This window comes from Streptomyces sp. R41 (assembly GCF_041053055.1).
In the GTDB taxonomy this organism is placed as follows: domain Bacteria; phylum Actinomycetota; class Actinomycetes; order Streptomycetales; family Streptomycetaceae; genus Streptomyces.
In genome coordinates, this window is record NZ_CP163443.1 from 1,534,223 (window position 1) to 1,589,150 (window position 54,928).

A 54,928-nucleotide genomic window follows, 5' to 3' on the forward strand; every position below is an offset into this window, starting at 1 on the left:
GCCATCCTGACCGTGGTGAATGAATCCGACACCCAGGCCCTGGTGGTGCTGGTGTGCGCCGGGTTCGTGCGGTGCACGAGCGCGGAGGCGGCCGCCGACGCGCAACACGGGTACCGGCGGCCCCGATCCCCCGGCGGCACGCGCCCGCCCCGTTCGCCCGCCGTCCCCTGTCACCTGCTTTTCTTCTGTTTTAGGGCGAGCGCGGGGGTGTGCAGAGGGGGATGTCGGGCCCCTGACCACGGTCAGACAGGCGTGGTGACCTGCGGATATGCCGCCCACGGCGTGGCAGCGCGCGGGCAGTTGTCGGAGGGGATGTCGGCCTGGTCGTCAGGGGTGTTGTCGCATCGTGACCATGGTCGGGCCTTCGTGGACACAGGTGTGGTCGGGGTCGGCTGCTGCTGTGGCCGGTACGCGCGGCGCCGGGCAGGACGGCGCCGCCCCGTACGGGAGAGACAGGCCGATGATGAGCGACGTGGATGCGGGCGGTGGGGACCGGCTGGCGCTGGCGGTGCTGACGCAGTACCGGATGGCCACGACCGAGCAGATGCACCGGGTGATCGCCCCTGGGGTGCGCATCGAGCAGACTCGGCGTCGGCTGGCCAAGCTGCGCGATGAGGGGCTGATCGACCGCATCACGCTGCCCCGGGCCGGACGGATGCGGGTGTGGTTTCCCACCGCGTACGGCGTGCAGATCGCTTCGGAGTGGCCGGAGTTACGCGGACGACGGCCGCCGAAGACAGTGTCCGATCCGACCGCCGTACGGCTGCGGGTCGGCCACACCCTGACGGTGACCGAGACCGCGCTCGTCTTCCTTGAAGACGTGTGCCACCGCGGCGAGTTGTGCCGGCCGCTGGACTGGATACCCGAGGTCTACCACCCTATTGGGGGCGGCGAGGCCGTCATCCCCGACGCCCTCATGTACTACCGGCGCGGCCATGAGGGCGGGGCTGGGGCAATGCTGCGAGCGTTCGTCGAGGTCGACCGGGCCACCATGGGCCCCGAACGCCTCGCCGCGAAACTCACCGCCTACGCCCGCCTCCACCGCTACCTGCCCACTCCCCCAGGGCGGCGCCACCGGCCGGCCATCGGCCAGGAGCCGGCGCCGGAGGAATGACGACGGCACTACCCGCTCTTCCCCCGCCTCTTGTTCGTCCTGGACGACACAGGCCCCGCCGGCATCACCACCCGCATCCACGCCCTGCACGCCGCCGCCGCGGACCCGGCGCTGGCCGGCTTCCTGCGCGACGTCCCCGCCCTGGCCGCGGCACTGGCAGACCTGCGCAACCACGGCCCCTCCGAGCCCGTGTGGCACCCCGTCCAGGCCCCCGAGAGCACCGTCGCCTGGAGCCAGTCCCCGCACCTGTAGACAGCCTGCGCAGGCTCCACCACCCCCGTACGGCAGCTGCGCAGCATCCGACCATCGGGCCCGACCACAGCCCCGGAGCCCCGGCCATCACCCCCGACCACAGCAGGTCACAGCGTTGCGCAACGAACTGCACACCGAGCGCGCAGCGGATGCGCAGTACTCATGGACAGCTGCGCAGTCAGTGCACGCGGGCAAATCGGAGCCTGCGCAGCCGCCCGAAGGCGCGCATGCACAACCCGGCTACCACCCGATTGCGCACACGCAGCCGCCCAGCGCACCGCCCTGCGCAATGCCACAGCCATGTCCAACAGCCTTGTTAAGGCCTGCAAGCGGAGCAGAGAAATGCTTCCAACTTCGCGGCGTGACCGGCCATGCCCCGCTTCCCCGCAGATGGATCCCGCTCCGCGATCTCCCGCCACAGGGCGCTGCTGGCCGCCCCGAACGCGGCCTTCGCTGTGGGGCGGCGGTCTGCCAGGAGGGGAAGGTGTGTGCGAAGGCGTCGGCCTCCTCGACGGTGTGTCCGGCGTCCAGGAGACGGAGGAAGTGTCAGGTACCGCAGCTTCGGCCGTGTTCGCGCCCATGGGGCGCTTCCTCACTGTCGCAGATGGCCGACCGCGGCATCCGATCAGGATCCGGGTGCTCGGTGGCGGCCTGTCCACTTCCCATACTTGTACGGATCGCGTCCGTGGAACGGCTCACCAGATCTGTTGTTGAGCTCGACATGTCGGTTCGGTCGACCTGCGGGCTGGGCAGTTGAGGGGGTTCGTGGTACCAGCAATCCCGGTTGCCTCGTTCGCAGCGTCAGCAGGTCACGCGACGGGGTGTCGCCGCCGACTCCGGCACGGGATTTACGCGACTGATCGGCGCCGTCCGGGGAACCCAGCAAGTAACGGCGCAGCCACCGGGATCACGTGTGGTTCGTCGTCCACCGGCAGGGGTAGACAGATGCTCGCATTCGTGGCCGCCGCACTCTTCGTCATCGCCTTCATCATCCGTGTCACCGAGACGCCGACCCAGGTGATTTTCAGCCCGACGAGCCTCATGCTTCTCGGGCTTGCCTTCCTCGCTGTGCACTCGACCGGCGTGGGGTCTGGCTGGTCCTCCCGGGGAAGCGGGCGTCGGCGCTGAGGAAGCGATGCACTCCATCCTCGTGCTGGCGGATCCGAACGGGGAGCGGCCGGGTATCGCCCATCAGCGGGGCTGAGTTGCGCCCGGATCAGGCGATCACCGCCTGCAGTCGGTGGCTGTCCCTATGCCGCCGAGGAGCGATGGGGGCGGAGTCCTTGCCCCTGCCCGCCTCGCGACTAGAGCACGCGGTCCTCGCTGGCCTGCGGCGTGTCCTCATCCGGCAGGTGCACGTCGTTGACCGCGAGGTTCACCTCGACGACTTCCAGGCCCGTCATCCGTTCCACCGCCGCGATCACATTCTCACGGACCTCTGTGGCGACCTCGGTGATGCTGACCCCGTATTCCACGACGACCTGGAGGTCGATGGCGGTCTGCTTCTCGCCGACCTCGACCTTGACGCCGCGCCCCGCGCTCGCGTGCCCGCCCGGGACCCGGTCGCGCACGGCGCCCATGGTGCGAGTGAATCCGCCGCCCAGTGCGTTGACTCCGGGGACCTCCCGGGCGGCGATCCCCGCGATCTTCTCCACCACCCCGTCCGCGATGGTCGTCCGGCCCCGGGTCTCCGGCGGTTCCTGAGGCCCGGGCCGTGCAGTCTGAAGCGTCGTGCCCACGCCGATGCTCGGCTCATCGGGATCGGACTTCTGCCGGGTTGAACCGTTCGGCTCCGTCATGCGAAGCCACCTCCTCGGGCAGTCGACGGACTGCCATTCCTGAGCGGCTGTTGGCCGCCGCTTTCGTGCTGCTGGCCCAAGTACCGTGCAGGTCACTGGATATGCGCGCTGGCCTTTGGCACCGTCCACATCCTGGGACTGGGCGGCTTCGGGCCGTCTGCCGCACCGGGTTGAGGGCTATGCTGCTGTACGGACGTCCCAGACCCCGGCGGCTTGTCGTTGCTCGATACAGATGGCTGCGGGGAGCGGATCTTTCGTCCGTCACCCGGCGCATCCCTGGAGGGAACTGGGTGGGTCCGCTGTCCTGTCGCACAGGCTGTTGGGCCGGCCGTTGCTCCGCCTCCGCCTCCGCCGAACGTACGCCCCCGCCGGCAGCGCGCCAAGGGGGCCGGGAATCCCGGCGTCACCGCGTCCCCTGCCGGATGGTCTTCCGAACCGAGGCGTCATGCCCCTTCCGCAGCTCACCGTCTACCGTCATGACCGAAGGCACCGGGCACTGATCACCCTGGCCGGGGAGATCGACCTGGAATCGGCGCCGCTGGTGCGCACGGCACTGACGCGGAGTCTGGACGACGGCATCCGCACCATCGACGTCGACCTCACCCCCGTCACCTTCTGCGACTGCAGCGGCCTCAACGCCTTCCTCCACGCCGCACAGAAGACCACGGAGGCCGGCGGGACCCTGCGACTGCACCACCCGCCACCGACGCTGGGCCTGATACTCGACCTCACCGGCTCCGGATTCCTGCTCCTCAGCGTTCCGCTCGGGCATGTGACACCTCCCCTCGCGGGTGTCCCAGCCCCAACCGCCCAAGCCCCGCCGCACCCGCCCGTTCCGCTTGCCTCTGTCCTCTCGGGTGATGTGCGGTGACGCCCCGGTCGGAGCGAGGGCAGCCGTACAAGCCCGATGGCGGCGAGCCGTCCACCATGGACGCGGTGCGGTTGCGTCGGGTGAACCGCTGGCAGGCGCAGGGCGTGAGCGGGGAGCTCGCGGATCTGTACGTGGACTCCCGTGAGACGTCTCCCCGTGAGGCGTACCGCCCTCCCGGCCGCCAGGACTTTCTGAACCGTCTCACCGCCGAGATCCGGCGGCCGGGCTTCGCCATGGTGATCGCGGAGACGGACGGCCTGGTGGGATGCGCTTTCGGATTCCCGGTGCGCAGCGACGGCTTCTGGTGGCTCGGGTTCGACGGGGCACTGCCGCGCGGCATCGAGCAACTCACTGAGTCGGGCGGCGTCTTCGCGATCACCGACCTCCTGGTCCGCCCGCACCCGCAGGACGCGCACATGGCCCGCCGGCTGCAGGAGCGGCTGTTGGCCGACCATCAGGCGTCACTCGGCGCCACCCTGGTGGACCGGGCCGATCACCCCGCCCTCACTGCGCTCCGGTCCTGGGGATGGCTGGACGTGGGAGAGATCTGGAGGCCGGTCAGCGCCACGCTGCTCCGGGTGCTGGTCCTTCCGGTCGGGGAGCGAACCGCGGCGCGGCTGGAGGGACTTGCTCACGATGCCTGGACGCGGTGGCCCGAATGAGGTCCGACAGCCGCTCGGCCCGGATTCAGGTGCTGGTCGCCGAGCAGGCGGCGCGACGCGGTGCCCGGGTCGGTGTGGTGGATGTGTGCACCGCGGCCGTGGCCGCCCTCCCGGTCGGCGGAGCCGGACTGTCGGCGATGTCCCGGACTGCGGCGAGCCATCCGCTGTGCAGCACCGACAACATCAGCGAGCAGTTGGAGGAGTTGCAGCTCACGCTGGGCGAGGGGCCCTGCGTGGATGCTTTCCTGCACGGCTCGGCCGTCCTGACGCCCGATCTGCTGAACGGTGTGCTGCAGGACCGCTGGTCCGTGTTCGCGGATGCGGCCCTGGAGGCCGGGGCACGTGCGGTGTTTGCGCTGCCTCTGCAGATGGGGGCGATCAGCCCGGGAGTCCTGGACCTGTACGCCGACGTGCCGACGGTGCTGGATGCAGAGGAGCTGGCCGACGCACTGGCGTTCGCCGATCTCGCGACGCTGCTCCTGCTCGACGCACGGATCGAGGAGACGGGCGCGCCGGTCGACGGAGCGCTGGAAGATCGAGGCTTCGAGGACCTGGGCGGATACCGGGCGGAGATCGACCAGGCCACCGGCATCCTCACCGTCCAACTCGGCGTCGGCATCGAAGAAGCCTTCGTACGGCTGCGCGCCCACGCCTATATGCAGGGCCGCCGGCTCGCGGACGTGGCCGCCGACGTGGTGGCCCATCGACTCCGCTTCTCCCCGGACGCGGAACCCGAACGGACCGACGAGGAAACCTGACGCACCGGCGCCAACCGACGAACGTGCTGTACTTCCCGCCCCCTCCCGGCGGGACTAGTCTCAATCGAGGGTGTGCATGATGAATCAGCGGCTCCTGGCCAAGACCTTCGTCGAGCTGGCGGACAACCTGGTCGCCGACTTCGACCTGATCGACTTCCTGCGGCTGCTCACCGACCGCTGCGTGGCGATGCTCGGCGCCAGTGCGGCCGGAGTGCTGCTCGCGGACCGCGACGGTGAACTGCGCGTGATGGCCGCCTCCGACGAACAGGTACGCCTGCTGGAACTCTTCCAGCTCCAGAATGATGAAGGCCCCTGTCTGGAGTGCTTCCGCACTGGCACACCGGTGATCGTCCCCGACCTGACCCGGGAAGTCGACCGCTGGCCGCGCTTCGTCACAGCGGCCCACCGCAGCGGGTTCGGTGCGGTCCAGGCACTGCCCATGCGCCTGCGTGACGAGGTCGTCGGCGCCCTCAACCTCTTCCGCGCCGCCCCCGGCCCCTTCGACCCGGCAGGCACACTCATCGCCCAGGCCCTGGCCGACGTCGCCACCATCAGCCTCCTGCAACAACGCTCCACCCACCGCAGCACGGTTCTCAACGAGCAGCTGCAGACCGCGCTGAACAGCCGCGTACTGATCGAGCAAGCCAAGGGCAAACTCGCCGAACGCCAGAGCATCGACATGGAACAGGCCTTCACCACCCTGCGCAGTTACGCCCGTTCCCACAACCGGCGCCTGTCCGATGTGGCCCGCGCCTTCATCGACGACTCCGAACCCCTTCCCGGCCTGGTGGCCTGACGCTGTCGCCAAGGGGATGAACGGAGGCAGCCATCCGCTCGACCGCCGCCATGACGCTCTCGTACCGAATCCGAGGACCAACACGACCGCAGGGCGGCATTGCCGCCTTCAGGGAGCCGGCGGAGTATCTGGGCCGCTGTCTGGAGCTCCGGGGCAGCCGTCATCCCGACAGGCGTGCCAGCATTGGGAAGGACGTGGAGGGGCCGGATCAGCCCGCTGTCGCCCAGCGCCTCGACGACGGCGTGGCTCGGGGCGACGAGGCGCAGGCCACCGCCGGAGTGGTGAACCCTGCGTGCCGTGGCGACGAGCAGCCCGAGGCCCAGGGTGTCGCAGGAGGTGACGCCCGACAGGTCGAGGATCATCAGGCTTCCGGGGCCGTGACATACGCCCAGAAGGCGCTCGCGCAGTCCTGGAACGGTGGCGAGACCGAGACTGCCGCTGACGACGACCTTCTCGCGGCCCTCCGGCACACCGGCGAGCACAGGCCGCAGGCCTGGGGCGGACGCCGCAGGTGAGGAGCAGTAGTCCTGCACGGATTGGGGAGTGTCCGCCTGCCTCGGGGGGCTGGGGACTTCTGCGGGGATGAGGGGAGTTGCGGTACCTGCAGACACCGTGGGCCTCCTCGGGGCGGAGTGTCACGCTGCCGGGGGCTGGGGCTAGCAGTTCAGTGCCATCCGCATCTCGCGGACAGTCGATGCCACGTACAGGCTCCGGCACGTGGGCATCGAGGGCGGTGGGCGCCACGGGCGGTCCGTCCCGCCCCGATGTTCTACGCGCGGCTGCACGTCGGCGGAGGGGGTCAGGTCCGGTTGACCCGGCCGGCCACCGCGTGACCGATCAGCAGGTGGACGACAGCGGGCAGACCGTAGTTGACCACAGTGCGCCAGTTGTCCGAGTGAACGGTGAACAGGTTGTGTGTCCAGCCCGGAGCCAGTTCGCCGCGTCGTGGACCCAGGAGACCGTCCTGTTGGCGGTGTTGGCGTCGAACAGGTGGAGGGCGATCCACAGGATCAGGATCAGTGCCGTGATGTTCGCGATGATGGAGATGACCGTCCCCGCGGGGTTGCCGCCGTAGCGTCTGGAATGTGCAACGACTAGCCCTGACAGAAGAGTTGGAACCTCGCCGACCCCACCGCCCGTGGCCGTTTCAGACGCGCTGCATCAGCTCGCCCTTGCCGTCCCTGCTGTCTCGACCGGTGTGCGGTGACTGCCCGACCCAGGCGGGGAGCCTGCGGGAGGATCCGGCAAATCCGGTTTGGGCCACCGTTCACAGACGGCGCCAGCGAGCCGAGGCGAAGGAGAAGGCGCCGAAGAGAACCAGCCCGATCGCGACGGCAATCAGGAGCCATGGCCCCACCGATGTTTGCGCGAAGCTACGGAGCGTCGCGTCCACGCCCTTGGCCTCGTGCGGGTCGAAGCGTATGGCTGCCACCAGGATGAAGATCCCTGCCGCGGCGAACACCACGCCACGTGCCACGCCTCCGCCCACGCCCAGAGCCGTGACGACCTGCTGCGTACCGTGGCTCATGGTGCCGGTGTCCAGCTGCCGCAGGAAGCGCCGCATGGCCGCCCGTCCGGCGAGTACCGCGCCGATGCCGATCAGCAAGCAGCCCGCGGCACCCACCAGCGCCCGGCCGTACGGCAGTTTGAGCGCCGATGCCGTCCAGTCCTGCGACTTCGCATTGCCACTGGACCCCTGGCTGCCCCCGGCGGCGTACGCGGCGGTCGCCCAGCAGATCGCGGCGTAGAAGAGCGCCCGTCCTCCGTCAAGCACTCGCGGGGCCGCTTTGCGTCGAGGCCCCCTGCCAAGGACCGCGCGGGCGCCCCGCCACAACGCCATGCAGCCGAACCCGACGACCAGCGCCCACAGCATCGCCTTCCCGAAGGGCTGCGCCGCGATCTGGGCCAGTGCACCCTGGCGGTCCGCCGATTCGCCGCCGCTGCCGAGGGCGATCCGGACGGCCAGTACACCGATGAGGACGTACACCACGCCTCGTGCGGCAAAGCCCGCTCGTCCGGCGGCAGTCAGTGTCTGCCTCTCCGCGGAGCGACGGGTATCGGGCCTGGCGGCCCGGCGCCGCCCGTGCACCCGGGATGTCGTCACGATGCCCTCCTCAGAGCGTGGGTGTCGGCCATGACCTGGTCGCGCAGACGTGCACAGATGCGGGTGATCAGACGGGAGACGTGCATCTGCGAGAGACCGAGCTGCAGGGCGATGCGGCTCTGCGTCATCTCGCAGAAGAACCGCATATAGAGGATCTGCCGTTCGCGTTCAGGCAGTGCCCGCAGCAGCGGGCGGAGCGCCTCGCGGTTGACGATCAGGTCGAAGCCGGGCTCCACGCCACCGAGGGTGTCGGTCAGTGGGTGACCGTCCGCGGAGTGGCCGGGCACGGCGTCTATGGACAGGGCGGTGAAGCTCTCCAGCGCGCCCTGGCCCAGCCGTACCTCCGCCTTGGTCAGGCCGGTGTGCGCGGCGAGCTCGGGGACGGACGGTTCACGACCGCCCGTCGTGGAGCTGATCTCATTTCCGGCGGCCCGGACCCGGCCGCGCAGATCCTGTACGCGCCGCGGCACATGCACGATCCAGAGTTCGTCACGGAAGTGCCGCTTCACCTCGCCGAGGATCGTCGGTATGGCAAAGCTCGGGAAGGCGGTGCCAAGACTCGGGTCGAAGCGGGACACCGCCTTGACCAGGCCCAGTTGGGCGACCTGCTTGAGGTCTTCGAAGGTCTCGCCGCGATGGCGGAAGCGACGTGCGAGCCGTACGGCCATCGGCATCCAGGCGCACACCACCTCCTGCCGCAGCGCGGACCTCTCCAGGCCGTCCGGCAGGGTAGCGATACGGCGGAACGCCGCGTCGGTGTCCGGGGTGTCGTCGTAGGTGCGTGCGCTTCGTGGGCTCTGCGTCCGCTGGTACGTCATGGGCACGTGTCTCCCTGATCGGTGGCGTCGCTCACCGTGGGAGCCGGCAGACCGCAGCGCACAGGGGAGCAGCGACAGCTGCTCCCACGGGCGTGCCTCCGGTCCGAAGCACCCCGCACGGGTTCCCGGGCAGCCCGCTTTCAAACAAGCTCTGCGCCACGCAACTACGGCTGCCCACGGGACGCGCGGGCGGCGAACGCGGCGCGTCGGAGGGCCCGGCACGCTCTCCAGCGGTTGACCCACACCACGGGCCGTCCCCGCCCGGACAGCCCCGCCGGCCCAGCCGAACGACATGCCCCCTGGGTGGTCCCGTCCGGAACCGGATGGTCAACTGGCCTCGCGGCAGGCGCCCTTGACCGATTCGTGCGGGCAAGCGGCCCGCGTGGTCGCCACCGCTACGGGTACGCAGTCGGCATGAGACACCTCCGCGGACTCGATGCACGGCCCTTCGCGTGCATCGCCTCGGCCCACCCCATGCTGCCGTGGCTCACCGGTGCGGCCGTCATGGGCCTGTCCGGTAACCGTGGCGCACGCCGAGCCGCGCTGCGCGGCGCTGGCTCACTGGCCCTGGCCTCCGCTGCCGTCGGCATCGCCGCCAAGTCGGCCTCCAGCCACCGATTTCTGCCTCGGCCCGCCACCCGGGCGTTGCCGTCCGGGCATGCGGCCGCCGTCGCGGCTTTCGCAACCGCCGTCACGTTGGAGTCGCCCTGGCTGGGCGCCGCGCTCATCCCCCTTGCCACGGCAGCCGCCGTCTTTCGCGCCCGCACCGGCACGCGTTCGCCCGGTGATGTTCTCGCCGGCGCCGTTCTCGGGGTCAGCGTCGCGACGGCGACTTGCCGTTGGTGGCCGCTGCACGTGGACGAGCCCGCCGACGCAGCCCGGCCGAACGTCCGTGTCCCCGCGCTTCCCGCAGGCCGAGGGCTGATCGCGGTCGTCAACAGCGACGCGGGCGGCGACACCCCGGCTGAGGCCGAACTGCGGATCCTCTTGCCGATGGCGGACATACGGCTCTGTGAGAGTGGCGTCGACCTGCACCTGGTGCTCGACCAAGCCGCCAAGGACGTGGTCGCCCGGGGTGGCGCGCTCGGCGTCGTCGGCGGCGACGGGACGGTCAACGCGGCAGCCGTCCGGGCCACCGAGAGCGGACTGCCACTGGCCGTGTTCCCCGCCGGCACCCTCAACCACTTCGCCGCCGACCTTGGCCTTGCGACCCTGAAGTCCACTGCCGACGCCGTGGAGGCGGGTTGCGGCGGAGCCGTCGACCTCGGCCGGGTCACCTCCGCAGACGGTGCCAGCACGTACTTCCTCAACACCTTCAGTATCGGCGTCTACCCCGAACTCGTCCGGGCCCGGGAAGCCCGCGAGAGGCGCCTGGGCAAGTGGCCCGCCCTGTGCATCGGCCTGCTCCGCGTCCTCGCCGGCGGCACCCCCAGCCAGGTCACCGTCGACGGGCGGCACCGGCGGCTGTGGCTGCTCTTCGTCGGCAACAGCCGCTACGACCCGCCCGGCTTCGCGCCCTCCTACCGCCGCAGCCTCAACGACGGACTCCTCGACATCCGCACCGTCGACGGCATCCACCCCTTCGCCCGCACTCGGCTCGTCACCGCCTTCCTCACCGGAACCCTCGCCCGCTCCCGCGTCTACCAGGCCACCATGGTCACCCGGCTGCGGATCGACGGAATGGGCGAGGAAGAGGACTACACCCGCGACGGCGAAGTAAGCCCGGGCGCCGACACACTCCACCTCGACAAGGCGACACGTGTGCTCACCGTCTACCTGCCGCCACCGCAGTGACGCCGTTGGCGGGGTGGCGCTCTTCGAGCGTTCTGCCTGCTCAACGGCTTCGGGGTCAGGGAAGGGGCAGGCCGGTGTTTGAGTTCCAAGAGATGGGCTACACAACGGAGGCGTCCGACGGCCGTCCTGGACGAAGGCACCGGAGGGTTGAGCTCACAGCTCCCGGTGCCGTCCGCTGGGAACGCATGCCGTCACCGCCGGTCCGCCAGATGGAGGCGCCGCAACTCCCGCCGTAGCTGTTCCGGGAGCGCGTCGTCCTTCGTCGTGGCGACCGGAGCGGCGGCCACGTCCCGGAGCTTGACGTTGCAGTGCTGCGATACGTCCACCAGCAGGTCCCAGGCCCGCTCACTGGAACATGGTGCCAGGGCCATCACCATGCCGCGCGCCTGGTCGATCACCGCACGGCTCGCCAGCGCGCGGCCCAACTGCTCGTTCCTGGCGCGAGCAAGAGGACCATGGCGCTCTGCCTCCTCGGTGGAGGGGCCACTCTCGGCGGCGGGTGAGTTGCGGCTCGCCCCTGGTGCCTTCAGCAGCGCCTTGTCGCGGGCGGACTTGGCGTACGCCGACCCGACGGTCGCACCGTCCGGCGAAAGAAATCCAGGCGGCGCCCGTGGGCGGGGCGGGACCCGTACCGACGTCAATGAGGGGTCATATGTGCTGCCCGTAGTACTTGCCGAGCTGCTCAAGGTAGCGGGGGTCGCCGGTGTGCTTGTCCTTGTCGAACTCGGGTGCGTCCTTGATCTCGTCCTTGGTGCGGTCGACATAAACTTTTTCCTCGGCGGTGTCGATGCGCGTGATGGTCCCGGCCGGGAGAAGCACGTGCTTGCCGAAGATCCAAGCACCGGTGTCGACGACGAGGTGGGCGGCGCCGACATCGTCGGAGTGCTTGTCGATCTTGCCGATGCTGCCATCGGTCGCCTCGACCTTGAAACCGATCAGATCGGTTCCCGTCTGATATCCCAACGCCGGGTGGTTAGCCCTAAATGCTTTCACTCACAACAGAATCCCTTCCTTTGCGTGACGCGAAGAGAAGACTGCACTGATTCGTCTGTGAATCCATTTCTGAAACCGGGCGAGGGGAAGTTGAGAGGGCAACGGCTTCTGGTGACGACGGGGACGGACGTGCGAGAGGTGCTGCCTTGGCTCTACTTCTTGCCCGTGCGACAGAAACCGGTCGCAGATGGCCTCCAGCAGGTCCCGGACGGGGCTGGAGACCATCTGCCATTAAGTGGCCGTGCCTCAATCAGGGGGCTACTGGTTCCGCCCGCCGCCAGTGCCCTTCGACCTGCTCTCACCAGGCTGGCCCTGCTGCTTGGTCTGCTCCTGCAGGCGCCGGGCCTGCTCCTGAAGCTTCTGACGCTCCTGCGGGTCGGTCGTGCGCTCCGCAGCTTCGGTCAGCTTCTGGGCCTTCTCGCGCATCTGCTGTGCTCGGTTGCCGGATTCGCCTGCGGCGCTCATAGTCACTCCTTGGACTGTCGGGAAGAGCGGGCCCCATCAGCCAATCAGCACCCGATCACCCCCGCATCCTGAACCGTCACCGTGCGCAATCACCGCAGGCCCGCCGCTCCAGGAGACGGTCGTGGAAAGGTCGCATGACGTGCGTCTTCTGTTCGCGTGCGCCCGGGATGGGTAAACCGACCAAGACGCCGGGCCCGCTGAGGGCAGCTCACGCGGTGATCACCTTGCGGGTTCATCATGCGTCGCCCCGGAAGCGGTCGGTACGGTCGCCGCCCCGGCGGCCGGGCGCACCCGGTCATCGACAGTCCCTCGGGGACAACACTGAACCAAAGAGCGCACGAAAAAGCCCACCGGGAGAGCGCGAAGCGGGCAACTCACACCCCAGTAGCGAGAATCCGGTCATGTGCGCCTCGACGAGGGGCCCGCAGTGATCGGCTGGACGGGTCGAGAGAGCCGGGCCGGGGTCGGGTGCTGAGTAGGCGGTCGAAGAAGCACCGGTATTGACGCAGGGCCAGGCGCTCGCCCTACACCTGGAGCGTCGTCGACGAAACAGACCTAATGTGGAAATTCGGACGGCAGGTTCCTCTCCTCGGAAGGGACGACCGGCTATGACCGATACCGGACAGCAGAACCGGCCCGAGAACTCCGGCGCCGAGTTCACGGGGGACAACCTCAGGAAGAACGTCGGCGCGAAGCGCGGCGGCGAGCCCGGCACCCGGGGCCGGACCACCATCGCCGACGGTGTAGTCGAGAAGATCGCCGGAACGGCAGCCCGTGATGTGGTCGGTGTCCACGCGATGGGCAGCGGAATCTCCCGGGCCTTCGGCGCCGCGCGGGAACGCGTACCCGGCACCACCAAGTCCGTCTCGCGCGGGGTCAAGGTCGAAGTCGGCGAGACACAGACGGCCATCGATCTGGCGATCGTTGTCGACTACGGCGTCTCCATCACGGATGTGGCGGGCGCCGTGCGGGAGAGTGTGATCTCCGCCGTCGAGTGGATGACGGGCCTGGAAGTCGTCGAAGTCAACGTGGCGGTCAGCGACGTGAAGCTTCCCGACGAGGAGGACGAAGAGGAAGAGCCGTCACGGCTGCGGTAGCCGACCGGCGGTACAAGAAGGAGGGCACGATGAGCATGGCCGTGGTGGGCTTGGTTGCCGGGATGGCGCTCGCCTTCGCCGGGTACTTCGGCGGCTTCGGGGCTTTTCTCCTGGTGGCGGCGCTGGGCGCCGGCGGATTCGTCGCCGGGCGGTTCCTGGACGGTGACCTGAAGCTCGGCGGCTTCTCCCGAACCCGCGAGCGCGTCGACCGGCGACGGTGACCAGTGACAGAGACAGAGGCCGCCGCCAACGCGGTGCCGGCAGGCGGCCGCGGTGCGACCAGTGTCGCCGATCGGGTCGTCGCGAAGATCGCCTCCCAGGCGGCTCGCGAGGCACTGCGCGGATTCAGCGAGTCCGCCCATCTCGTCCCTCCCGGCCGTTCGAAGCCGCACGCGACGGTATCGGTGCGGCCCGCACCTGAACGCGAAAGAGCTTCGCGAGGCGCTGCCGACACGGGCGCCGCCGAGCGGAGGACCGTGCTCGGTCAGGCGCGGGTGCACATCGCGGTGGAGCTGGGCTACCCGTCCGACATCGGCGCGCAGTGCGGTGCGGTCCGCCGCGCAGTCGCCGCGAAAGTCAGCGGCTTGGCAGGCATGGACGTGCAGCAGGTCGCGCTGTCCGTCGAGTGGCTGCATTCGGTGCACACGCGCGGCATAGGCCGGGAAAGGACGAGTTGAGCGGGCAGGAGCCGGAGCCCGCCACCCAGCGTGTGCCGACCAGCAAAACCGAGCAGGCCACTACGGCAGGCACGACCGGATAGGACGCAGCACGTCCAGCAACCGCGACTTGCCGCACCCTTCCGCAGGTCCCAGCACCGCCAGGCGGGGGCATGTCCCGGCATCAGCGCCGTTGTCTCCGAGCCCGTGTGGCTTGGCCTCCCCGGCCTGGTGCGGTCACTTTCGCAGTCACGCCCTCAAGCGCGGGCCGCGGCAGAGTCATCGGCCCGGCGCCCTGGTTCGCCCCGGTGCCGGTTCAGCCGGAGGTCGCCGGACGAACCACCACCGAGGCAGTCAAGCACTGCTGGGTCAGGCGAGCGGACGCTGATAGTAGGAGCTCAAACGCTGGTGATAGTCCGGGTCTCCCAGATGCTTATCCGGGTCGAACTCAGGCGCACCCTTGATCTCTTCCTTCGTCCGGGACACGTAGACCTTCTGCTCAGGTACCTCCACGCGCTTGATGGTGCCGGCAGGCAGCAGTACCTGCTTGCCGAAGATCCATCCACCGGTGTCCACCACAACATACGCTGAGCCAGCTTCGTCGGAATGCTTGTCGATTTTCCCGATGCTGCCGTCAGTGGCTTCCACCGTGAAACCGATCAGGTTGATTCCCGCATTGTGGCCGGCGGTCGGATCGTAACCCCATACGTCGCTCACGAAATATTCCTCCTCGAAAATCTCCAAGAAAACGCGGCAGGCTTCTATTCGCCGAACTGACGTCGGCTGGGTCCCCCCATCGGACTTAGCCAAACATTCGGGCCGGTCTCCCGCAGATCGGCAGATGTCCGAAGAGGGCGCGCACACGGAGACGGTTTGCCATCAAAAGAGTTGGGATACTCGACGGAGCGTCCCATGGCCAAGCGCGGACAAGTGCACCGGGGGGTTGAGCTCACAGCCCCGGTGCCGTCCGCTGGGCGCGCGTGCCGTCATCTCCGGTCTGCCGCGTGAAGGCGCCGCAGCCCCCGGCGCAGCTCCCGCTGTATCGGTTCCGGGAGCGTCTTGTCCCTCGTCGTGGCGACCAGGGCTGCAGCCACGTTCCGGAGTTTGACGTTGCAGTGCTGCGATACGTCCACCAGCAGGTCCCAGGCCCGCTCGCTGGAACACGGTGCCAGGGCCATCACCATGCCGCGGGCCTGGTCGATCACCGCTCGGCTCGCCAGCGCCTGCTCCAACTGCTTGTTCTTGGCGCGTAGTTCGACGACCTCGGCCAGCAAAGCCGCATCCCTCGCCGAAACCACAGCCGTCAACAGAGGCTGTTCTTCATGGGGCGTGGTCAGCTGGTGCATGGTGCGTACCTCACAACGCAGTCATCGTGCCCATGGGCGTTCAGCGGCGCGCCAGCTGCCTCTCCCCGGCTGCACCGGGCTGAGGCGTTCAGCGGCGCGCCAGCTGCCTCTCCCCGGCTGCACCGGGCTGGTAGGGCAGGCCGTAGTGTTTGAAGATCGCTTCCTCCTGCCCGGCGGGCAGCACGTCGTCGGTGCCGATCGAGGGAGCTTGCTTCACCAGCGTTCTGACATAGCCGACCTTGAGATAGCCCGGCCCGGCGATCGCGTCCTCGATGGGGACGAAGAGCAGACGGTGCCGGGTGGGCAGTCCGGTCCGCACCGTGGCCATGGCCGGTTCATCGGTGGTGGTGTCCACATAGACCGCTTCGAGCACACCGATCTTGTGGCCCTCGGTGTCGACGACGTCGCGGTTGCGCCATTCGCGGACGTCGGCTGCGTGAATCATGACCTTCCCTTTCCGGACGGCTCATCCGCCGGTGGTGAGTCGCACCCCCGGTCTTCCGCGTAGAGCCGCCGCAGTGCGCGCCGAAGCGCCCGCTGCATCCGCCACGAAAGCGGCTCCCCCTCCCAGGCGGCGACCAGAGCCGCAGCCACCTCCGGAAGTTTGGTGTTGCACTGCCGCGAGATGTCCATCAGCAGGTTCCTGGCCGGCCCCCGGCGGCAGGGGGCCAGGATCATCACCATGCCGCAGGCCTGGTCGACGACCGCACGGGCGGCCAGCGACCGCCGCAGCTGATCGATCTCAGCGCGCAGCGCCACGACATCCTGACCCGCCGAGTTCTCTACCGAGGCCTCGGCTCGCAGATCCCACCAATCCTCTGGGAGCATGGTTGTGCGATGCATGGCATCTACCTCTCCACGATTTCCACGCATCCGGCGTGGCTGAAGCCGCCCCGGAACCTCTGGATGTCAGGCAACTTCACAGGTCACCCGCGGCGTTCGCGGTCCCGCCGGTCCTCGCCCCTCCAGCGCGCCCGGTGCTGACGGCTGTAGCGACGGTCCCAGCGGTCCTGACGATCCCGGCGGTTCTCGTAGTCCCGGTACTCCCCGAGATCGGACCCGTCACCACGGATCCAGCCCCCGCCACCACCGCGGCCATACCGGGTGGCGCCGAAGACCAGCACGGCCGCGGCCACCCACCAGAGGGGATTGAGGAAGCCGAGGCCGAACAAGACCACGATCAGGACGAGAAGCAGAACGAACACGGCGGGCCTCCCCGGGAGCGGAACCAGGCATCACTGCCGGGGACTGGGGCCTGTGCGAACAGCGTAACCCTGCCCAGAGGTTGCGGATAGCGCCCCATGTAACGGTCTTCTACCTGGTGCAGATGGCCACTTGCCGTCTGTTCAGGGAGTGCGGCGAGGGCTACCGTGCACGGTACGGCCCGAGCCCCCGGCAGCGTCGATCACCTCTCGCGCTCCTTCGAGGGCGCACCTCGCGCATCGGTGCCGGAACCTGCCCCGCCACCAACGGGCCGCTCCCGCACTCGCCGTCGCTACGCGATCCTGACGCAGCCTCGATGCGCCCCAAGCGGGCACCGTCCATCTGCTGCCCGCCGCGCCGCACACATTTCACGACAGGCGACACACATGTACGCGCTGATCGTTCCGGCTTCGACGCCCTTCGTCCTGCTCGCCACCGTGCTGGCCCTGTCCTGGTGGGAGGACCGCATCCTGCCGGCGCCGCCGGCCGAGCCGGTCGACGCTCCCGCCGAGGCTCCGTTTGCCCCAGCGGCCCCTGCCCAGCTCGCAGAACTCCCCCGTGCCGACACTACGTTGACAAGGGAAGTTGCCAGGCGTTGACTGACAGCACGGCGTAGGGCTATGCCGCTCCGGATCACTCGGGGCGACGCATTCCACCTTCCCGCTTCGCCCAGACCCCGCGGAACACAGGAAATCCCCGCGATCTGGAGGCCCGGCGATGATCCTATGGATTCTTCTCTTTCTGCTGATCCTGGTGGTGTTCGGGTTCGGCTTCACCATGCAGGCCCTTTGGTGGGTCGCCGCCGTCCTGCTGGTCGTCTGGCTCGTCGGCTTCGCGATGCGCGGACGCGGCGGGGGCAGGCGTGGCGGTGGCGGCCGCCGGTACGGGCGCAGTCGCGGGTAGTCCACACCAGGCGCTCTCCCGCCCGCGGGAATGGCGGCTTGTACGGCAATCACGCGCGGGAGCCCATCCAGCGAATGAGCAGAGGACAACCATGAGCGTCGGACAGACGATCAAGCACAAGACCCAGGCATTCAAGGGCCGGGTCACCGAACGCATCGGCCGGACCACCCGCAACAGGCGACTGCAGCGCGAAGGCAGGACCGACCAGATCTCCGGAAACCTGAAGCAGTCCGGCGACAAGGCCAAGGACGCCTTCAGGCACTGACCACAAACGCCCCGGGTGGTGCCCACGTCGCGTGGACACCACCCGGCAGGCCAACGCGGAGTCAGCCGACAGGAATTGATGGGGACGGTAATGAAGCCAAACAACCTACGAGCCGAGAGCCAGAGAAGGCCGCCATGCTCACCATCGTGATCATCGCCGTGATCGTCATCGCGGCGGTCACCGTCCTCATCGTCGGACGTGGACGCATCCGCGACGGCGGCGGGCGCGGGCTCAAGCACCGCTTCGGACCCGAGTACGACCGTGCCGTCGCCGACCACAACGGCGACACCAAGGCTGCCGAGCAGGAACTCGGCGAGCGCGTCAAGCAACACGGCTCCCTCGTGGAGCAGCCGTTGTCGCCCGAGGCCCGCGCGCAATACAGGGCTCAGTGGGCCGACATCCAGGAACAGTTCGTCGACTCGCCACAGAAGGCCGTCACCGCGGCCGACGCACTCCTTGCAGGCCTGGCGAGGGACCGCGGCTTCCCCGACGGCGAACAGTTCGAGGAGCAACTCGCTGCTCTTTCTGTCCACCACGCCGCCCATGTCCACGGCTACCGCAGCGTGCACGCAGCGGCACACGGCCAGGGCGACACCGAGGACATGCGGGAGGCCATGATCGAGGCCCGAAGCCTCTTCGAGACGTTGGTCACCGAACAAGCCGGCGACTTCGACCGGCACCGCCCGCCGTCCCCCGACGGCAACGGCCACGCCCCGTGGGCCCTGACCCGACGCCACGCGAAGGGAAGCAGCACCTGATGTCGCACAACGCCGAACACGCACGGCACCCCCAGCCCGGAGGCACGGATCCGATGGAGCGCGCCCCTCAGGCACCCCGCACCGAACCCGCTCACGCACTGCGTGAGCCCGGCACCAGCCCCGACAGCCCTGATAGCAAGTTAGGCCAGGACCTGGTCTCACAGGGCGACCGGGACAAGCTCACCCTGCGCCTCCAACAGGCCCTGACCGCCTTCGTCGACAGCCCACGCCAGGCGGTGGAAGAGGCCGACACCGTCCTCGACGAGGTCGCCATCCAGTTCACCAACACCCTCACAGAACGGCGCCGCGTCCTGCGCGCAAGCTGGCAGGACCAGGAAACAGATACGCAGACCGAGGAACTACGGCTCGCGCTCCGGCAATACCGGGAGATCACCGAACGGCTGCTGCACATGTCAGCGCCTGCCAGCCGGTGACAACGTCCTCCCCGCAGGAAACACAGCCGCCGCAGGAAGCCGGTACGTGGACCACACCGGCGGAATGCGACGGCTGTGTTCTGAAACACTCGCTGTACTGGCTACGTACTGCATGTTCAGCAACGGGCTCCGCACCTCCTCGGGCATCGAGCACGGCTCCGTCGGCGGCTTCACCAACGACTTCACCGTCTGCTCCCTCGCGGAGGCGGCGAGCGCGGCGGGGTCCCTGGGGCTCGTCCCGCGCGGCGAGCCGCAGCCGACTGGCGGCCGCATGCGCGCCTATATGTGCACTGGCACGACGTGCAGTCAGACGCGATTCGGCCATTGTGCGCCGGACGGGCGCGAAAATCGTACGCCTTGCTTCCGAGGTCCTTCCGCGTGCGCCGGGCGGGATCACCCGGTTCCTCACCCTCCCGGATGCACTCGCCGGGAGCCGACCGCCCCCGCAGCCCTCCCCCCTGCACCAGGCCGCGCACCGGCTCCCTCCCGACCATGCCTGCTCTCCCGGGCGGTGTGCTGTGACAGCCCCGCCCGGGCCGAGCCGACCGCGGAAACGCGCAGACCACCGCCCGCCCGCCACGCGCACGACGCCCCTGAGCCTGCGCCGGCTCAACCGCTGGCAGGCCGAGGAACTGCGGGAGGACCTGGCGGACCTGTACGTGGAGTCCTGCCCGACATCCAACCGCTGGATGCACGACCCACCGACACACAACCGCCGGATGCGCGACCGCCCGACGAGGAGCCCTGATGCTCACGCCCCACACACAGAGGTGCGCACGATGAAGGAACAGTTGACGGCCCGGACGTTTGTCGAGCTGGCGGACAATCTCGTCGCCGACTTCGACCTCATGGACTTCCTGCGCCTGCTCACCGACCGCTGCGTCGACCTGCTCGACGCGAGCGCGGCGGGCGTCCTGCTCGCCGACCGTGACGGCGTGCTGCGCGTCATGGCCGCCTCCGACGAACGGGTGCGCCTCCTGGAACTCTTCCAGCTCCAGAACCACGAAGGCCCCTGCCTGGACTGCTTCCACACCGGAATCGCGGTCTCCGTCCATGACCTGCGCGACGAGGCCGCCCGCTGGCCCCTGTTCACCGCCCAGGCCCAGCGCAGCGGCTTCACCGCCGTACAGGCGCTGCCCATGCGGCTGCGCGACGAGGTCGTCGGCGCCCTCAACCTCTTCCACACCACCCCGGCGCCCATCAGTCCGGCAACCACGCCCTTCGCCCAGGCCCTCGCCGACGTCGCCACCATCAGCCTGCTGCAACAACGCACCACCGAGCGCAGCACGCTCCTCAACGACCAGTTGCAGACAGCCCTCACCAGCCGCGTCCTGATCGAACAGGCAAAGGGAAAACTCGCCGAACGCCGCCACACGGACATGGAACAGGCCTTCACCACCCTCAGGGCCTACGCCCGCTCCCACAACCGCCGCCTCTCGGACGTCGCCCGCGCCTTCATCGACGAAACCGAACACCTCCCCGACCTCAGCTCCCGAACTTCCTGAGCAGCGGTCTTCAAGAAGGGTTCGTCATGCCACTCCGCCCCCCTCCCGAGACCTCCCTGTACACGCTCGACACCCCCGACGACCTCGACCGCCTCGACGAGGAGGAACTGAGCGCGCTGGACGCCCACTGGCGGGCGGCGAACTACCTGGCCGTCGGGCAGATCTACCTCATGTCCAACCCCCTGCTGACCGAGCCCCTGGCACCTGAGCACGTCAAACCGCGACTGCTGGGGCACTGGGGCACCTCACCGGGACTGAACCTGGTCAACACCCACCTCAACAGGGTCGTGAAAGCCAGGGGCTTGGACGCGATCTGTGTCTGGGGGCCCGGTCACGGCGGGCCCGCCGTGGTGGCGAACTCCTGGCTGGAGGGCAGCTACACCGAGACGTACCCGGACATCACGCGGGACGCGGCCGGCATGGCTCGCCTCTTCCGGCAGTTCTCCTTCCCGGGCGGCATCCCCAGTCATGTCGCACCCGAGACCCCTGGATCGATCCACGAGGGGGGCGAGCTGGGCTACTCCCTCTCGCATGCCTACGGGGCCGCGTTCGACAACCCGGGGCTCCTGGTGGCCTGCGTGATCGGCGACGGTGAGGCCGAGACGGGCCCGCTGGCCGCCTCATGGCACTCCGACAAGTTCCTCGACCCGGTACGGGACGGTGCCGTCCTGCCGATCCTGCACCTCAACGGCTACAAGATCGCCAACCCGACGGTCCTGGCCCGGATACCGGAGCCCGAACTCGACTCCCTGCTCAGGGGATACGGCCACGAGCCCCTCCATGTCACCGGCGACGACCCGCACGCCGTCCACCAGGCGATGGCTCGCGCCATGGACGAGGCCCTGGACCGTATCGCCGCCTTCCAGCACGCCGCCCGCACGGAGGGCACTGCCGAACGCCCGCGCTGGCCGGTGATCGTACTGCGCGCGCCCAAGGGCTGGACCGGACCCGCCGAGGTCGACGGGCTCCCGGTGGAGGGCACCTGGCGAGCGCACCAGGTGCCGCTGCCTGCCGTACGCGAAAACCCGGACCACCTGCGGCAGTTGGAGCGATGGCTGCGCTCCTACCGGCCCGAGGAACTCTTCGATGAGCACGGACGCCCCCGGGAACAGGTCCTGGCCTGCGTCCCCGACGGCGCACACCGCCTGGGCGCCAACCCGCACACCAACGGTGGCCTGCTGCTGCGCGACCTGCCCCTCCCGCCCATGGAGCGGTTCGCCGTCCCGGTCGACAAGCCCGGCGCGACAGCGCATGAGCCGACCCGTGTCCTCGGCGACCTGCTGGCGCAGGTGATGGCCGACACGGGCGAGCGGCGCGACTTCCGGCTGGTCGGCCCGGACGAGACGGCCTCCAACCGCCTCCAGGCCGTCTACGAGGCGAGCGGCAAGGCGTGGGAGGCCCAGGTCCTGCCCACGGACGAACACCTGGAGCGCGGCGGCCGGGTGCTGGAGATCCTCTCCGAACACACCTGCCAGGGCTGGCTGGAGGGCTATCTCCTCACCGGGCGGCATGGCCTGTTCTCCTGCTACGAGGCTTTCGTCCACATCGTCGATTCGATGGCGAACCAGCACATCAAGTGGCTGCGAGTCGCCCGCCGGCTCCCCTGGCGCCGCCCGATCGCCTCCCTCAACTACCTGCTCACCTCGCACGTGTGGCGCCAGGACAACAACGGCTTCTCGCACCAGGACCCCGGTTTCGTCGACCACGTACTCAACAAGTCGCCGGAGGTCGTGCGGGTCTACTACCCCCCGGACGCCAACACCCTGCTCTCCGTGGCGGATCACGTACTGCGCAGCCGCGACTACGTCAACGTCGTCGTCGCGGGCAAGCAGCCCTGCTTCGACTGGCTCGACCTCGACGCCGCCCGCGCGCACTGCGCCCGCGGCGCCGGGATCTGGGCCTGGGCCGGCACCGAGTCCGACCCCGGCGAGCCCGATGTGGTGCTCGCCTGCGCGGGCGACGTACCTACCCTCGAAGTGCTGGCCGCGGCCTTGCTGCTCCGCCACCATCTGCCCGAACTCGCGGTACGGGTGGTCAACGTCGTCGACATCGCCCGGCTGCTGCCCGCGGAGGAACACCCGCACGGCATGCCCGACAGCGAGTACGACGCACTGTTCACCCCCGACAAGCCCGTCGTCTTCGCGTACCACGGCTATCCGTGGCTGATCCACCGGCTCGCCTACCGCCGCGCCAACCACCCGCACCTGCACGTGCGCGGCTACAAGGAGGAGGGCACCACCACGACCCCGTTCGACATGGTCGTACGCAACGACCTCGACCGGTACCGGCTGGTCATGGACGTCATCGACCGGGTGCCCGGTCTCGCAGTCCGCGCGGCGGCGCTGCGGCAGCGAATGGTCGACGTCCGTTACCGCCATCACGACTGGATCCGCACCCATGGGGCGGACCTGCCCGAGGTCGCCGAATGGACCTGGAGTCAGTGACCACCCGTGTGGCAGAGCTGCGGGTGGGGGACGCCGCCACCGAAGACGCGAAGGCCGTACAGGCCGCGCTCGCGAGCAGTCCCGAGGGCCTGTCGGGGGGGGCGAGACGGGTGAGGCGGCCGAGCGGCTCGCGGCCGTCAGGCCGAACGCCGTACGCACACACCACGTCCGCGTCCTGGCGGTCCTCGGGCGGCAACTGCGCAGCGCCCTGCTGATCCTGCTGGCGGTGACGGCCGGGGTCTCGTACTTCTTCGGCGAGCGGACCGGCGCGGTCATCATCGCGGGGATTCTGGTGCTGAGCGTGGCGCTGGGTTTCGTCAACGAGTACCGGGCGGAGAAGGCGGCACAGGCCCTGCACTCGCGGGTGCGGCACACGGCCGTCGTGGTCCGGGACGGCGCGGCCGCCGAGGTCGATGTGACCGAGCTGGTGCCGGGTGATGTCGTACGTCTGACGCTGGGGCAGGTGGTGCCCGCTGACCTGCGCCTGCTGGAGTGCACCGCGTTCGCCTGCGACGAGAGCGTCCTCACCGGGGAGTCCGCCCCGGCCGACAAGGACCCGGAGCCGGTCGCCGCGGGGGCGGCACTGGCCGAGCTGACCTCCTGCGCGCTGATGGGGACGGTGGTGCACGGGGGCAGCGCGACCGGAGTGGTCGTCGCCACCGGGGGCCGTGCCGAGTTCGGGCGGATCGCGCTGGGTCTGGGTGAACGGCAGCCGGAGACCGACTTCCAGGCGGGGCTGCGCCGCTTCTCCATGCTGCTCCTCAAGGTCGCCGCCGCCCTCACCACGGGAATCTTCGTCATCAACCTCCTGCTCCACCGGCCGCTGCTCGACGCCCTGCTCTTCTCACTGGCCATCGCGGTGGGCATCACCCCGCAGCTGCTGCCCGCCGTGGTGAGCACGAGCCTGGCCACCGGTTCACGGCAGCTGGCGCGGCGCAAGGTTCTCGTCAAACGGCTGGTGTGCATCGAGGACCTGGGCGACATGGACGTCCTGGTCACCGACAAGACCGGCACCCTCACCGAGGGCCGCATCCGTTTCGAGGCGGCCCTCGACCCGGCCGGCGCACTCTCCGACACGGTGCTGAAGCTGGGCCTGCTGGCCACCGAGGGCGACCTCGACCAGGTGGGCGGGAACGCGCTGGACGTCGCGCTGTGGCAGGCCACGGGCACACCCCCGGCCGGACACCACCGGCTCACGCTGCTGCCCTTCGACCACGACCGGCAGCTGGGCTCCGCGCTCGTCGAGCGTCCGGACGGCAGCCGCCTACTTGTCGCCAAAGGCGCGCCCGAGGCGGTCCTGGCCCGCTGCGGTGCCATACCGGAGGAGGCCGCGGCGGTGCTCCAGGAGCACTTCGCGGCGAGCAGCCGGGTGGTCGCCGTGGCCACCAGGGACGCGGACGGGCAGACGTCCCTCACCGCCGCCGACGAGTACCGGCTACGTCTGGCCGGCTTCCTGGTCTTCCTCGACCCGCCCAAGACCGGTGCGGCCGCCTCACTGAAACGCCTGGCCGACCTCGGCATCACCGTCAAGATCTGTACGGGCGACAACGCGCTGGTCGCGCAGAAGGTCTGCGCCGACCTCGGCCTGCCGCCCGGCCGGGCCCTGACCGGTCGGGACATCGAGGAGCTGGACGACGACCAGCTGACCAGGGTGGCCGAGACCACCACCGTCTTCGCCCGCGTCTCGCCCCAGGACAAGGCACGAGTAGTACGGGCGCTGCGGCGCCGGGGCCGGGACATCGGGTTCCTGGGCGACGGCGTGAACGACGCGCTGGCCCTGCACGCCGCCGACGTGGGGCTGTCCGTGGACACCGCGACCGACGTGGCCAAGGACGCGGCCGACGTCCTGCTCCTGGAGAAGGACCTCGGCGTACTCGCCGACGGGGTCGCCGAGGGCCGCCGGACCTTCGCCAACACCATCAAGTACGTCCTGATGGGCACCTCCAGCAACTTCGGCAACATGTTCAGCGCGGCCGGAGCCTCCCTCGTGCTGTCCTTCCTGCCGATGCTGCCCTCGCAGATCCTGCTCAACAACCTCCTGTACGACGGCGGTCAGTTGACCATCCCCACCGACCACGTCGACCCGGAGCAACTGCGCGCGCCCTCGCACTGGGACATCGCCTTCATCCGTCGCTTCATGCTCTTCTTCGGGCCCGTCAGCTCCGTCTTCGACTTCCTCACCTTCGCGGTCATGATCGAGATCTTCCACACGGGCGCCTCGCTGTTCCGCTCCGGATGGTTCGTGGAGTCCCTCGCCACGCAGGCGCTGGTCGTCTTCGCGATCCGCACCCGCCGGGTGCCGTTCTACCGCAGCCGGCCCAGCCGCCCCCTGCTGGTCAGCGCCATAGGTGTCGTCGCCGTCGGTGTCGCGCTGCCGATGTCGCCGCTCGCAGGACCGCTCGGTTTCCGGTCCCTGCCACCCGGACTCGTCCTCGCCCTGGCCCTGATGGTCGTGCTCTACCTGGCGCTCATCGAGGGCGCCAAGCACGTCTTCTACACCCACGCCGACGCGCGAGCCGCGCTTCCGCCGGTACGCCACCGCACCAGCCGTCACCGCATCCAACGCCGGGCCGGACGCTTCAGCCACCCCGGACCACTGTGATCCGGTGACACGCTGTCACCAGGGCAATCAGCGGCACCGCACAGCACCGAGACGATCCGCGTCACGGCCGGCGGCCGGGAACGGTCAGCCGCTGAGTGACTCCTCGGGGCCGTTTCCTCTAGGGGCCGTTTCCTTGGCGCCTACCGGCCATCGCCAGGACGCATTCTTCAGGCACCCCGCGGTGAACGCCCAGCAGGCCGGTGTTCTCCGGCCCCCTCGCGAATACTTCCCGGTCCCCGCGCCCTGCCAGCGTCCCGAATTCACCGTTCCGATCATCGGACCGGCCGCTTGCGGTGGCTCACACCAACAGCGGACCGATACATCCACGCAGGTCAGGCGTGTGCAGTTGTGTCGGCCTTGCCTGGTCCTTATCGGTTGGTTCTTGTCCTTGTGGTCCCTGCGTGGTCCCTTTCGCTCCCTGAGAGACCTGCCAAAACGGATACCTGCGGATCGACTCCGTCAGCGTCCGGGCGGCAACGGGATCCGGCGTCGGCGAACCTGCGCGGTGCCTTGGCCGGCAAGGCCCCGCCAGGGCACCGGATGCGCAGAGGGCGCACCGTCATTCGATGAGGGCTGCCTCGAAGGAACCCCCGAGGTATCGGTCCCGGCTGTCGCGCCGTTGCAGCTTGCCGGTCGTCGTGAGCGGCAGCGTCCCCGGCTTGAGGAGGACGACATCGTGTACCTGGATGCGGTGTCCCGCATGGACCGCGCGCCTGATCTCCTGCTTGATCTCCTGGATGGCCACTTGATCACCGGTCTCGCCTCCGGCTGCCGTCGTCGTCTCGGCGAGCACGATGAGCCGTTCGTGTACGCCGTCGTCGACCGATACCGCGCAAGTACCGAACTCGCGGACTGCCGGGTGGCTGGCCTCAACGGTGGCCTCGATGTCCTGCGGGTAGTGGTTGGCACCGGCGATGATGATGACATCCTTTGCCCGGCCGGTGATGAACAGCTCCCCGTTCTGCACAAAACCGAGGTCACCAGTACGGAGAAACCGCTCCCCCGGCTGGTCGGGAATGGACCCCATGAAGGTCTCGGCAGTCTCCTTAGGAGCGTTCAGATACCCCGTTGCGACGCTCGGGCCGGATACGAAGATCTCACCCACCTCGTCCTCCCCGCAGGGCTTGCCTGTCTCCAGGTCTACGGTTATGGCCGTGCTCAACGGATGGATCGGGCCGCAGCCGACCAACTCCCGGCTGTCCTGTGCCGACGCGGCTGGGCGCACCTTTCCGGCGGCGAGCGACTCGGAGTCCAGCCGCAGGACTTCCGGGGCCTGGCCGACCGGCACGGCCGTGACCATCACTGTCGCCTCGGCGAGGCCGTACGCGGGGGACAGCGCCTCGCGCCGGAAGCCGGCCTCCGCGAATGCCGCGCTGAAGCGGTCGAGCGTATCGGAGCGGACGGGCTCACCTCCGACCAGCGCCATCTCCCAGCGGCTGAGGTCGAGTTCCCGGCGCTGAGCGTCCGTCACCCGGCGGACGCACAGGTCGTAGGCGAAGTTCGGCGCGCAGCTGTCCGCGCGTCCGAGCCGGGAGATGGCCCGCAGCCACGTGAGCGGACGCTGCACGAAGGTCATCGTCGGCAGCAGGGTGACGTCCCGGCCGGAAAAAAGGGAGTCGAGGACATTGCAGATGAGGCCCATGTTGTGGTGCGGCGGCAGCCACGACACCGACGACGGGCGGGGCAGCCCGGCGTCGTCGGCAGACCGACGCGTGTTGTCGTATATCAACGACAGATTGTGCAGCACATTGCCATGAGTGATCGCGACGCCTTTCGGCACACCGGTCGATCCCGAGGAGTACTGCAGATAGGCGACCATCTCAGCGGCGGCCACCGGTGGGGTCCACTCCTGGGCCAGGTCCAGGCGTACCTCGTCGGTCGCCACCCGGTTGAGTTGGGCGAGCCCGTCGGTGTCGGTGAGGACGTGCTCCGCGGCGGCAAGCGCTGGGCCGGTCGACAGGAACAGCGAGGGCTCGGAACTCGCGGCAATCGACTCCACCCGAGTCCATTTGGCATTGCTCCGCGTCCCGTCGAGCGGAGCCACCGGCACCGGGATCAGACCCGCATAGATGCAGCCCAGGAAGGCGGCGTGGAAATCCAGTCCCGGCGGGTAACTCAGCAGCGCGCGTGCGCGCGCGGTAGGAACCTGCTGTCGTAGCGTCACGGCGACCGCCCGCGCCCGGCGGTCGAGTTCGGCCAGGGTCAGTGATTCTGATTCCTCGACACCGTCGCCCAGGAACACAAAGCTCTTCCGGTCGGGCTCGGCTGCCGCACGAGTGCGGCACAGGTCGATCAGCGTCGGCAGTGCGCCGTGCTCGCCGGTCACCGCCTCGGGCAGTCGGACACCGTGCTCGTGATTGGTTCGCATGTGACCACTCCAAACGGAGGAAGAGTAAGAAGGCGACGGACAGTTCGTGCGCCCCCTGCATGGAGCGACGTTCAGACTGTGGCGAATGCCCGCGCCCGGTACCTGGACCGGCACTGTGCGCGCTGCAACTTGCCGCTGGTGGTGAACGGCAGCGCACCGGCCTTGACCAAGAGGACGTCGTCGGCCCGGAGGCCGTGCCCGGCGAAGATGGCCTCCCGGACGGCTTCTTCGACCTCATCCGCCGCGAGGGTCGCGCGAGCACCTGACGGAGTGTCCGGGACGGGTTCGGTCATGACGCGGTACCGGCTGTTGATCTCAGCCAGGACGACGAGGCGCGTGCGTCCGCCGTCCTCGACGGTGAAGGCGCAGGAGCAGCCCTCCCGTATGGCGGGATGGCTTGCTGCCGCGGTCGCCTCGATGTCGTACGGGTAGTGCTGCATGCCCTCCACGACGATGAGGTCGTCCACACGGCAGGTGACGAAGAGCTGACCGCCGTCCAGAAAGCCCAGGCTGCCGGTGCGCAGGAACCGGCGGCCTTCGTGGCCGCGCACGGTGGCGTTGAACGTACGCGCTGTCTCCTTCGGGGCGTTCCAGTACGCGGCACCGATACTCGGTCCGGAAGCCAGGATCTCCCCTGTCTCGTCCGGGGCGCACGGATCGCCGGTGGCCGGATCCACCACCGCGATGGTCATGGACGGGTGCACCTGGCCCAGGCCGACCAGCCGGCGGACCTCGTCCTCGCGACCGGCTCGCTGCACCTTGCCTTTCGCCAGCGCCACCGCGTCGAACCGGCGGATCACCGGTTCGGGCTCCACCGGCCCGCCGCTGAGCATGACAGTGGACTCGGCGATGCCGTAACTCGGGAAGAACGCCTCGCGGCGGAAGCCGAACGGGGCGAGCATGGCACTGAACTGGTCAATCATCTCTGCACGCACCGGCTCGTCGCCGACCACCGCGATCCGCCAGGCGCTGAGATCGAGGGAACGCAACTGCTCCTCGGAGACGCGCCGCAGGCACAACTCGTACCCGAAACCGGGTGCTGAACTGATGCCCGCCCCGCGGTCCGATATCGCGCGGAGCCAGTTGACCGGATGCTGGGTGAACGCCGAGGGCGGCATCAGTACGGCGTCGTACCCGACGTAGATCGGCTGCAGGACCCCGGTGATCAGTCCCATGTCGTGGAACACGGGCAGCCAGGACACGACAGGCGGCAGCCGGTCGAAGTCGTCCGTGGCCCGGGTACCGTTGGCCAAGATCAGCGAGAGGTTGTGCAGAACGTTGCCATGGGTGAGCTCCACACCCCGGGGCGGACCGGTCGTGCCGGAGGTGTACTGCAGGTACGCGATCGTGTCCGGGCCGATGCCGGGGGCATTCCAGCCGTACGCGTCCGTCTCACTGATCTCGTCGGTCGCCACAGAGGTCGGCCGGCATGGTATGGAGATGTCCTTCAGCAACGCGTCGACACGGTTCAGCCTTGACCCGTTCGACAGCAGCACATCCGGCTGGCAGCTGTTGACGATTGCCCGGAAGCGCGTATACCGGTCGTCGACGCCGACGCGCAGCACCGGAGGAGCCGGCACCGCGATCAGGCCGGCATACAGGCAGCCGAAGAAGGCGGACACGAAGTCCAGGCCGGGCGGGTAACTCAGCACGGCGCGGGCGCCCTGCGGGGCTTGCCTGCTCAGACGCGCCGCGATTGCCCTTGCCCGGGCGTCCAGTTGGGCGAGGGTGAGCGAGTCGGACTCTTCGAGGCCGTTCTCCAGGAAGGCGAACATCCGTCGATCCGGCTCCCTGGACGCGCGATACCTGCAGAGCTCGACCAAGGTCGTCGGCTCCAGTCGGGATTCTGTGACGGCATCCTCTGACATCGTGGTCCTCCTGTTCGACTCGGCCATTGGCCCCTGCCATTTGCCCACTGACCGCCGGGACTTGGTTACGTATCCAGCCATTGCTGTACGTGTGCGTCATGGTGGTTCCACTCGCAGAGATGCTAAGTCGGCAGAGAAATATCGGGTATCCGCCGCGGGATGGTGTCCATCCCCCTACCGGAGGCGAGCTTCGAGTAAGCCGGAAGACGGATGAAAGCCATCCTCCGGTCGCCGTCACGGTTCGGTCCGTCGGCCGTTACGGAAAGCGCCTCGTACTGGCTACCGTCATGACGACGGCCAGTGGACGACGAATGGCCCGTATCCAAGGGAGAACATTTCCCCAGAAGGCTTCAGAAAGGGAACCTTGATGTCCTACGACGCATCTGACGACTACTTCTTGGGTTATCCGAAGCTCCCCGAACTCCCCGAACTCCCCGGTCGCCCGGACGGGGAGGTCCTGGGTACGACCGGCGTTGTGGTCACCGGTTTGGGAATGACCACGCCGCTGGGTGGCAACGTCCACTCCACCTGGGAGGCGCTGCTCGCCGGCGAATCCCCGATCACCGTGCTCGACGAACCGTGGGCTCGCGATCTGCCCGTACGGCTGGCAGGCCGGCTGAGTCAGGAACCGACCGAGGTACTGGACCGGGTCGAGGCCCGACGGATGGACCGCTGCCAGCAGATTGCCATGGTGGCTGCCCGGCAGGCATGGGCCGACGCCGGCGCGCCCGAGGTGGCGCCGGAGCGGCTGGCCGTGGTGATCGGCACCGGCCTCGGCGGCGGGACGACGCTGGTCGACCAGCACGACCTGTCCTTGGCCAAGGGGCCGGGCCGCGTGTCGCCATTCGCGGTGACAATGCTGATGCCCAACGGTTCGGCCGCCGCCGTCAGTCTGGCTCTCGACGCCCGGGCCGGCGCCCACGCGCCGACCAGTGCCTGCGCCTCCGGAGCGGAGGCAATAGCCATGGGGCTCGCCATACTGCGTGCCGGGCGGGCCGATGTCGTTGTCGCCGGCGGCACCGAGGCATGCATCGGCCGGCTGTCCATGGCGGCTTTCGCCCGCATGGGAGCCCTGTCCGGCCGTCATGAGGACCCTCAGAACGCATCGCGGCCGTTCGACAGCGCCCGTGACGGCTTCGTCATGTCCGAGGGCGGCGGCGCCGTCGTGCTGGAGCGAACCCAGTTCGCGAAAGCTCGTGGCGCGCGGATGTATGCCACGCTCGCCGGTACAGGGATGAGCTCCGACGCGCACACCATGACATCTCCGTCAGCGGACGGTCAGATCAGTGCGATCCGCGAGGCCTTGCGCTCCGGCGGCCTCGGCCCGCAGGACATCGTTCACGTCAACGCCCACGCTCCCGGTACTCCCGTCGGTGACCGTATCGAGGCGACGGCATTGCTGGAATCGCTCGGTCCGCATGCTCTTGTGACGGCGACCAAGTCGATCACCGGGCATCTCATAGGCGGGGCCGGCGCGATCGAGGCCATCTTCACGGTCCTGAGCGTCTTCACCGACGTGATTCCCGCGACCAGGAACCTCGACGACAAGGATCCCGAGGTGAAGGTGGAAATCGTCACGGCAACCCAGCGGCGCATCAGGGTCACCGCGGCCATCTCGAACTCCTTCGGTTTCGGCGGTCACAACGTGGTCCTCGCGTTCACCAAGCCCGCCTGACCACGGGCTCGGGACGGACCGGAGGGCAGGGGGCCTGCCGCGGCCTGTATGGCCCGCGGTGGCTGGGGCGGGTGCACGAGACCGCTCCGCTGGGCCATCAGCGCCGCGTGCATCCGGTTCGGCAACTCGAGCTTGGCGAGGATGCGCGAGACGTGGGACTTCACGGTGGCGAGCGTGACATGCAGCTCGTGGGCGATCTCCTGGTTCGACCTGCCCATGGCTATACCGCAGAGAACTTGGGTCTCGCGGCCGCTCAGGCTTGCCAGGGCGACCGCGTGAGACCGCTCATGTGGCGGCGGCAGGATCTCGAACCGATCGATCAGCCGTCGGGTCATCGTGGGGCACAAGAAGGCCGCGCCGTCAGCAACCGCACGGACGGCTGAGATCAGCTCGTCCTGGCTGGCACTCTTGAGCAGAAAACCACGTGCGCCCGCCTTCAGCGACCCGAGCAGATGGCTGTCAAGGGCGTTGCTGGTCAGGACAATTATCCCCGGCGCGACTCCGGGTAGTGCCGTCCCCAAAGGCTGGGCGAGTTTCCGGATGAATTCGCATTCGGCATCCACGAGGACGACCTGCGGTCGCCGCAGCTCGGCCATGCGTAATGCTTCCTCGCCGACCCTCGTATCGGCGACCACCGTGATATCCGGCGCCTCCCCGAGGGCCTGCCGGAATCCGCGGCGCACGAGATCCTCATTGTCGACCAGCATTACTTCCAACGTGCTGAAGTCGTCCATCATTCGCTCCGCCCGTGCGATTCGGAAGTGCCCCCGTTGCCTTCGGCAACCAGCAACCGGCACTGTGCGTTTCACTGGCTGTGCTCGAGAATGTTTTCCGGTGCAGCGGTTGCGCACGTGATGACCGTGGGGCGCGCCGAGCGCTACAGACAAACGGTGGCTGATAACGCGTACGCCCCCTGGCCCGCACGCACATCCCGACTAGGCTGAATGGCAGCCTACGGCGGGATACGCCGCATCGATCCCTTCCAATGCTAGGGGGATTGGCAGTGCTGGTTCCAGGCAATGGCGGCCATGCTGTTGGCCGTTCCGGACACAGGGCGGCGGCCGACGAAGTCTCCACAGCTCCGCGGCTGTTCAACCGAGGCATCGCAGGCGTGCGCGCGATGGTGGACGTGGGCGTCGAGCGCGGAGTGCCCGTACCGGCATGCCTCGACGGCAGTGGTGTGGACGAGAACGCTCTTGCCGACGATGCCGCACATGTCCGGGCCTGGCAGGAGCTCACTGTGGCGCAGAACCTGGTCCGCGCCACGGGCGACGCTCCCGGCCTGGGGCTCGAGGTCGGCAGCCGGATTCCGCTGCGTACGTACAGCGTGTTGGGCTTCGCACTCCTCGCCAGCCCGACGCTGCGCGAGGCCGCGGCTGTGGGACTGCGCTACCTGGAACTCACCTTCGCCATGGTCGGGATCCACCTTCAGGAGGACGGAAACGAGGTCCGTCTCGTCCTGGACGACGGGCTGGTGCCCCCGCCCGTCCGGCACTTCTTCATCGAGCGGGAAATAGCCAATATCCGGGCCCTCCTTGACACCATTGTGGGCCGGCCCTTCACCCCCCTCCGGCTGGATCTGCGCTTCCCACGGCCTGAAAAGTCCGCGCCGTACGACGCGTTTGACGACGTGCCCATCGCCTTCGGGGCGCCGCGCAACGCGATCGTCACCCTCGCGACGGTACTGGAGCAGTCGCTGCCGCAGGCGGACCAGCACACCATGGAGGTGTGCGAACGCGAGTGCAGGCTCCTGCTGGCCCGGCGCACCGACACCGGATTCGCAGCGCGGGTACGGGAACTGCTCATGCAGTGGCCGGACGGCATCCCCGACATGGGCGTTGCCGCAGCCGCGCTGCACGTCTCCACCCGCACTCTGCACCGACGTCTGGCGGTGGAGGGTACGTCCTACCGGCGTCTGATCGACGCAGCGCGGCACGCTCGTGCTGTCGAGATGCTGTCCACCCTCGGACTCGGCGTCGACCAGATCGCCGTACGTCTCGGGTACGCCGACGCAGCGGCATTCATCCGCGCGTTCCGCCGGTGGACCGGTGCGACCCCCGGTGCCTACCGAACGCGATCAGTACGCAACCTGTCGGGGGCCCACGAGTGAAGGACGGCCTGCTGCCTCAGTGGGGCGGCGCGGTAATGCTGGCCGTGTACGCCGTGGTGATCGCCACTGCTGCGCGCCTCATCGCCGAACACGGGAGCGTGGGCCTGACCGTGCGCGGCATCGCCCGCGAGGCCAAGGTCGCCGACGGCGTGTTGTACAACCACTTCGCGGACAAGGAAGAACTCCTCGCTGAAGCCGTGCACGCGCACGTCACGACCGTCATGACTGGCGCCCGTGAATCGCCGGTGGCCGGTCAGGGCACCGTCGAGGACAACCTCCGCGACTACATCACCCGCGGGCTCGAGGTGCTCACCCGTATTCTTCCGGTCTTCGCCGGACTCATCTCCCAGCACAAGATCTTCGCTCGTTTCGCGACCATGCATGCTCCCGGTATGGGAGCAGGGCGCGACGGTCTGCGAGCCGCCCTGTCCGACTGCCTCCGGGACGAGCAGCAACTGGGCCGACTGGCTCCGGAAGCCCGGGGCGACGCGGCGGCCACCATGACCAACGACCGGCAACGACCGACAACGACCGTCCGACCGCAGGTCAGTTGGGGTGTGCGACCCGCTGACCAGGGATGAAAAACGGGCCCGCCAGACCCAGGGCAAGAAGAAGAAGCAACCCCTAACGATCAAGCCCCCTACCAGCGAAGACCCGCGGGTAGGGGGCTTGTCGCTGTGGACGCCGATCGGCGGTCAGGCTGCCGGTATCAGCGATCCCGCGATGAGGAAGTCCCGCGATCTGACGATCAGAAGGAGACCGTGGCGCCGACCTGGTGGTACTGGCCGACGGTGTCCAGGACCCCGTCCTTGACCGCGCCGAACTGACCCACGAGGTCCGAGCTGCTGATCGCCGTGGGGCCGGCGGCGATGCCGACCTCCGGGCTCAGGCCGCCGGAGACGGTGTCGAGCTCGGCGTCAGAGATTTCAAGGGTCTGAACCTGGGGAGCGGAGTTCATGAAGAAACTGCCCTTCGTATGGATGTTCCACAAGGGGGAGCGGCCAAGCTGGGGATAGCCGGTGGGCCGCGACCGCAGGCGCGCGCCATCCGTTTCCGGACGTCTTGGCGCGATCCCGTCGGCGCGAAGGATCAAATCACGGAGGGTGCCAGGCATCCAGTCGGTGGCTGTTCATGGCACGGCAGTTGAAACGTTCGGCTACTCATCCATGCACGCATGCACACGAATTGACGGCAGCTTCTCTACATGCAGCGCCGTACAGGAAACCGACAGCTATTGCCACGGCAGCTCCGACCAGGACAACTCCGCACCAACAGCACGCACCCGTGCCGCAGTTGCGCATTCGCTGTGCAGATTCAGTCACGTGCGCATCCGCGCGCCCTTCAGCACCTTGTCCACCGCGTTCCGCGGCCCGTAGACCGCCAGCCCCATCAGGTCCAGCTCCTCCGTCGGCACGGCCCGGACGGCGCCACGGTTGTCGCGGTCGTTGCCGGTCGCGAAGAGGTCGGAGGTGAAGTCGGCACGGGGCAGGGCACGGCTACGGATCAGAAGGTGCCCGTGCCCCACCAGCTGCCCAGTCCATCAGGGGCCGTGGTCCGCATACGGTGTGGCCCAGCGCAAGGAGAGGGAGGCCAAGGATCGGCGAACCGGTACAGAGGTGAGCCTCATCCGTGCACGGAGCTTGGCCCAAGGCAGGGTGCCCCTGCCCCCTACCTGTACACAGCCACGGGGCCGCTGAGCAACAACGTGAGCCTCTACGCGACGACGGTCCCGCCGACCGAGGGCAAGCAGGTCGCCTTCGCCGGTCTCCCCAACATCTAGCGGATGCACATCTTCGCCGCCGCGATCAGCTGACCGCAGGCCCTGTCCTGCTCTGCCGCGCCAGCCAGGCGCGGCAGAGCACGGCTGACCAGCAAAGCAGAGCGCGGCGGGCCGTTCCGCCACAACTGCTCCGGCACCTCCAAGACCCGGTGGTACATGCACGCGTACAAACCCCGTCGACCCGGAGTTGGAGCAGCAGTTCGATCTTTCTGCGCTCCAGCTCCGGGTCGCCGCCGGTGTTCAGCGCCCGTTAGGGATGTGTGGCCAGCGGATCGAGGAAGGTCAGTACGGAGGCGTCCTCCTCGATCAGCGGGGTGAGGGCGGCGTTGAACGGGGCACCGTACGGGGCGTCCAGGTGTGTCTTGAAGGCGTCCTCATCCCGGTAGACCTCGAAGATCCAGTATCCGCGCGGGTTTGCCGCCTTGGTGTAGACGTCGAAGGCCAGGTTGCCTCCCTCTTCCCGCACCTTCAGGGCGTAGTCCCGGATCAGGCGGGCGACCTCGTCCTCCGCTCCCTCTCGGGCGGTGAACTCGGCGAGCAGGGTCTTCTTCACGGTTCCGTGTCCTTGTCAGTGAGCGAAGTCGAGGTGCCAGGCGACGGCCTTGTCCAGATCACCGAGCCGATTCCCTCGCATGCGGGCATGCCGGGTTACGCGTACAGGGCTCAGGATGTCTCCTTGTCCCCCGGCTATCCGCGCAGCGGTGACTGCGGCCCCGGCGCGGACGGACCGAAGGCCCCGGGCCGAGGCCGGCGTCCACGCCGCCGACCAGGGGTGTCATCGTCGACTTGTGTCATCGATGACATCGAGTGTCCGATTATGAGGCGCAATCCGGCCAGTGCGTCAACGGTTGGGGCGCGATTGCTCCAGTGCGGACCGACAGACCATCAGGCGTCGCCGGCGGTCGCGAACTGCGCCAACTGGTTCGGCCACGGCGGGTTGGGGCCGGCAACCGCGCAGGTCAGGGCCGCGACCTGCGCGGCGAACAGGCAGGCTGCCTCGACATCGCCGAGACGCAGGTCCGTCAGCCTGCCGCCGAGGAGTCCGTGGGTGCCGAGGTCGTGCAGCAGTCCCGCGGTGAAAGAGTCACCTGCACCGACCGTGTCGACGACCGGCGTCGCCACCGCGGGCACCTGCACCCGCTCCCCGTCGAGTGAGGCCAGGGCGCCGTCGGCACCGCGCGTGATCACGACGAGCCGCGCACCGGCGGCATGCCAGATGTCGCACGCCTGCTCGGGCGGTGTTCCGGGCAGGAGGAGTTCCAGGTCGTCCTCACTCAGCCGCAGTACATCCGCGAGGGCACACCAGTGCGCCAGCCGGGCGCGGTAGACCTCGGGATGCACCAGGAGCGGGCGGACGTTGGGGTCGATGCTGATCGTGGCCCGAGGCGCGGCGGCAGCCAGGAAGTCCTCCAGCACGGCCGCTCCGGGCTCCTTGACCAGGGCCAGCGAGCCTGTGTGCACACAGGCGGTGTCGGCCAGGTCAACGCCGACCAGCTCCGCACTGGTCCACTGCCAGTCGGCGGTGGCCTGCGCATGGAAGGAGAACGCAGCCTGACCCTCGGCGTCGAGTTCGGCAACAGCCAGCGTGCTGGGCTCGGCGGCCGCGACGGCGTACGACAGGTCCACGCCGGACGCCTCGAGATGGGCCCGGAACAGGCGGCCGAACACATCGCCGGACAGGCGTGCCAGGAAGCGGGCCGGGGTACCCAGCCTGGCCAGGGCCACCGCCGTGTTCGCAGGTCCGCCACCGGGCAGCACCCGCAGGGCGAGCTCATCCGGGACGCTTGCGGGTTCGGTGAAGGCGTCCGCGACGCACTCCCCCAGGACGCTGATCTGGCGCGGGCTCATGGGCTGCTCTTCTCTCGGAATGCGCGGACAGAAACAAGCACGTCCCGGGCAGCCGGTGAGCGGCTTCGGGCGGGCGACGGCCGCGGGCGTTGCCGATTTGTGACGGGTGCAAGGCATTGACGTTGCCGGGGAACGGAGTCCATCATCCTCGCCAAGCAGTGTCAACGATGACATAAGTCAACGATGACACCGAGGGACGGCATGCCCCGATGCCGGCCGTTCGCCCGCAATCCCGCAGGAGTCGTTCATGTCACGCATCTCTCGTCTGCCCTCCCCCTTGCTCAGAGCCGCTGCCTGCACGGGTGTCGCAGCCCTCGCCCTGACCGCCTGTGGATCCGGATCGGGATCGGGCACCGCGAGCACCGGATCGGGCAGCGTCAAGGTCGGTCTGATCACCAAGACCGACACCAACCCGTTCTTCGTGAAGATGAAGGAGGGCGCGGAGAAGGCCGCCAAGGAGAACGGCGCCCAACTGTCCACCGCGGCAGGCAAGTTCGACGGGGACAACGCAGGTCAGGTCACGGCCATCGAGAACATGGTCGCCGCCGGCGTGAAGGGCATCCTGATCACCCCGAGCGACTCCAAGGCGATCGTGCCCGCGATCCAGAAAGCCCGCGCCAAGGGTGTCCTGGTCATCGCCCTGGACACACCGACCGAGCCGGAGAGCGCGGTCGACGCCCTCTTCGCCACCGACAACCTCAAGGCCGGCCAGCTGATCGGCGAGTACGCCAAGGCCGCCATGAAGGGCAAGACGGCGAAGATAGCCGCCCTCGACCTCGCGCCGGGTGTCTCCGTCGGCGTCCAGCGGCACAACGGATTCCTGAAGGGCTTCGGCGCCACCGACAAGGACGTCGTGTGCGCCCAGGACACGGGTGGCGACCAGGCCAAGGGCCAGACCGCGATGGAGAACTGCCTGCAGAAGGCGCCCGGCATCAACGTCGTCTACACCATCAACGAACCGGCGGCCCTGGGTGCGTACACCGCGCTGAAGGCCAAGGGCCGGGAGAAGGACGTCCTGATCGTCTCGGTCGACGGCGGCTGCACCGGCACCCAGGCCGTCAAGGACGGCAAGATCGCCGCGACTTCACAGCAGTACCCGCTGAAGATGGCCGCCGAGGGCGTCAAGGCCGTCGTGACGTTCGCCAAGGACGGCAAGAAAGCGTCCGGTTACACCGACACCGGCGTCACGCTGATCACCGACAAGGCGCAGGACGGGGTCACGTCGAAGGACACCGCCTACGGCCTGGACAACTGCTGGGGCTGAGCCGCTCACCCGCCCCTGGCCGCCATTTCCAAATCCCTCAGCGGGGCGGCCGGCCCCTCCTCCCCGACCGGGGACGGCCGCCCCCTTGTCCTCCCACCGGGACTTCTGTCTTCCGACAAGGACTTCGCATGACAGCCACGACCACGCCGTACGCCGAGCTCAAAGCGCCGACCACGGCCCGCAGACTGCTCACGGCACCGACCACCGGCCCTCTGGTCGCCCTCCTTCTCGCCTGCGCCTTCTTCGCCCTCTCGACCGACCAGTTCCTCACCGGCGGCAACTTCTCGCTGATCGTGCAGCAGGTCATGGTCGTCGGCACCCTCGCCATCGGACAGACCCTGATCATCCTCACCGCGGGCATCGACCTGTCCTGCGGAGCCGTGATGGCATTCGGCAGCATCATGATCGCCAAGATGGCCGCCGAGGGGTCCCTGCCGCCGCTCGTCGCCATCGCGCTGGGCATAGCGGTCTGCGCGGGCTTCGGGCTGCTCAACGGGCTGCTGGTGCAGAAGATCCCGCTGCCGCCGTTCATCGTCACCCTCGGCATGCTCAACGTGGCGTTCGCGCTGACCCACATCTACTCCGAGGAGCAGACGGTCACCAACCTGCCCGGCCCGCTGACGGCCCTCGGGCAGACCTTCCCCCTCGGCCACACCGACATCACCTACGGCTCCCTGGTCACCATCGCCCTGTTCCTCCTGCTCGCCTACGCGCTGAGCAGCACCGGCTGGGGCCGGCACGTCTACGCACTGGGCAACAGCCAGGAAGCGGCGCGGCTGAACGGTATCCGCACCTCCCGGCTGACGATCGGCATCTACACCGTGGCGGGACTGCTGTACGGGATCGCCGCCCTGCTGCTCATCTCCCGCACCGGAGTCGGCGACCCCCAGGCGGGACAGACCGACAACCTCGACAGCATCACCGCCGTGGTCCTCGGCGGCACCAGCCTCTTCGGCGGACGCGGGTCGGTCCTGGGCACCTTCATCGGCGTTCTCATCGTCGGCGTCTTCCGTAACGGCGTCCAACTGATGGGCGTCGCCTCCATCTACCAGACCCTGATCACCGGTGTTCTGGTGATCCTCGCGGTGACCGTCGACCAGATCTCCCGGAAGAAGGCCCGATGACCGCCACCACTTCCCCCACGCCCGTTCTGCAGGCCCGTGGTCTGGTCAAGCGCTACGGCCACGTCACCGCCATCGACGGCGCCGACTTCGACCTGCTCCCCGGCGAGGTCCTCGCCGTCATCGGCGACAACGGCGCCGGCAAAACCAGCCTGATCAAGGCCCTCACCGGCGCGGTGGTCCCCGACGCCGGCGAGATACGCCTCAACGGGGAGCCCATCACCTTCTCCGGCCCGCAAAGTGCCCGCGCCCACGGCATCGAGACGGTCTATCAGGACCTCGCCGTGGCGGCCTCGATGGACATCGCCTCGAACATGTTCCTCGGGCGTGAGCTCCGCCGTCCCGGCGTGCTCGGCCGTGTCTTCCGCATGCTGGACAAGAAGCGGATGCGGCAGGAGGCCGCCGAGCACATGGCCGACCTGAAGATCGGCCTGCGCTCGCTGACGCAGTCGGTGGAGACGCTCTCCGGCGGACAGCGTCAGGCCGTTGCGGTCGCCCGTTCCGTCGCCTGGGCCCGCAGCGTCGTCGTCATGGACGAGCCCACCGCAGCCCTCGGCGTCAAGGAGTCCGGTCAGGTCCTGGACCTCATCCGCCGCGTTCGCGACAAGGGCATGCCGGTCGTTCTGATCAGCCACAACATGCCCCACGTCTTCGAGATCGCCGACCGGATCCACGTCCACCGGCTGGGCCGGCGCGCTGCCGTGATCAAGCCGTCCGACTACTCCATGGCCGAGGTCGTCGCCATCATGACCGGCGCGCTCAGCATCGACGAGGCCGGAGATACTGTCGTAGCGGATTCCAAGGCCGCGAAGGCCGCCGGAGTCCAGGCCACCTGACAGCACAACCCAGCTCTCGCAGTTTCCGGCCGAGGCCGCGGCCGGAACCGAGAGCCCTCAGGAGACGGTTTCTCCATGGCAGCGAACCGCCGCCCCACCCTGGCCGACGTCGCCCGCGAAGTCGGCGTCAGCGCCAAGACGGTCTCCCGAGTCCTCAACGAGGACGGACCCGCTTCCGCGCAGACAAGGGAACAGGTACTGGCCGCAGTGGCCAAGCTCGGCTTCCAGCCGAACCTGATGGCCCGCAACATCCGCGTCGGCGGCCCGGACACCACCGTCGGCCTGGTCATTCCCGACCTCGCCAACCCCTTCTTCGGAGCCGTGGCCCGCGCCATTGAGGACACCGTCCGCGACCGCGGACTGACCCTGCTCATGGGCTCCTCCGCGGACGACCCCGATCGCGAACGCGCCCTGACGGACAAGTTCCTCGCCCGGCGGGTCAGCATCCTGATCGTCGTTCCGTCCGTCGGCGCCGACCACTCCCACCTCAAGTCCCACCGCACGGCGGGACTGCCCGTCGTCTTCCTCGACCGCCCCGGAGCCGGCCTCGCCACGGACAGCATCGTCAGCTCCAACCGCGCCGGAGCCCACGACGGCGTCGCCCACCTCATCGCCCACGGCCACCGCCGCATCAGCTTCGTCGGCGACCTGCCCCCGAAGCTGTACACCCGCCGTGAACGTCTGGCCGGCTACCGCTCCGCGCTGCAGGAAGCCGACATCCCCTACGACCGCTCACTCGTCACCAACGCCCACGACCAGCAGGGCGCCGAGGCCGCGACCGCCCAACTCCTCGGCCTGGCCGATCCCCCCACTGCCCTGTTCGCCGGCAACAACATCATGGCGCTGGGCATCGTCGCCGAACTGGCCCGCAGCAAGCGCAAGGATGTCGCCGTCGTCGCCTTCGACGACGTATCGCTGGCCGAGGCACTCGAACCGGCCCTGACCGTCGTCGCCCAGGACGCGGAAGAACTCGGCAGAACAGCGGCGACCATGGCGCTGGCACGACTCGACGGCGACCGCTCCCGCGCCCGCACCATCACCGTTCCCACACGACTGATCGTCCGAGGCTCGGGGGAGCAACCCGTGCCCAAGCCATAGGCGGCTTACCTGTCGGACGACCAGCAGGGACCACGCTCTCGCTCACTGCGGAGGGCTGCGGCCGTTACGAGGATGGCCCGAGCCCGGAGCGGACCGACGCCGACCGCAAGTCCTACACGGCGTGGCAGCACAAACTGGGCCTCAAGGGCAAAGACGCGGACGGGATTCCGGGAAAGGTCAGCCGGGACAGGCTGAAGGTGCCGACGTCGCGACGGTAGGAGGCACGCGATCTGCCCGCCGACAGGCGGTCAGACGGTCGCCAGGACAGCCCCGCTCAGCTCACCCCAGGAAGCTCAACCGCACCTGACGGCTCGGATTGTCCCTATTCGTATCCACGAAACTCCGTTAGGGCAACCCGGTCTAGCCCGGTTCGCAGTTGGGGCGGCCGCCGTCAACGTCGAGTCCGGAGCGGGCTCATTCCTGCAACCAGGGGGACAGACTGCGAGCTCAGCGACAGCGGCGGCGACGGTAGCCGTCGCAGTGTGGGCGGCGATCCGCTGTTCCCTGTCGGGCCAGGCCAGGAGATCCCCGCCACCCGTGAATGTACAACCGCGACATGCACGCCGGTAATTGTCAGCGCGAGGACCCAGTCCACCGCCGGCCGCCCAACCCACCGTCGCCACAGCCAATCCTGCATGTCGACTGCACGGCTGAGGTGAGGATGGGCGCGGGGCCGCTGAGGAGCGAGGTGTGGGAGGGGCGCGGGCCGGCAAAGTCCGGGCGCGCGTGAGTCAGAGGGGTTGCGTGGTTCGGCACAGTCGTGTTCTTCCGTCGTCGTATGCGTCTGGGACTGGATCCGAAACGGGCAAACGACAAAAGCCCCTGACCGACCTGAGGGCCGATGGGTGCCGGGTCAAACCGTCAGTGCCTGCGCCCGGTCAGGCGCAGAGCGGCAACAGAACGACGTGCCAGTAAGTGTTCACAGCGCGACGGTACCTGGGCCCACCGCGCGTGAGCCGTTTCGGCCTCGGTATCGACGGTCTGGAAGCACCCGGTGTGGGAACCCTCAGCCCAGTGGCTGAGGATCTGCCCGGTCGAAGGGAGGGATTCTCTCCGCAGGGGCCGAGCCTGGAGGCTGGTGGGTGAAATGGCGGGCGGCGGCCAGGAGAAGAACCGCCAGGGCGGCCGCTGCCGCGTAGGCGAGACGGAACTGGCCGGTGGAGCCGAGGAGTCCGCTCACTGCGCCACCGGTGATGACGCCGACGTAATTGAAGAGGTTCAGGCGCGCCAGGACCGCCTCCGAGGCAGCGGGACGCAGTCGCGCGGCGGAGGCCAGACACAGCGGAGCCAGGACGGACGCTCCCAGGCCCACCGCCCCGGCCGCGAGAACGGCGAACGGCCAGCTCGGCGCGGCGGCCATGCCTGCCAGGGCGCCCGCGACCAGCAGGGCCGCGGTGCGGACGACGGCGACCGCTCCGAACCGTTGCACGAGTCGGTCGGTGGCGGCGCGGCCGACGACTGTGCCGGCCTGGTAGGCCGCGTACGCCAGCGGCGCGACCGTGAGGGACGCGGCGAGGGTCTGGCGCAGGTAGACCGCCGACCAGGCCGAGACGGTGGAGTCGACGACGTAGACGATGAGGAGGACCAGGCCGAACGGGATGAGCCGGATCCACAGGCGGCGCCCCAGCGGCGGCTGGGCGGGGGTGTCCGACGGCCCCGCGGAGGAGGAGGGGAGGGCATGCGTGCGCATACAGACGGCGAGGAGCAGCACGATGCCTGCCTGAACGCTCAGGCCGGCGGCTACGGGCCACTCCAGCCGGGCGGCCCCGGCAGTGAGCAGGGCCGCGACCACGCCACCCACGCTCCATGCTGTGTAGAAGGAGCCGAAGATGCTGCGGCCGTAGGCGCGTTCGATCGCCGCTGCCCGGGTGTTGACCCCGACATCGAGGGCACCGACAGCGAGCCCGAAGAGGATGTACGCGCAGATGACGGTCGCCTCGTCGGGGGCCCACCCGATCAGTACCAGCGCGGCGACGGCCGTCAGCACGGCCCCGCGCATCGTGGCGACGGGACCGGCGCGGCGGATCGCGGCCAGGCCCAGGAAGCTGCCGCCCCCTGCCATCAGCGCCACCGCGACCATCAGGGTGGTCATCAGGAGCGGAGCCAGTTTCAGGTGTTCGGTGACAGCGGGGACGGTCGTGTACACGGCGGCGACAGACACACCTTGCGCGGCGAACGCGAGGGTCGCGCCTCTTCGGGCGCCAATCTTGGAGACCGGGTGCCCGGCACCCGCCCGGGCTGGAGCATTAAAGGACATGATGCTGTCGCGCCTTCATTTCCTGTGTGCGCTGGAGTGGGCAGTCGAGGAGCAGCGAGTCGAATGCCGTGCGGGTTGCGGAAACCGTAGCCAGGCGTGGAAGGCAGGCTCAGGACGTCAGGGGCCGTACAGGGGACCTCGGGGGCCAGAGCCTGCGACCGGTGATGCCGGCTGCCTACGGTGGTCGCCGAGGAGAAGGTGAGTGTGATGTCCCCAGCCCCCGGCCCGGCAGACCATCCCGGGACCAGCCGCAGCACGTCGGCGACGATCCAGCCGAACATCCTGCGCTACTTGGTCGTGGTCGCCGACGAGCGCGGCGTCGATCTGCGGCCCCTGCTGAAGCAGATGGGACTGGACGAGACGGTCATGCGCTCCGCCGCGCTGCGGGTGTCGTACCGGCAGGGCAGCGCGGTGATCCGTCGTGCGCTGGAGCTGACCGGGGACGAGCGCCTGGGGCTGAAAGTCGGCGCGGCGCAGCACCTGACCGCGTGGGGCCTGCTCGGCTTCGCCCTGATGGCCGACGACACGCTTGAGCACGCCATCGAGACCGGGGTGAAGTACCAGAACCTGTCCGGGGCGATGGTGGTGTGGTCGGCCGGTGTGGGTGAGGAGGACGACGCCTTCGTGCTGCGCGCCGATCTTCCCGATCCCGCCATGGACCCGGCCGTGGCTTCCTTCCTGATCGAGGAGGCGTTCGCCTCCGTGGTCACCCTGTCCCGGCTGACCGTCGGTCCGTCCTTCGCGCCGAGGGTGGTGGAGCTCTCCTTTCCGCCACCCCGCCAACGCGACCTGCACGGCGCCCTGTTCGGCTGTCCGGTCCGCTTCGGCGCCCCCGCCAACCGCATGGTCATCGACCCCGCGTGGGCCCGTACCCGGATGCCCGGCCGGGATCCGGTGAGCTACGCGTCGACGCTGGAGATGCTCGACGCGCAGATGGCTTCCCGCCGTGACCAGCAGGACCTGCTGGAGGTGCTGGAGATCTCCGTCGCGCAGGGCCTCCCGGTGGTGCCTTCGTTCGGCGAGCAGGCGCGGCGGCATGCGACGAGCGAGCGGACGCTGCGCCGTCGGCTGGCCGACTGCGGCACGACGTACGAGGCACTCGTCGAGGGAGTGCGCCGGGAACGCGTCGAACAGCTGTTGCTCCGCCGGGAACTGACCCTGCGCGACATCGCCCGCCGGGCGGGATTCTCCGACGAACGGGCGCTGCGCCGCGCGGTACGCCGCTGGCACGGCACCTCCCCGGTCCAGCTGCGGGAGCGGATGCTCCGTGGGGCGGGGCACACGGAATGACGCGTCGGCTACCGCGCCTGCCGGCTGTCGGCTCGGGTCAGCGGGTGCGGATCCAGATGGTCTTCTCCCGGGTCCACTGGTCGAAGGCGTCGGTGGACTTCTCCACTCCACCGAATCCCGACTGCTTCCAGCCGCCGAAAGGTGTGGTGATGTCACCCTCGCTGTAGGCGTTGACGGAGACCACGCCGGCCTCGATGCGGCGTGCCAGCCGCAGCGCGGTATCGAGATCGCGGGTCCAGACCGAGGCGGCGAGACCGTACTCGGTGGCGTTGGCCCTGCGTACCGCCTCGTCCTCGGAGGTGAAGGTCTGAACGGTGACAACGGGACCGAACAACTCCTTGGTGAGGACGTCGCTCCCGTCGGGGGCTCGGGTGATCACGGTGGGCGGGTAGTAGGCGCCGCGCGGAGGCAGCCCGTGGGGCAGCCCCCCGGTGTGGACCTGGGCTCCGCCGGCCCGGGCGGCCTCCACGGCTCCCGCGACCCGATCGAAGGCGGCGTGGTTGATGAGCGGCCCCATCTGCGTGCGCGGGTCGGCCGGATCGCCGATGACGAGCTCTCTCACCGCGGCCGTGAACCGCTCCAGGACCTCCTCGGCGATACTGCGGTGAACCAGCACACGGGAGCCGGCCGTGCAGTTCTGCCCCATGGTCAGGAACGCGGCCTCGATCATGTTGTCGATGAGCTCGTCGCCGTAGGAGAACGCGTCGGCCATCAGTACCTGGGGGCTCTTGCCGCCCATCTCCAGCGAGACGCGCTTGAAGTTGCTCTCGGCGGCGTCCTTGAGGACGCGGCGGCCGGTCGCGGTGGACCCGGTGAAGGACAGCGCCTCTACGAGGGGGCTTCGGGCGAGGGCCGCGCCGGCTTCCCGGCCGTACCCCGGCAGTACCGTGAGAACCCCGTCGGGAAGGCCGGCCTCGGCTGCGAGTGCGGCCAGGTGCAGGGCTGAGCGCGGGGTCGCCTCGGCGGGCTTGACCAGCAGACAGTTACCGGCGGCCAGGGCCGGTCCGACCTTCCATGCGGTCATGGCGAGAGGGTAGTTCCAGGGCAGGATGGCCGCGACGACCCCGACCGGTTCGCGGCTCATGAGACCGAGACCGTCGGGCCCGCTCGGCGCGACCCGGCCGAAAATCTTGTCGGCCGCCTCGGCGAACCAGCGGAGCGACTCGATCGCGCCCGGTACGTCGCCCGTACGGCACTCCGTGATCGGCTTGCCCGCGTCCTCGCTGTCCAGCCGGGCGAGGATCTCGGCGTCGCGTTCCATCAGGTCGGCCAGCCGCAGCAGTACCGCGCCGCGCTCCCGGACCGGAAGCCTCGACCACACCCCGGCGTCGTGCACCTGCCGGGCCTGCTCGGCGGCCTTGGCTACGTCGTCGGCGCTCGCGGCGGGCAGGGTGGCGATCGGCTCACCGGTGGCAGGGTTGACGACCTGCAGCATCTCGTTCGTGGTCATGCTTCCTCCACCAGTTCCCAGCGCCCGTCGGCCAGGCGGGCCAGTCCGCGTCGGCGGAGTTCCTCCAGATAGCGGGCCATGCCGCGGTCACCGCGCTTGCGGAACAGCGGGAAGACCCGGGGGAGCAGGTTCGGCATGAGCATCGCGAAACGCACGAGACGGGACTCACCGGGCCGGGGGTAGGCCTCCAGTCGGGGCTTGTCCAGCAGGCTCACCACGGCCGCGACGACGTCGGCGGGCTGCTGGGGCCGGTCCTGGAACTGCATCGAGTTCCCGCCGTCCACTGCCTCCTGACGGAGCATCCGGGTGTCGGTGGCCGACGGCAGTACCGACCCGGCCAGGATGCCCTTGTTCCTGAGGTCGAGCCCGATGGCCAGCATCGCGCCACGCAGCCCGAACTTGGAAGCGGTGTAGATCGGGGTCTCGCCCAGCGGGAAGATCCCGCCGAGGGAGACCGTGGTGACCACCCGGGCGTCCTGGGACGCCATGAGAAGAGGAATGGCGATTCGGGTCGCGACCAGCGGTGAGGTCAGGTTGAGGGTGATTTCCCGCTCGATGCTCTCGACGCTGCGGACGTCGAAGCGTTCCGCGCTGGTCATGCCCACGTTGTTGACGAGTACGTCGAGGCGACCATATGCAGCGGCGACCACTTCGAACAGCCGCTCCACCTGGGCGCGGTCCATCAGGTCACAGCCGATGCCTGTGTGCCCGGCGCCGGGAAGTTCCGCGGCCAACTTCTTGGCCCGGTTCTCGTCGATGTCGACGACGATGCAGCGGGCGCCGCCGGAGGCGAAGCGACGGCACAGCGCACTGCCGATGCCGCCCGCGCCGCCGGTCACCAGCATGACCTTGTCGGTGAAGTCGAACCCACTCATGCCGCCGCCTCCGCGCGTCGAAGGGACCGCGCGGGCGGCGGCTGACCCTCGGTACGCCAGCCCATCTCCCCCGCGACCTTGCCCAGGTACTTCACGAAGGCTCCGCCGTCGACGTAGCCGGTGTGGCGGGGCGAGTCGACGAACTTCAGCCCGCCGGACAGATCCGGCCGGTCGGCGCGGATCATCCGGGCGAACCGCTCCGCGTTCGGCAGCCGGTGCCGCGCGTCATGGATGTACCCGGCGATCAACTGCGCCTGGGAGTCGAAGAGCTGGTACGCACCGGAGTTGGTCTCGATGAAGCCGATGCCGAACAGGCCCTCGTGCTCGCGCGAGAACGACGACAGGTACAGGTCCGGGTGCTGCTCGGCGCCGAAGTACTGCTGCGCGACCGGCACTTTGTGGACGTAGCCCGTGGCCAGCAGGACGAGATCGAAGTCGTCGCTCGTGCCGTCGGTGAAGTACACGGTCCTGCCCTCGGTGCGGGCGATCCCTGGCTTGGCGGTGATGTCGCCGTGCTGGAGGTGGTGGATCAGCATCGAGTTGATGGCCGGGTGGGTCTCGAACAGCTTGTGGTCCGGCTTCGGCAGCCCCAGCCGCGTCGGGTCTCCGTTGATGATCCGCAGGAGGGCACCGAAGACCCGCTGCGCCAGCCACATCGGCAGGTGCGGCCCACTGTTGGCGATAGTGTCCACCGGCCGGCCGAACAGATGCTTGGGGATGAACCAGTACCCGCGTCGCATGCTGATCACCGCGTGGTCCGCGCTCCGGGCTGCATCGCACGCTATGTCGCACCCGGAGTTCCCCGCCCCCACGACCAGGACCCGCTTGCCCCGCAGCTCCTCCGCGCTGCGATAGCCGACGGTGTGCCGGACCTCGCCGCTGAACTCACCCGGCAGTTCGGGGGTGTTGGGGTGCCACTGCGAGCCCGTACACACCACGACCTGCCCGTGCACGGTTTCCCGCCCGTCGGCCCGGGTCACCGTCCAGGTGCCATCCGCGTTCTTCTCGACGCTTTCGACCTCGACGCCGAACTCGATGCGGTCCGTCAGCCCGTAGGCATCGGCGAAGGACGTCAGATACGACAGAATCTGCCGGTGCGGCGGATAGTCCGCGAAGTGGTCGGGCATCGGGAATCCGCCGAACCCCGACAGCGTCCTGCTGGAAATGAAGTGGGCGGACTCGTACATCGGACTGCCGGGATTCTCGATGTCCCAGATACCGCCGGGCCCGGTGTGCCGCTCAAGATGCGTGTACGGCAGATTCCGCTCCGCCAGGGCCCTGGCGACCGCCAGCCCGGCAGGTCCCGCCCCGATCACGCACGTATCCAACTGGCTTTCCTTCACGGGCCTGCCTCCTCGTTCATCCCGCTTCACGGGTGTTGGAGGAAACGTATTCACCCGCCGTTCAGCGGGAACTGACCTCCGCGGCCACCGACCGGACCTCAGCGGCCGCGCGACCACGGCATCCTTGCGCTCGTCGAGCTCCATCGCCCCCGGGGCGCGCATCATCAAAGGAGAGGAGACCATCGACGAGGAGTGGCGATGAGGTTGTCCTTCCTTGAACCCCTCTACGCGGAGCCGGGCCCGTTCGCCTCCGTGTACCTGGACACCTCCCGAGACGTCGAGCATCCCGAGCGGGCGATCGCGCTGCGCTGGCGGCGACTGCGCGAGAGTCTGTCCCGTCAGGGCTCGGACCGGGCGCTGCTGAACGTGCTGGAGGAGGTGGTCGGCGCCGACACAGAGGTGCCGGGGGTGCACGGTCAGGCCATCTTCGCCGCTCACGGCACGCTCGTCCTGGACGGGGAGCTGCCCAGGCCGCCCGAGCACGACTCCGCGCGCTACAGCACCCTGCCGGACGCGATGCCCCTGGTCACCCAGCACGTTCCGGAGATCCCCTACATGGCCGTAGTCGTCCACTACGGCGGCCTTCCGACCGCCGAGACCCACGGCTGGGTAACTCTGGAGGCGGAGACCGGCACCTGGCCCGCGTCCACCGTCACCCCGGGTGAGCGGCTGCACCGCAGGGTCGCGGTGGCAACCTGGCACCGCACCTCCCTCCGGCTCGGTCACCAGCTGGACGAACGGGCGCGGCGCGCCCATGCCGACGCCGTCGTCGTGGGCGGGGACGAGTGGGCGTGCAACGTACTGATCCGCCGCCTGCCGCACACCCTGCGGGACAAGGTCGTACGCGTGGGCGGCCGGACCCCCACCGACACCGGACGCGCCCTGTTGGAGCCGCAGCTCGACGGAGTCTTCCGCGGCCGCATGGCCGCGCACGACCGGGAACTCGTGGACATCTTCATCGGCCGGCGCGCCCTGGACGGACCCATGACGGAGGGGCTGTCCGCCACCGTCGCCGCCCTCCAGCGCGGCCAGGTCGCGGCACTGCTGCTGAACCGGCCGCCAGGGTCTTCGCTGCAGCTCTGGGCGGGCTCCCAGCCCACTCAGCTCGCCCTGACCGAGGCGGAGCTGATGTCCTTCGGCGTACGGGCCCCGCGCGAGGAACGCGCCGACGAGGCCCTCGTCCGGGCCCTCGTCGGCACCGGTGCCGAGCTGGTCGTCGTACCGGAGAGCGAGCTGAGTCTGTATGAGGGCGTGGGCGCCCTGCTGCGGTACGCGGACGCGGGGACCCCGTCCTGACGCCGACGCGCTGCGCCTCCCGGATCACGGGTCGCCCCTTGCGCCCGACGGCCCCGGATCGCGCCGCGCACGGAACATGCCGACACTGGGCTGGAGCGGCAGCGCGGCGCATGAGCGGCGGGTGGGGCACATGGGCAGGAGCAGGAGCGGCGCGGAGGAGACGGACGTTTCGATCACCCCGCCCAAGACCTGGGTGGTAGGCGTGCCAGCGGTGGCCAACCCGCTGCGGTACTCCCTGGAGCAGACGGCGGTCCTTTGTACGGCACTGACGCTGCTCAGCCTCAACCAGATCAAGGGCTTCGACTGCCCGGGCTGCGCCTGGCCGGAACCGGACCCCGCTCACCGGCACCGCAACGAGTACTGCGAGAACGGCGCCGAGCACGTGAGCGACGAGGCGACGTCACGACGGATCACGGCCGGGTTCTTCCGGGAGCACCCGGTCTCCGAGCTGACCGATCGATCTGCCCGGTGCCTCAACCAGCAGGGCCGGCTCACCGAGCCGATGGTCAAGCGGCCCGGCTCGGACCACTACGAACCCATCGGCGGGGACGTGGCCTTCTCACTGCTGGCCGGGGAACTGGCCCAGCTGGACTCCCCCGACGAGGCCGCCTTCTGCACATCGGGCCGCGTCAGCAGCGAGGCCGCCAACACGCCGACGTCGAAGGGGATCGTTTTCGGACTGGAACGCGCCACGACCGGGGCCGCCGGCGCCACCGCCACGGCCCCGCGGTCCGATGGCCCATGAAGGGACCCCCGAGGACCTGGTCCGCGCGGCCCACGCCGTGGGGGTGACCGACGCCCGTCTCCTCGAGGCCGTACGGAGCATCCCCCGGGCGGAATTCGTCCCCGCGGACAAGGTGGCATCCGCGTACCGGGACACGCCCGTTCCGCTCCCCCACGGGCAGGTGACCACCCAGCCCTCGCTGATCGCCATGATGGTCTCCGCTCTCGGCCTCACCGGAGACGAACAGGTCCTGGAGGTCGGGACCGGATACGGCTGGCAGACCGCGCTGCTGGCCCGCTTGGCCACGTACGTCGTCAGCGTCGAGCGCTGGCCCGACCTTGTCGACGAGGCCCGCCTGCGGCTGGCCGGGCAGGGCGTCGGCAATGCCGAGGTCGTCCTCGGCGACGGCACCCTCGGGATGTCGACCCGTGCCCCGTACGACGCCGTCATCGTCTGCGCGGCCTTCCCGCGAGTGCCTGAGCCGCTCGTGGATCAGCTCCGCACCGGTGGCCGGCTCGTCCAGCCGATCGGGCAGGGCGGGCAGGAGCGCGTCGAGCTGTACGAGCGGCGGGCCCACGACCTGGTGCACCGCAGCACGGTCACCGCGGCCCGGTTCGTCCGGCTGTACGGCGCCCATGGCTACGACCAGCGGTGACGCGCTCAGCGCTGATAGTTCCCGACCAGGGTGCCGGAGGCCAGCTCCCTGCCCTTCAGGGCACGGTGCACGTCCTCGACGCCCGGGTGCTCGTGCAGCGGCAGCGGCTCGGACAGGGCGTACAGGCGGAAGAAGTAGCGATGCGGCCCGTGCCCCGGTGGAGGCATCGGCCCTCCCCAGCCCACGCGGCCGAAGCCGTTGGGCCACGGCAGACCCCCCTGGGGCTTCTGGCCCTCCGCCGCCCCGGTGGTCCTTGGGTCGATGCCGGTCACCAGCCAGTGCAGGAAAGTCGTCCCCGGCGCGTCCGGGTCCTCGCACAGGAGCACCAGCTCCGTGGCCTCGTGGGGCACCCCCGACCAGGTCAAGGGCGGTGAGATGTTCTCACCCTCCCCGCTGTACCGACGGGGGATCACCGTCTTGTCGTCGAACGCGGTGCTGCTGAGTTCAATTCCGCTCATGCGCGCCGCCATACCCGAAACGGCGGCACCGGCACCGATCCGCACCCCAAAACCCCCGTTCGGCCGAGCCCACCCGGGCCGCTCCGGAAGCGGGGGTGAAGATGGCAGTATGCCGACAAGGATCCTGCTCGAGGGCCGCCCTGGCGCGGGCAAGACGACCGCCCTGCGTCGGCTGGCCGCGCTGCTGCCCACCCACGCGGCCACCGGCTTCACCACGGAGGAGATCCGGCAATCCGGCGCCCGCGTCGGTTTCGCCCTGGAGACCTTGGCAGGCCGACGGGAAGTGCTCGCCCATGTCGACCTGCCCGGTCCGCCACGGGTGGGGAAATACGGCGTCGACCCGGGCGTCATGGAACGACTGGCGCTGCCGTCGCTTCGGCCAGCAGCAACCGAGGAGGCAACAGGGCGGCTGGTGCTCATCGACGAGCTGGGGCGGATGGAACTGGCGTGCACGGCGTTCCGGCGCGCGGTCGACGCGCTGTTCGTCGCAGAGGTCGACGTCGTCGCCACGGTCCACACGCACCGCGATCCGTTCACCGACACCCTCAAGCGGCGCGCCGACATCGAGGTCGTCCAGCTCACTCCGGCAAACCGGGACGTCCTGCCGGGGGAGCTCGCGGCCCGGCTGCAGCAGCCCCGGACGCACGGAAGGCCTCCCTCCCACGGATGAGAGACCGGCCTCCGACCTGCTGAAAGCAGAGTCGGGGCCACAGGATGTGAAGTCGCCCGGTCGGTGCGACCGGCGGCGCCCACTACTCCGGTGCACGGAGACACCCGCGATGTTGATGCGCCCCGAGGTCGTGCCGTTGAAACCGCGGCACTGCCGTGCGGCTGCGTCCCGGTGGCCACTCCGCCAGGCACCCTTGCGTGCCTTACAGGTCAGCCGAAGCGACCAGCGCAACGAGCAAGATCCCGATCTACAGCTGGAGTACCAGCCACGACAGGCGTTCGGTCAGACCCCAACCCTGGAGACGAGGCGCGGCTGACGACCTCAATCTTCGGGACGAAGTGGTCGTGGGTTTGAATGGCGCCGCGCGAGCGCGCCCCGGAACTGGCGCTCACGGGCGGATCACGCACAAGCCAAGGGCTACTCGGTGCGGCCGGAATTCGAGCCCCAGTCCCTCACGAGCATCAGCCCAGGAAGCTCAGCCGCACCTGACGGTTGGGATTATCCCTATTTGTGTCCACCAGACACACCGACTGCCACGTCCCCAGCTCCAGCCGCCCGCCCAGCACCGGCAGTGTCGCGTGCGGCGGCACGAGCGCGGGGAGGACGTGGTCGCGGCCGTGGCCGGGGCTGCCGTGGCGGTGTTGCCAGCGGTCGTCTGCGGGGAGCAGGGAGTGGAGGGCGGCGAGGAGGTCGTCGTCGCTGCCGGCGCCGGTTTCGATGATGGCGATTCCGGCAGTTGCGTGGGGCACGAAGACGTTCAGGAGGCCGTCGCGGCCAGCCGCCGCCTCCCGGAGGAAGGCCTCGCAATCGCGAGTGAGGTCGACGACCGTCTCCGACGAACCGGTGGCGACGTTCAGGACACGGGTGCTGAAGGCATCGGGCATGCCCCCAATCCTCGCCCATACGTCGGTTCCCGTGTCCGCCCCCCGCCCACCCGGGCGCAGGCCGCCACCACCCGTACGGTGATACCGGAGGTCCACTCCGCGAGACACCATTGACCGTACGCGCACCAGCTGGCTACTTTCTGCCGCATGTTGCGTTCAGCCTTGCTCACCACGCGCGGTCACATCGACCTGCTGCGGGTGGCCTCCGCCGCGTGTCGCCGCGGCCGCTGACGCCCTTCACTCTTCTCTTCCCCTCGCCTGCGCTCCGCCTCACCCGCACGTCCGCTCTCACGTGCTCCCGCACTGAGTCCGTGACGCGACGGCGCCCTGGCGTACCCCTCTCCGGTCGCTCTCCTCCCCGTGGAGCACTCATGAGCATCAGCCATGCCCCGCCGGGCTCATCCCAGCCCGATATTTCCGACATATCCAAGACCGGCGCACAGGAACACGCGCCCCCCGAGCTCGAACCCATCGTCCCCGCCTCCACACGCCGCACCCGCGTCCCCCGCTGGCTGCGCCGCACCTCCGGCCCGCTCCTGCTGCTCGCCCTGTGGCAACTCCTCAGCAGTACGGGCGTGTTGACCTCCGACGTCCTCGCCTCGCCGGGCACCATCGCGCGGGTCGGCAGTGATCTGATCGCGGACGGGTCCCTCCCCCATGCGATGGGCGTGTCGCTCCAGCGCGTCGCGGTGGGGCTGCTGTTCGGCACCGTCGTCGGTACCGGGCTCGCCCTGATCTCCGGGCTGTTCCGCATCGGCGAGGACCTCGTGGACGCGAGCGTCCAGATGCTGCGGACCGTGCCGTTCGTCGGGCTGATCCCGCTGTTCATCATCTGGTTCGGCATCGGCGAGGCCCCGAAGATCGCGATCATCACCCTCGGCGTGTCCTTCCCGCTCTATCTGAACGTGTACGCCGGTATCCGCGGCGTCGACTCCCAGCTGATCGAGGCCGGGGAGTCGCTCGGGCTCTCGCGGTGGGGGCTCGTACGGCATGTGGTGCTGCCGGGGGCTCTGCCCGGGGCCATGACCGGGCTGCGCTACTCCCTCGGCATCGCCTGGCTGGCCCTCGTCTTCGCCGAGCAGATCAACGCGGATGCCGGGATCGGCTTCCTCATGGTCCAGGCGCGCGACTTCCTGCGGACCGACGTGATCGTGGTCTGCCTGATCGTCTACGCCTTCCTCGGCCTGCTCGCCGACTTCATCGTCCGCACCCTCGAAAGGCTGCTGCTGCAATGGCGACCGACGTTCACGGGCCGGTGACCACCGAGAAGGCCGTGACCACCCCGTCCTCGGCCGTACGCGTAGAAGGGCTCACCCGCTCCTTCGACGGTCGCGCCGTCATCGACAACCTTCAACTGGACGTCAGGCCGGGTGAGTTCGTCGCCCTGCTCGGTCGCAGCGGCTGCGGAAAATCCACTCT

The 54,928-nt window shown here is 69.1% G+C and carries 56 protein-coding genes and 4 pseudogenes (1 of these 60 only partly in view); 34 read left to right on the forward strand and 26 right to left on the reverse strand.

The features are described from left to right. The first annotated feature begins 463 nt into the window (after nt 1-463). The 3 genes from AB5J53_RS07235 (at nt 464) to AB5J53_RS07245 (ending at nt 2,494) form a co-directional block, all read left to right on the forward strand. The gene (locus AB5J53_RS07235; protein WP_369244780.1) at nt 464-1,114 is read left to right on the forward strand and encodes a replication-relaxation family protein; all 651 of its coding nucleotides are present in this window, start codon (nt 464-466) and stop codon (nt 1,112-1,114) included. Nucleotides 1,115-1,144: 30 nt separating this feature from the next. Next, the gene (locus AB5J53_RS07240) at nt 1,145-1,366 is read left to right on the forward strand and encodes a hypothetical protein (RefSeq protein WP_369244781.1); all 222 of its coding nucleotides are present in this window, start codon (nt 1,145-1,147) and stop codon (nt 1,364-1,366) included. 945 nt (nt 1,367-2,311) lie between these two features. Then, nucleotides 2,312-2,494, forward strand: coding sequence for a hypothetical protein (locus tag AB5J53_RS07245; protein WP_369244782.1), 183 nt, complete (start codon nt 2,312-2,314; stop codon nt 2,492-2,494). A 176-nt stretch (nt 2,495-2,670) separates the two neighbouring features. Here AB5J53_RS07245 and AB5J53_RS07250 read toward each other — a convergent pair whose 3' ends face one another. After that, nucleotides 2,671-3,165, reverse strand: coding sequence for an Asp23/Gls24 family envelope stress response protein (locus tag AB5J53_RS07250; RefSeq protein ID WP_369244783.1), 495 nt, complete (start codon nt 3,163-3,165; stop codon nt 2,671-2,673). Nucleotides 3,166-3,610: 445 nt separating this feature from the next. On the opposite strand from AB5J53_RS07250, the gene AB5J53_RS07255 reads away from it, so the two are divergent. From AB5J53_RS07255 to AB5J53_RS07270, 4 genes are all read left to right on the forward strand, one after another. Then, nucleotides 3,611-4,036, forward strand: coding sequence for an STAS domain-containing protein (locus AB5J53_RS07255; protein WP_369244784.1), 426 nt, complete (start codon nt 3,611-3,613; stop codon nt 4,034-4,036). Then, nucleotides 4,033-4,698 carry a hypothetical protein gene (locus AB5J53_RS07260; RefSeq protein WP_369244785.1) on the forward strand — a complete coding sequence of 222 codons (666 nt, stop codon included), beginning with the start codon at nt 4,033-4,035 and terminating at the stop codon, nt 4,696-4,698. Before AB5J53_RS07255 ends, AB5J53_RS07260 begins: the two co-directional genes overlap by 4 nt. Then, nucleotides 4,695-5,456: an ANTAR domain-containing protein gene (locus AB5J53_RS07265; RefSeq protein ID WP_369244786.1), complete on the forward strand. Its 762-nt coding sequence runs from the start codon at nt 4,695-4,697 to the stop codon at nt 5,454-5,456. Before AB5J53_RS07260 ends, AB5J53_RS07265 begins: the two co-directional genes overlap by 4 nt. Before the next feature lie 79 nt (nt 5,457-5,535). Continuing rightward, complete coding sequence (locus AB5J53_RS07270) at nt 5,536-6,252, forward strand: ANTAR domain-containing protein (RefSeq protein ID WP_369244787.1); 717 nt, start codon at nt 5,536-5,538, stop codon at nt 6,250-6,252. Here the strand turns inward: AB5J53_RS07270 and AB5J53_RS07275 are convergent. The 4 genes and pseudogenes from AB5J53_RS07275 to AB5J53_RS07290 form a co-directional block, all read right to left on the reverse strand. After that, nucleotides 6,165-6,863 carry an STAS domain-containing protein gene (locus tag AB5J53_RS07275; RefSeq protein ID WP_369244788.1) on the reverse strand — a complete coding sequence of 233 codons (699 nt, stop codon included), beginning with the start codon at nt 6,861-6,863 and terminating at the stop codon, nt 6,165-6,167. The genes AB5J53_RS07270 and AB5J53_RS07275 overlap by 88 nt on opposite strands. 188 nt (nt 6,864-7,051) lie before the next feature. Continuing rightward, nucleotides 7,052-7,359 (reverse strand): annotated as a pseudogene (locus AB5J53_RS07280) (hypothetical protein). Between the two features lie 160 nt (nt 7,360-7,519). After that, entirely contained in the window at nt 7,520-8,356 is an 837-nt protein-coding gene (locus AB5J53_RS07285; protein WP_369244789.1) for a DUF1206 domain-containing protein, read from the reverse strand. Continuing rightward, on the reverse strand, nt 8,353-9,174 hold the full coding sequence (locus AB5J53_RS07290; protein ID WP_369244790.1) for a SigB/SigF/SigG family RNA polymerase sigma factor: 822 nt from the start codon (nt 9,172-9,174) through the stop codon (nt 8,353-8,355). Before AB5J53_RS07290 ends, AB5J53_RS07285 begins: the two co-directional genes overlap by 4 nt. A 414-nt stretch (nt 9,175-9,588) precedes the next feature. On the opposite strand from AB5J53_RS07290, the gene AB5J53_RS07295 reads away from it, so the two are divergent. Continuing rightward, nucleotides 9,589-10,968 carry a diacylglycerol kinase family protein gene (locus AB5J53_RS07295; RefSeq protein ID WP_369244791.1) on the forward strand — a complete coding sequence of 460 codons (1,380 nt, stop codon included), beginning with the start codon at nt 9,589-9,591 and terminating at the stop codon, nt 10,966-10,968. Nucleotides 10,969-11,159: 191 nt separating this feature from the next. Here the strand turns inward: AB5J53_RS07295 and AB5J53_RS07300 are convergent, their stop codons facing one another. The 3 genes from AB5J53_RS07300 to AB5J53_RS07310 form a co-directional block, all read right to left on the reverse strand. Further along, a complete protein-coding gene (locus tag AB5J53_RS07300) occupies nt 11,160-11,609 on the reverse strand; it encodes an ANTAR domain-containing protein (protein WP_369244792.1) in 450 nt (149 codons plus the stop codon). A gap of 7 nt (nt 11,610-11,616) precedes the next feature. Next, on the reverse strand, nt 11,617-11,931 hold the full coding sequence (locus AB5J53_RS07305) for a PRC-barrel domain-containing protein (RefSeq protein ID WP_369244793.1): 315 nt from the start codon (nt 11,929-11,931) through the stop codon (nt 11,617-11,619). Nucleotides 11,932-12,219: 288 nt separating this feature from the next. Next, a complete protein-coding gene (locus AB5J53_RS07310) occupies nt 12,220-12,426 on the reverse strand; it encodes a DUF6381 family protein (protein ID WP_369244794.1) in 207 nt (68 codons plus the stop codon). A 608-nt stretch (nt 12,427-13,034) separates the two neighbouring features. Between AB5J53_RS07310 and AB5J53_RS07315 the strand changes: the two genes are divergently transcribed. From AB5J53_RS07315 to AB5J53_RS07325, 3 genes are read left to right on the forward strand one after another with little or no spacing between them, the layout of a single operon-like run. Then, nucleotides 13,035-13,523, forward strand: coding sequence for an Asp23/Gls24 family envelope stress response protein (locus tag AB5J53_RS07315; RefSeq protein WP_369243679.1), 489 nt, complete (start codon nt 13,035-13,037; stop codon nt 13,521-13,523). Between the two features lie 29 nt (nt 13,524-13,552). Beyond that, nucleotides 13,553-13,744: a hypothetical protein gene (locus tag AB5J53_RS07320; protein ID WP_369243678.1), complete on the forward strand. Its 192-nt coding sequence runs from the start codon at nt 13,553-13,555 to the stop codon at nt 13,742-13,744. A gap of 3 nt (nt 13,745-13,747) precedes the next feature. Then, nucleotides 13,748-14,200, forward strand: coding sequence for an Asp23/Gls24 family envelope stress response protein (locus tag AB5J53_RS07325; RefSeq protein WP_369244795.1), 453 nt, complete (start codon nt 13,748-13,750; stop codon nt 14,198-14,200). Between the two features lie 348 nt (nt 14,201-14,548). On the opposite strand, the gene AB5J53_RS07330 is transcribed toward AB5J53_RS07325, so the two are convergent. The 5 genes from AB5J53_RS07330 to AB5J53_RS07350 form a co-directional block, all read right to left on the reverse strand. Next, nucleotides 14,549-14,896: a PRC-barrel domain-containing protein gene (locus AB5J53_RS07330; protein WP_369244796.1), complete on the reverse strand. Its 348-nt coding sequence runs from the start codon at nt 14,894-14,896 to the stop codon at nt 14,549-14,551. A 269-nt stretch (nt 14,897-15,165) separates the two neighbouring features. After that, nucleotides 15,166-15,525 carry an ANTAR domain-containing protein gene (locus AB5J53_RS07335; RefSeq protein WP_369243673.1) on the reverse strand — a complete coding sequence of 120 codons (360 nt, stop codon included), beginning with the start codon at nt 15,523-15,525 and terminating at the stop codon, nt 15,166-15,168. An 88-nt stretch (nt 15,526-15,613) separates the two neighbouring features. Then, nucleotides 15,614-15,970 (reverse strand): PRC-barrel domain-containing protein, encoded by a 357-nt coding sequence (locus tag AB5J53_RS07340; protein WP_369243672.1) that lies wholly within the window; start codon nt 15,968-15,970, stop codon nt 15,614-15,616. After that, entirely contained in the window at nt 15,967-16,368 is a 402-nt protein-coding gene (locus AB5J53_RS07345) for an ANTAR domain-containing protein (RefSeq protein WP_369243671.1), read from the reverse strand. The genes AB5J53_RS07340 and AB5J53_RS07345 overlap by 4 nt, the downstream gene beginning before the upstream one ends. Nucleotides 16,369-16,451: 83 nt before the next feature. Next, nucleotides 16,452-16,730: a hypothetical protein gene (locus AB5J53_RS07350; RefSeq protein ID WP_369243670.1), complete on the reverse strand. Its 279-nt coding sequence runs from the start codon at nt 16,728-16,730 to the stop codon at nt 16,452-16,454. A gap of 718 nt (nt 16,731-17,448) precedes the next feature. Here AB5J53_RS07350 and AB5J53_RS07355 point away from each other — a divergent pair. The 7 genes from AB5J53_RS07355 (at nt 17,449) to mgtA (ending at nt 25,639) form a co-directional block, all read left to right on the forward strand. Then, nucleotides 17,449-17,631, forward strand: coding sequence for a hydrophobic protein (locus AB5J53_RS07355; protein ID WP_369251969.1), 183 nt, complete (start codon nt 17,449-17,451; stop codon nt 17,629-17,631). A gap of 91 nt (nt 17,632-17,722) precedes the next feature. After that, nucleotides 17,723-17,896 (forward strand): CsbD family protein, encoded by a 174-nt coding sequence (locus AB5J53_RS07360; RefSeq protein WP_369243669.1) that lies wholly within the window; start codon nt 17,723-17,725, stop codon nt 17,894-17,896. A 134-nt stretch (nt 17,897-18,030) separates the two neighbouring features. After that, nucleotides 18,031-18,654: a hypothetical protein gene (locus tag AB5J53_RS07365; protein WP_369244797.1), complete on the forward strand. Its 624-nt coding sequence runs from the start codon at nt 18,031-18,033 to the stop codon at nt 18,652-18,654. Then, nucleotides 18,654-19,088, forward strand: coding sequence for a hypothetical protein (locus AB5J53_RS07370; RefSeq protein WP_369244798.1), 435 nt, complete (start codon nt 18,654-18,656; stop codon nt 19,086-19,088). The genes AB5J53_RS07365 and AB5J53_RS07370 overlap by 1 nt, the downstream gene beginning before the upstream one ends. A gap of 779 nt (nt 19,089-19,867) precedes the next feature. Further along, nucleotides 19,868-20,593, forward strand: coding sequence for a GAF and ANTAR domain-containing protein (locus tag AB5J53_RS07375; RefSeq protein WP_369244799.1), 726 nt, complete (start codon nt 19,868-19,870; stop codon nt 20,591-20,593). Nucleotides 20,594-20,619: 26 nt separating this feature from the next. Then, entirely contained in the window at nt 20,620-23,037 is a 2,418-nt protein-coding gene (locus tag AB5J53_RS07380) for a phosphoketolase (RefSeq protein ID WP_369244800.1), read from the forward strand. Continuing rightward, the gene (gene mgtA, locus AB5J53_RS07385) at nt 22,991-25,639 is read left to right on the forward strand and encodes a magnesium-translocating P-type ATPase (RefSeq protein WP_369244801.1); all 2,649 of its coding nucleotides are present in this window, start codon (nt 22,991-22,993) and stop codon (nt 25,637-25,639) included. Before AB5J53_RS07380 ends, mgtA begins: the two co-directional genes overlap by 47 nt. 559 nt (nt 25,640-26,198) lie before the next feature. On the opposite strand, the gene AB5J53_RS07390 is transcribed toward mgtA, so the two are convergent. Both AB5J53_RS07390 and AB5J53_RS07395 read right to left on the reverse strand, forming a co-directional pair. Continuing rightward, a complete protein-coding gene (locus AB5J53_RS07390; RefSeq protein WP_369244802.1) occupies nt 26,199-28,007 on the reverse strand; it encodes a fatty acyl-AMP ligase in 1,809 nt (602 codons plus the stop codon). 71 nt (nt 28,008-28,078) lie between these two features. After that, nucleotides 28,079-29,956 (reverse strand): fatty acyl-AMP ligase, encoded by a 1,878-nt coding sequence (locus tag AB5J53_RS07395; protein ID WP_369244803.1) that lies wholly within the window; start codon nt 29,954-29,956, stop codon nt 28,079-28,081. Between the two features lie 286 nt (nt 29,957-30,242). On the opposite strand from AB5J53_RS07395, the gene AB5J53_RS07400 reads away from it, so the two are divergent. After that, entirely contained in the window at nt 30,243-31,550 is a 1,308-nt protein-coding gene (locus tag AB5J53_RS07400) for a beta-ketoacyl synthase (RefSeq protein ID WP_369244804.1), read from the forward strand. Here AB5J53_RS07400 and AB5J53_RS07405 read toward each other — a convergent pair. Then, nucleotides 31,514-32,284: a LuxR C-terminal-related transcriptional regulator gene (locus AB5J53_RS07405; RefSeq protein ID WP_369244805.1), complete on the reverse strand. Its 771-nt coding sequence runs from the start codon at nt 32,282-32,284 to the stop codon at nt 31,514-31,516. The genes AB5J53_RS07400 and AB5J53_RS07405 overlap by 37 nt on opposite strands. Nucleotides 32,285-32,670: 386 nt before the next feature. Here AB5J53_RS07405 and AB5J53_RS07410 point away from each other — a divergent pair, with 386 nt between their 5' ends. After that, the gene (locus AB5J53_RS07410; protein ID WP_369252102.1) at nt 32,671-33,660 is read left to right on the forward strand and encodes an AraC family transcriptional regulator; all 990 of its coding nucleotides are present in this window, start codon (nt 32,671-32,673) and stop codon (nt 33,658-33,660) included. Continuing rightward, nucleotides 33,657-34,241 carry a TetR/AcrR family transcriptional regulator gene (locus AB5J53_RS07415; protein WP_369244806.1) on the forward strand — a complete coding sequence of 195 codons (585 nt, stop codon included), beginning with the start codon at nt 33,657-33,659 and terminating at the stop codon, nt 34,239-34,241. The genes AB5J53_RS07410 and AB5J53_RS07415 overlap by 4 nt, the downstream gene beginning before the upstream one ends. Before the next feature lie 167 nt (nt 34,242-34,408). Here the strand turns inward: AB5J53_RS07415 and AB5J53_RS07420 are convergent, their stop codons facing one another. The 4 genes and pseudogenes from AB5J53_RS07420 to AB5J53_RS07435 form a co-directional block, all read right to left on the reverse strand. Continuing rightward, nucleotides 34,409-34,618: a hypothetical protein gene (locus tag AB5J53_RS07420; protein WP_369244807.1), complete on the reverse strand. Its 210-nt coding sequence runs from the start codon at nt 34,616-34,618 to the stop codon at nt 34,409-34,411. Between the two features lie 360 nt (nt 34,619-34,978). Continuing rightward, nucleotides 34,979-35,158, reverse strand: a pseudogene (locus AB5J53_RS07425) (DUF2000 family protein); the annotation flags it as partial. A 532-nt stretch (nt 35,159-35,690) separates the two neighbouring features. Then, on the reverse strand, nt 35,691-35,993 hold the full coding sequence (locus AB5J53_RS07430) for a putative quinol monooxygenase (RefSeq protein WP_369244808.1): 303 nt from the start codon (nt 35,991-35,993) through the stop codon (nt 35,691-35,693). Nucleotides 35,994-36,325: 332 nt separating this feature from the next. Further along, nucleotides 36,326-37,288 (reverse strand): carbohydrate kinase, encoded by a 963-nt coding sequence (locus tag AB5J53_RS07435; protein ID WP_369244809.1) that lies wholly within the window; start codon nt 37,286-37,288, stop codon nt 36,326-36,328. A gap of 247 nt (nt 37,289-37,535) precedes the next feature. Between AB5J53_RS07435 and AB5J53_RS07440 the strand changes: the two genes are divergently transcribed. From AB5J53_RS07440 to AB5J53_RS07460, 5 genes and pseudogenes are all read left to right on the forward strand, one after another. Further along, nucleotides 37,536-38,552: a sugar ABC transporter substrate-binding protein gene (locus AB5J53_RS07440; RefSeq protein ID WP_369244810.1), complete on the forward strand. Its 1,017-nt coding sequence runs from the start codon at nt 37,536-37,538 to the stop codon at nt 38,550-38,552. Between the two features lie 128 nt (nt 38,553-38,680). Then, nucleotides 38,681-39,676 (forward strand): ABC transporter permease, encoded by a 996-nt coding sequence (locus tag AB5J53_RS07445; RefSeq protein ID WP_369244811.1) that lies wholly within the window; start codon nt 38,681-38,683, stop codon nt 39,674-39,676. Beyond that, the gene (locus tag AB5J53_RS07450; RefSeq protein WP_369244812.1) at nt 39,673-40,509 is read left to right on the forward strand and encodes an ATP-binding cassette domain-containing protein; all 837 of its coding nucleotides are present in this window, start codon (nt 39,673-39,675) and stop codon (nt 40,507-40,509) included. The genes AB5J53_RS07445 and AB5J53_RS07450 overlap by 4 nt, the downstream gene beginning before the upstream one ends. Before the next feature lie 75 nt (nt 40,510-40,584). Continuing rightward, a complete protein-coding gene (locus tag AB5J53_RS07455) occupies nt 40,585-41,607 on the forward strand; it encodes a LacI family DNA-binding transcriptional regulator (protein ID WP_369244813.1) in 1,023 nt (340 codons plus the stop codon). A 41-nt stretch (nt 41,608-41,648) separates the two neighbouring features. Beyond that, nucleotides 41,649-41,825, forward strand: a pseudogene (locus AB5J53_RS07460) (peptidoglycan-binding protein); the annotation flags it as partial. Nucleotides 41,826-42,613: 788 nt separating this feature from the next. On the opposite strand, the gene AB5J53_RS07465 reads toward AB5J53_RS07460, so the two are convergent. Then, a complete protein-coding gene (locus tag AB5J53_RS07465; RefSeq protein ID WP_369244814.1) occupies nt 42,614-43,753 on the reverse strand; it encodes an MFS transporter in 1,140 nt (379 codons plus the stop codon). Nucleotides 43,754-44,071: 318 nt separating this feature from the next. On the opposite strand from AB5J53_RS07465, the gene AB5J53_RS07470 reads away from it, so the two are divergent. Further along, entirely contained in the window at nt 44,072-45,154 is a 1,083-nt protein-coding gene (locus AB5J53_RS07470; protein ID WP_369244815.1) for an AraC family transcriptional regulator, read from the forward strand. A 37-nt stretch (nt 45,155-45,191) separates the two neighbouring features. Here the strand turns inward: AB5J53_RS07470 and AB5J53_RS07475 are convergent, their stop codons facing one another. Genes AB5J53_RS07475 through AB5J53_RS07485 form a run of 3 tightly spaced genes read right to left on the reverse strand, consistent with a single transcriptional unit; the run spans nt 45,192 to nt 48,822 of the window. Beyond that, complete coding sequence (locus AB5J53_RS07475; protein ID WP_369244816.1) at nt 45,192-46,604, reverse strand: aldehyde dehydrogenase family protein; 1,413 nt, start codon at nt 46,602-46,604, stop codon at nt 45,192-45,194. Then, nucleotides 46,601-47,479, reverse strand: a complete 879-nt coding sequence (locus tag AB5J53_RS07480) for an SDR family NAD(P)-dependent oxidoreductase (protein ID WP_369244817.1) — start codon at nt 47,477-47,479, stop codon at nt 46,601-46,603. The genes AB5J53_RS07475 and AB5J53_RS07480 overlap by 4 nt, the downstream gene beginning before the upstream one ends. Then, on the reverse strand, nt 47,476-48,822 hold the full coding sequence (locus tag AB5J53_RS07485; RefSeq protein WP_369244818.1) for a flavin-containing monooxygenase: 1,347 nt from the start codon (nt 48,820-48,822) through the stop codon (nt 47,476-47,478). The genes AB5J53_RS07480 and AB5J53_RS07485 overlap by 4 nt, the downstream gene beginning before the upstream one ends. 198 nt (nt 48,823-49,020) lie before the next feature. Here AB5J53_RS07485 and AB5J53_RS07490 point away from each other — a divergent pair, with 198 nt between their 5' ends. The 3 genes and pseudogenes from AB5J53_RS07490 (at nt 49,021) to AB5J53_RS07500 (ending at nt 51,497) form a co-directional block, all read left to right on the forward strand. Continuing rightward, complete coding sequence (locus tag AB5J53_RS07490; protein WP_369244819.1) at nt 49,021-50,118, forward strand: hypothetical protein; 1,098 nt, start codon at nt 49,021-49,023, stop codon at nt 50,116-50,118. Nucleotides 50,119-50,248: 130 nt separating this feature from the next. Then, a pseudogene (locus AB5J53_RS07495) lies at nt 50,249-50,764 on the forward strand (hypothetical protein); the annotation flags it as partial. An 88-nt stretch (nt 50,765-50,852) separates the two neighbouring features. Further along, complete coding sequence (locus AB5J53_RS07500) at nt 50,853-51,497, forward strand: protein-L-isoaspartate(D-aspartate) O-methyltransferase (protein WP_369244820.1); 645 nt, start codon at nt 50,853-50,855, stop codon at nt 51,495-51,497. A gap of 5 nt (nt 51,498-51,502) precedes the next feature. Here AB5J53_RS07500 and AB5J53_RS07505 read toward each other — a convergent pair whose 3' ends face one another. Next, nucleotides 51,503-51,955, reverse strand: coding sequence for a YbhB/YbcL family Raf kinase inhibitor-like protein (locus AB5J53_RS07505; protein WP_369244821.1), 453 nt, complete (start codon nt 51,953-51,955; stop codon nt 51,503-51,505). Nucleotides 51,956-52,064: 109 nt separating this feature from the next. Between AB5J53_RS07505 and AB5J53_RS07510 the strand changes: the two genes are divergently transcribed. Beyond that, the gene (locus tag AB5J53_RS07510; RefSeq protein ID WP_369244822.1) at nt 52,065-52,625 is read left to right on the forward strand and encodes a nucleoside-triphosphatase; all 561 of its coding nucleotides are present in this window, start codon (nt 52,065-52,067) and stop codon (nt 52,623-52,625) included. Between the two features lie 461 nt (nt 52,626-53,086). Here AB5J53_RS07510 and AB5J53_RS07515 read toward each other — a convergent pair whose 3' ends face one another. Further along, entirely contained in the window at nt 53,087-53,509 is a 423-nt protein-coding gene (locus tag AB5J53_RS07515; protein ID WP_369244823.1) for a secondary thiamine-phosphate synthase enzyme YjbQ, read from the reverse strand. A gap of 147 nt (nt 53,510-53,656) precedes the next feature. Between AB5J53_RS07515 and AB5J53_RS07520 the strand changes: the two genes are divergently transcribed. The 3 genes from AB5J53_RS07520 to AB5J53_RS07530 all read left to right on the forward strand — a co-directional run. Further along, nucleotides 53,657-53,740 (forward strand): putative leader peptide, encoded by an 84-nt coding sequence (locus AB5J53_RS07520; protein ID WP_313884353.1) that lies wholly within the window; start codon nt 53,657-53,659, stop codon nt 53,738-53,740. A gap of 140 nt (nt 53,741-53,880) precedes the next feature. Beyond that, nucleotides 53,881-54,768, forward strand: coding sequence for an ABC transporter permease (locus AB5J53_RS07525; protein ID WP_369244824.1), 888 nt, complete (start codon nt 53,881-53,883; stop codon nt 54,766-54,768). Beyond that, a protein-coding gene (locus AB5J53_RS07530; RefSeq protein ID WP_369244825.1) for an ABC transporter ATP-binding protein crosses the window boundary here: on the forward strand, nt 54,741-54,928 show its 5' portion. Its footprint extends 574 nt past the window's final position; the window shows 188 of its 762 coding nt (coding positions 1-188); its start codon is at nt 54,741-54,743; its stop codon lies beyond the right edge, outside the window. The genes AB5J53_RS07525 and AB5J53_RS07530 overlap by 28 nt, the downstream gene beginning before the upstream one ends.

What these genes read in the sequence shown, in the direction of transcription:
- AB5J53_RS07235 (WP_369244780.1), top strand. Translation starts at nt 464, where the DNA reads ATGAGCGACGTGGATGCGGGCGGTGGGGACCGGCTGGCGCTGGCGGTG.
- AB5J53_RS07245 (WP_369244782.1), top strand. Translation starts at nt 2,312, where the DNA reads ATGCTCGCATTCGTGGCCGCCGCACTCTTCGTCATCGCCTTCATCATC.
- AB5J53_RS07250 (WP_369244783.1), bottom strand. Translation starts at nt 3,165, where the DNA reads ATGACGGAGCCGAACGGTTCAACCCGGCAGAAGTCCGATCCCGATGAG.
- AB5J53_RS07255 (WP_369244784.1), top strand. Translation starts at nt 3,611, where the DNA reads ATGCCCCTTCCGCAGCTCACCGTCTACCGTCATGACCGAAGGCACCGG.
- AB5J53_RS07265 (WP_369244786.1), top strand. Translation starts at nt 4,695, where the DNA reads ATGAGGTCCGACAGCCGCTCGGCCCGGATTCAGGTGCTGGTCGCCGAG.
- AB5J53_RS07270 (WP_369244787.1), top strand. Translation starts at nt 5,536, where the DNA reads ATGAATCAGCGGCTCCTGGCCAAGACCTTCGTCGAGCTGGCGGACAAC.
- AB5J53_RS07290 (WP_369244790.1), bottom strand. Translation starts at nt 9,174, where the DNA reads ATGACGTACCAGCGGACGCAGAGCCCACGAAGCGCACGCACCTACGAC.
- AB5J53_RS07295 (WP_369244791.1), top strand. Translation starts at nt 9,589, where the DNA reads ATGAGACACCTCCGCGGACTCGATGCACGGCCCTTCGCGTGCATCGCC.
- AB5J53_RS07310 (WP_369244794.1), bottom strand. Translation starts at nt 12,426, where the DNA reads ATGAGCGCCGCAGGCGAATCCGGCAACCGAGCACAGCAGATGCGCGAG.
- AB5J53_RS07315 (WP_369243679.1), top strand. Translation starts at nt 13,035, where the DNA reads ATGACCGATACCGGACAGCAGAACCGGCCCGAGAACTCCGGCGCCGAG.
- AB5J53_RS07320 (WP_369243678.1), top strand. Translation starts at nt 13,553, where the DNA reads ATGAGCATGGCCGTGGTGGGCTTGGTTGCCGGGATGGCGCTCGCCTTC.
- AB5J53_RS07335 (WP_369243673.1), bottom strand. Translation starts at nt 15,525, where the DNA reads ATGCACCAGCTGACCACGCCCCATGAAGAACAGCCTCTGTTGACGGCT.
- AB5J53_RS07340 (WP_369243672.1), bottom strand. Translation starts at nt 15,970, where the DNA reads ATGATTCACGCAGCCGACGTCCGCGAATGGCGCAACCGCGACGTCGTC.
- AB5J53_RS07345 (WP_369243671.1), bottom strand. Translation starts at nt 16,368, where the DNA reads ATGCATCGCACAACCATGCTCCCAGAGGATTGGTGGGATCTGCGAGCC.
- AB5J53_RS07360 (WP_369243669.1), top strand. Translation starts at nt 17,723, where the DNA reads ATGAGCGTCGGACAGACGATCAAGCACAAGACCCAGGCATTCAAGGGC.
- AB5J53_RS07365 (WP_369244797.1), top strand. Translation starts at nt 18,031, where the DNA reads ATGCTCACCATCGTGATCATCGCCGTGATCGTCATCGCGGCGGTCACC.
- AB5J53_RS07370 (WP_369244798.1), top strand. Translation starts at nt 18,654, where the DNA reads ATGTCGCACAACGCCGAACACGCACGGCACCCCCAGCCCGGAGGCACG.
- AB5J53_RS07375 (WP_369244799.1), top strand. Translation starts at nt 19,868, where the DNA reads ATGAAGGAACAGTTGACGGCCCGGACGTTTGTCGAGCTGGCGGACAAT.
- AB5J53_RS07380 (WP_369244800.1), top strand. Translation starts at nt 20,620, where the DNA reads ATGCCACTCCGCCCCCCTCCCGAGACCTCCCTGTACACGCTCGACACC.
- mgtA (WP_369244801.1), top strand. Translation starts at nt 22,991, where the DNA reads ATGGGGCGGACCTGCCCGAGGTCGCCGAATGGACCTGGAGTCAGTGAC.
- AB5J53_RS07390 (WP_369244802.1), bottom strand. Translation starts at nt 28,007, where the DNA reads ATGCGAACCAATCACGAGCACGGTGTCCGACTGCCCGAGGCGGTGACC.
- AB5J53_RS07395 (WP_369244803.1), bottom strand. Translation starts at nt 29,956, where the DNA reads ATGGCTGGATACGTAACCAAGTCCCGGCGGTCAGTGGGCAAATGGCAG.
- AB5J53_RS07400 (WP_369244804.1), top strand. Translation starts at nt 30,243, where the DNA reads ATGTCCTACGACGCATCTGACGACTACTTCTTGGGTTATCCGAAGCTC.
- AB5J53_RS07405 (WP_369244805.1), bottom strand. Translation starts at nt 32,284, where the DNA reads ATGGACGACTTCAGCACGTTGGAAGTAATGCTGGTCGACAATGAGGAT.
- AB5J53_RS07410 (WP_369252102.1), top strand. Translation starts at nt 32,671, where the DNA reads ATGGTGGACGTGGGCGTCGAGCGCGGAGTGCCCGTACCGGCATGCCTC.
- AB5J53_RS07420 (WP_369244807.1), bottom strand. Translation starts at nt 34,618, where the DNA reads ATGAACTCCGCTCCCCAGGTTCAGACCCTTGAAATCTCTGACGCCGAG.
- AB5J53_RS07435 (WP_369244809.1), bottom strand. Translation starts at nt 37,288, where the DNA reads ATGAGCCCGCGCCAGATCAGCGTCCTGGGGGAGTGCGTCGCGGACGCC.
- AB5J53_RS07440 (WP_369244810.1), top strand. Translation starts at nt 37,536, where the DNA reads ATGTCACGCATCTCTCGTCTGCCCTCCCCCTTGCTCAGAGCCGCTGCC.
- AB5J53_RS07445 (WP_369244811.1), top strand. Translation starts at nt 38,681, where the DNA reads ATGACAGCCACGACCACGCCGTACGCCGAGCTCAAAGCGCCGACCACG.
- AB5J53_RS07450 (WP_369244812.1), top strand. Translation starts at nt 39,673, where the DNA reads ATGACCGCCACCACTTCCCCCACGCCCGTTCTGCAGGCCCGTGGTCTG.
- AB5J53_RS07455 (WP_369244813.1), top strand. Translation starts at nt 40,585, where the DNA reads ATGGCAGCGAACCGCCGCCCCACCCTGGCCGACGTCGCCCGCGAAGTC.
- AB5J53_RS07470 (WP_369244815.1), top strand. Translation starts at nt 44,072, where the DNA reads ATGTCCCCAGCCCCCGGCCCGGCAGACCATCCCGGGACCAGCCGCAGC.
- AB5J53_RS07475 (WP_369244816.1), bottom strand. Translation starts at nt 46,604, where the DNA reads ATGACCACGAACGAGATGCTGCAGGTCGTCAACCCTGCCACCGGTGAG.
- AB5J53_RS07480 (WP_369244817.1), bottom strand. Translation starts at nt 47,479, where the DNA reads ATGAGTGGGTTCGACTTCACCGACAAGGTCATGCTGGTGACCGGCGGC.
- AB5J53_RS07490 (WP_369244819.1), top strand. Translation starts at nt 49,021, where the DNA reads ATGAGGTTGTCCTTCCTTGAACCCCTCTACGCGGAGCCGGGCCCGTTC.
- AB5J53_RS07500 (WP_369244820.1), top strand. Translation starts at nt 50,853, where the DNA reads ATGGCCCATGAAGGGACCCCCGAGGACCTGGTCCGCGCGGCCCACGCC.
- AB5J53_RS07505 (WP_369244821.1), bottom strand. Translation starts at nt 51,955, where the DNA reads ATGAGCGGAATTGAACTCAGCAGCACCGCGTTCGACGACAAGACGGTG.
- AB5J53_RS07510 (WP_369244822.1), top strand. Translation starts at nt 52,065, where the DNA reads ATGCCGACAAGGATCCTGCTCGAGGGCCGCCCTGGCGCGGGCAAGACG.
- AB5J53_RS07515 (WP_369244823.1), bottom strand. Translation starts at nt 53,509, where the DNA reads ATGCCCGATGCCTTCAGCACCCGTGTCCTGAACGTCGCCACCGGTTCG.
- AB5J53_RS07520 (WP_313884353.1), top strand. Translation starts at nt 53,657, where the DNA reads ATGTTGCGTTCAGCCTTGCTCACCACGCGCGGTCACATCGACCTGCTG.
- AB5J53_RS07525 (WP_369244824.1), top strand. Translation starts at nt 53,881, where the DNA reads ATGAGCATCAGCCATGCCCCGCCGGGCTCATCCCAGCCCGATATTTCC.